41 protein-coding genes and 1 tRNA gene are annotated in these 44,657 nt (G+C 48.9%); 11 read left to right on the top strand and 31 right to left on the bottom strand.

Going from position 1 to position 44,657, the window contains the following annotated elements:
• The 7 genes from AC4MRN_RS03625 to AC4MRN_RS03595 all read right to left on the bottom strand — a co-directional run.
• Window positions 1-184 (bottom strand): flagellar basal body protein (locus tag AC4MRN_RS03625; RefSeq protein WP_491202538.1); only part of this gene is annotated, 184 nt, incomplete at its 3' end.
• 125 nt (window positions 185-309) lie between these two features.
• Window positions 310-1,695, bottom strand: a complete 1,386-nt coding sequence (gene flgE / locus AC4MRN_RS03620; RefSeq protein ID WP_073319236.1) for a flagellar hook protein FlgE — start codon at window positions 1,693-1,695, stop codon at window positions 310-312.
• Window positions 1,696-1,710: 15 nt separating this feature from the next.
• Window positions 1,711-2,394, bottom strand: coding sequence for a flagellar hook assembly protein FlgD (flgD, locus tag AC4MRN_RS03615; RefSeq protein ID WP_487964636.1), 684 nt, complete (start codon window positions 2,392-2,394; stop codon window positions 1,711-1,713).
• Window positions 2,395-2,425: 31 nt separating this feature from the next.
• Window positions 2,426-2,848 carry a flagellar basal body rod protein FlgC gene (gene flgC / locus AC4MRN_RS03610; protein ID WP_073319239.1) on the bottom strand — a complete coding sequence of 141 codons (423 nt, stop codon included), beginning with the start codon at window positions 2,846-2,848 and terminating at the stop codon, window positions 2,426-2,428.
• Complete coding sequence (flgB, locus tag AC4MRN_RS03605) at window positions 2,848-3,252, bottom strand: flagellar basal body rod protein FlgB (protein WP_073319241.1); 405 nt, start codon at window positions 3,250-3,252, stop codon at window positions 2,848-2,850. Before flgB ends, flgC begins: the two co-directional genes overlap by 1 nt.
• Window positions 3,253-3,354: 102 nt before the next feature.
• Window positions 3,355-4,188: a CheR family methyltransferase gene (locus AC4MRN_RS03600; protein WP_491202537.1), complete on the bottom strand. Its 834-nt coding sequence runs from the start codon at window positions 4,186-4,188 to the stop codon at window positions 3,355-3,357.
• Between the two features lie 20 nt (window positions 4,189-4,208).
• Window positions 4,209-5,135, bottom strand: a complete 927-nt coding sequence (locus AC4MRN_RS03595; protein WP_073319245.1) for a chemotaxis protein CheV — start codon at window positions 5,133-5,135, stop codon at window positions 4,209-4,211.
• Window positions 5,136-5,380: 245 nt separating this feature from the next.
• Between AC4MRN_RS03595 and flgA the strand changes: the two genes are divergently transcribed.
• From flgA to flgN, 3 genes are all read left to right on the top strand, one after another.
• Entirely contained in the window at window positions 5,381-6,013 is a 633-nt protein-coding gene (flgA, locus tag AC4MRN_RS03590) for a flagellar basal body P-ring formation chaperone FlgA (protein WP_370240186.1), read from the top strand.
• 106 nt (window positions 6,014-6,119) lie between these two features.
• Window positions 6,120-6,464, top strand: coding sequence for a flagellar biosynthesis anti-sigma factor FlgM (gene flgM, locus AC4MRN_RS03585; protein WP_155015495.1), 345 nt, complete (start codon window positions 6,120-6,122; stop codon window positions 6,462-6,464).
• 13 nt (window positions 6,465-6,477) lie between these two features.
• A complete protein-coding gene (gene flgN, locus AC4MRN_RS03580; RefSeq protein ID WP_155015496.1) occupies window positions 6,478-6,909 on the top strand; it encodes a flagellar export chaperone FlgN in 432 nt (143 codons plus the stop codon).
• Window positions 6,910-6,937: 28 nt separating this feature from the next.
• Here flgN and AC4MRN_RS03575 read toward each other — a convergent pair whose 3' ends face one another.
• Window positions 6,938-8,752: a DUF885 domain-containing protein gene (locus AC4MRN_RS03575; RefSeq protein ID WP_491202536.1), complete on the bottom strand. Its 1,815-nt coding sequence runs from the start codon at window positions 8,750-8,752 to the stop codon at window positions 6,938-6,940.
• Window positions 8,753-8,902: 150 nt separating this feature from the next.
• Entirely contained in the window at window positions 8,903-9,304 is a 402-nt protein-coding gene (locus tag AC4MRN_RS03570; RefSeq protein ID WP_084526338.1) for an LPP20 family lipoprotein, read from the bottom strand.
• 245 nt (window positions 9,305-9,549) lie between these two features.
• Here AC4MRN_RS03570 and AC4MRN_RS03565 point away from each other — a divergent pair, with 245 nt between their 5' ends.
• Window positions 9,550-10,791: a flagellar assembly protein T N-terminal domain-containing protein gene (locus AC4MRN_RS03565; RefSeq protein WP_491202535.1), complete on the top strand. Its 1,242-nt coding sequence runs from the start codon at window positions 9,550-9,552 to the stop codon at window positions 10,789-10,791.
• A gap of 5 nt (window positions 10,792-10,796) precedes the next feature.
• On the opposite strand, the gene AC4MRN_RS03560 is transcribed toward AC4MRN_RS03565, so the two are convergent.
• Window positions 10,797-11,222 (bottom strand): hypothetical protein, encoded by a 426-nt coding sequence (locus AC4MRN_RS03560; protein WP_155015499.1) that lies wholly within the window; start codon window positions 11,220-11,222, stop codon window positions 10,797-10,799.
• 129 nt (window positions 11,223-11,351) lie between these two features.
• Here AC4MRN_RS03560 and AC4MRN_RS03555 point away from each other — a divergent pair.
• Together AC4MRN_RS03555 and smrA are read left to right on the top strand one after the other, a co-directional pair.
• Window positions 11,352-11,426, top strand: a tRNA-Arg gene (locus AC4MRN_RS03555).
• 360 nt (window positions 11,427-11,786) lie between these two features.
• Complete coding sequence (gene smrA / locus AC4MRN_RS03550; protein WP_155015500.1) at window positions 11,787-12,365, top strand: DNA endonuclease SmrA; 579 nt, start codon at window positions 11,787-11,789, stop codon at window positions 12,363-12,365.
• 45 nt (window positions 12,366-12,410) lie between these two features.
• On the opposite strand, the gene AC4MRN_RS03545 is transcribed toward smrA, so the two are convergent.
• Entirely contained in the window at window positions 12,411-12,548 is a 138-nt protein-coding gene (locus AC4MRN_RS03545; protein WP_175555767.1) for a hypothetical protein, read from the bottom strand.
• 179 nt (window positions 12,549-12,727) lie between these two features.
• Complete coding sequence (gene purL / locus AC4MRN_RS03540; protein ID WP_491202534.1) at window positions 12,728-16,618, bottom strand: phosphoribosylformylglycinamidine synthase; 3,891 nt, start codon at window positions 16,616-16,618, stop codon at window positions 12,728-12,730.
• Between the two features lie 253 nt (window positions 16,619-16,871).
• Here purL and AC4MRN_RS03535 point away from each other — a divergent pair, with 253 nt between their 5' ends.
• Window positions 16,872-18,107, top strand: coding sequence for a membrane-bound lytic murein transglycosylase MltF (locus AC4MRN_RS03535; RefSeq protein ID WP_491202533.1), 1,236 nt, complete (start codon window positions 16,872-16,874; stop codon window positions 18,105-18,107).
• A 302-nt stretch (window positions 18,108-18,409) separates the two neighbouring features.
• On the opposite strand, the gene tadA is transcribed toward AC4MRN_RS03535, so the two are convergent.
• Complete coding sequence (gene tadA, locus AC4MRN_RS03530; RefSeq protein ID WP_155015503.1) at window positions 18,410-18,901, bottom strand: tRNA adenosine(34) deaminase TadA; 492 nt, start codon at window positions 18,899-18,901, stop codon at window positions 18,410-18,412.
• Window positions 18,902-19,229: 328 nt separating this feature from the next.
• Here tadA and AC4MRN_RS03525 point away from each other — a divergent pair, with 328 nt between their 5' ends.
• Window positions 19,230-19,466 carry a hypothetical protein gene (locus AC4MRN_RS03525; protein WP_073319267.1) on the top strand — a complete coding sequence of 79 codons (237 nt, stop codon included), beginning with the start codon at window positions 19,230-19,232 and terminating at the stop codon, window positions 19,464-19,466.
• On the opposite strand, the gene AC4MRN_RS03520 is transcribed toward AC4MRN_RS03525, so the two are convergent.
• The gene (locus tag AC4MRN_RS03520; RefSeq protein ID WP_491202532.1) at window positions 19,463-21,436 is read right to left on the bottom strand and encodes a monovalent cation:proton antiporter family protein; all 1,974 of its coding nucleotides are present in this window, start codon (window positions 21,434-21,436) and stop codon (window positions 19,463-19,465) included. The genes AC4MRN_RS03525 and AC4MRN_RS03520 overlap by 4 nt on opposite strands.
• Before the next feature lie 178 nt (window positions 21,437-21,614).
• On the opposite strand from AC4MRN_RS03520, the gene AC4MRN_RS03515 reads away from it, so the two are divergent.
• On the top strand, window positions 21,615-22,505 hold the full coding sequence (locus AC4MRN_RS03515) for a GGDEF domain-containing protein (protein WP_155015505.1): 891 nt from the start codon (window positions 21,615-21,617) through the stop codon (window positions 22,503-22,505).
• 41 nt (window positions 22,506-22,546) lie between these two features.
• Here AC4MRN_RS03515 and tilS read toward each other — a convergent pair whose 3' ends face one another.
• The 17 genes from tilS to rpsB form a co-directional block, all read right to left on the bottom strand.
• A complete protein-coding gene (gene tilS / locus AC4MRN_RS03510) occupies window positions 22,547-23,893 on the bottom strand; it encodes a tRNA lysidine(34) synthetase TilS (RefSeq protein ID WP_491202531.1) in 1,347 nt (448 codons plus the stop codon).
• A 50-nt stretch (window positions 23,894-23,943) separates the two neighbouring features.
• Window positions 23,944-24,900 (bottom strand): acetyl-CoA carboxylase carboxyl transferase subunit alpha, encoded by a 957-nt coding sequence (accA, locus tag AC4MRN_RS03505; protein ID WP_491054922.1) that lies wholly within the window; start codon window positions 24,898-24,900, stop codon window positions 23,944-23,946.
• A 38-nt stretch (window positions 24,901-24,938) separates the two neighbouring features.
• Window positions 24,939-28,403, bottom strand: coding sequence for a DNA polymerase III subunit alpha (gene dnaE / locus AC4MRN_RS03500; protein ID WP_491202530.1), 3,465 nt, complete (start codon window positions 28,401-28,403; stop codon window positions 24,939-24,941).
• Window positions 28,404-28,421: 18 nt separating this feature from the next.
• The gene (gene rnhB / locus AC4MRN_RS03495) at window positions 28,422-29,018 is read right to left on the bottom strand and encodes a ribonuclease HII (RefSeq protein WP_491202529.1); all 597 of its coding nucleotides are present in this window, start codon (window positions 29,016-29,018) and stop codon (window positions 28,422-28,424) included.
• On the bottom strand, window positions 29,011-30,165 hold the full coding sequence (lpxB, locus tag AC4MRN_RS03490) for a lipid-A-disaccharide synthase (RefSeq protein ID WP_491202528.1): 1,155 nt from the start codon (window positions 30,163-30,165) through the stop codon (window positions 29,011-29,013). The genes rnhB and lpxB overlap by 8 nt, the downstream gene beginning before the upstream one ends.
• Window positions 30,166-30,168: 3 nt before the next feature.
• Entirely contained in the window at window positions 30,169-30,939 is a 771-nt protein-coding gene (gene lpxA / locus AC4MRN_RS03485) for an acyl-ACP--UDP-N-acetylglucosamine O-acyltransferase (RefSeq protein ID WP_073319289.1), read from the bottom strand.
• A 1-nt stretch (window position 30,940) separates the two neighbouring features.
• On the bottom strand, window positions 30,941-31,390 hold the full coding sequence (gene fabZ / locus AC4MRN_RS03480; RefSeq protein WP_073319292.1) for a 3-hydroxyacyl-ACP dehydratase FabZ: 450 nt from the start codon (window positions 31,388-31,390) through the stop codon (window positions 30,941-30,943).
• A 166-nt stretch (window positions 31,391-31,556) separates the two neighbouring features.
• On the bottom strand, window positions 31,557-32,072 hold the full coding sequence (locus AC4MRN_RS03475) for an OmpH family outer membrane protein (RefSeq protein ID WP_084526243.1): 516 nt from the start codon (window positions 32,070-32,072) through the stop codon (window positions 31,557-31,559).
• Window positions 32,073-32,112: 40 nt separating this feature from the next.
• Window positions 32,113-34,590, bottom strand: coding sequence for an outer membrane protein assembly factor BamA (bamA, locus tag AC4MRN_RS03470; protein ID WP_073319295.1), 2,478 nt, complete (start codon window positions 34,588-34,590; stop codon window positions 32,113-32,115).
• A 52-nt stretch (window positions 34,591-34,642) separates the two neighbouring features.
• Window positions 34,643-35,998, bottom strand: a complete 1,356-nt coding sequence (gene rseP / locus AC4MRN_RS03465; protein WP_073319298.1) for a sigma E protease regulator RseP — start codon at window positions 35,996-35,998, stop codon at window positions 34,643-34,645.
• Window positions 35,999-37,177: a 1-deoxy-D-xylulose-5-phosphate reductoisomerase gene (ispC, locus tag AC4MRN_RS03460; protein WP_370240175.1), complete on the bottom strand. Its 1,179-nt coding sequence runs from the start codon at window positions 37,175-37,177 to the stop codon at window positions 35,999-36,001. It lies immediately after the preceding gene.
• Window positions 37,177-38,040: a phosphatidate cytidylyltransferase gene (locus tag AC4MRN_RS03455; protein ID WP_491202527.1), complete on the bottom strand. Its 864-nt coding sequence runs from the start codon at window positions 38,038-38,040 to the stop codon at window positions 37,177-37,179. Before AC4MRN_RS03455 ends, ispC begins: the two co-directional genes overlap by 1 nt.
• 46 nt (window positions 38,041-38,086) lie before the next feature.
• Entirely contained in the window at window positions 38,087-38,788 is a 702-nt protein-coding gene (gene uppS / locus AC4MRN_RS03450) for a polyprenyl diphosphate synthase (protein ID WP_245819136.1), read from the bottom strand.
• Window positions 38,789-38,880: 92 nt separating this feature from the next.
• Window positions 38,881-39,438, bottom strand: coding sequence for a ribosome recycling factor (frr, locus tag AC4MRN_RS03445; protein WP_073319322.1), 558 nt, complete (start codon window positions 39,436-39,438; stop codon window positions 38,881-38,883).
• A gap of 18 nt (window positions 39,439-39,456) precedes the next feature.
• A complete protein-coding gene (gene pyrH / locus AC4MRN_RS03440) occupies window positions 39,457-40,200 on the bottom strand; it encodes a UMP kinase (protein WP_155015515.1) in 744 nt (247 codons plus the stop codon).
• 190 nt (window positions 40,201-40,390) lie between these two features.
• Window positions 40,391-41,263 (bottom strand): translation elongation factor Ts, encoded by an 873-nt coding sequence (tsf, locus tag AC4MRN_RS03435; RefSeq protein WP_475069800.1) that lies wholly within the window; start codon window positions 41,261-41,263, stop codon window positions 40,391-40,393.
• Between the two features lie 117 nt (window positions 41,264-41,380).
• Window positions 41,381-42,112, bottom strand: a complete 732-nt coding sequence (gene rpsB / locus AC4MRN_RS03430; RefSeq protein ID WP_073319328.1) for a 30S ribosomal protein S2 — start codon at window positions 42,110-42,112, stop codon at window positions 41,381-41,383.
• Between the two features lie 361 nt (window positions 42,113-42,473).
• Here rpsB and map point away from each other — a divergent pair, with 361 nt between their 5' ends.
• Both map and AC4MRN_RS03420 read left to right on the top strand, forming a co-directional pair.
• Window positions 42,474-43,268: a type I methionyl aminopeptidase gene (map, locus tag AC4MRN_RS03425; protein ID WP_073319330.1), complete on the top strand. Its 795-nt coding sequence runs from the start codon at window positions 42,474-42,476 to the stop codon at window positions 43,266-43,268.
• Between the two features lie 115 nt (window positions 43,269-43,383).
• The coding region (locus tag AC4MRN_RS03420) for a [protein-PII] uridylyltransferase family protein (RefSeq protein WP_491202526.1) at window positions 43,384-44,657 on the top strand (1,274 nt) is incomplete at its 3' end.

Below are 44,657 nucleotides of genomic sequence, written 5' to 3'. Positions count from 1 at the left end.
GGCTTTCGGTCATGGCAAACACCCGGGTCGGCAAACCTTCGCCGTATACCGGCATAGATCGGGCCTGTTCGAGCTGCGCTTTAAAGCCGTTTGTCTGTGCGTTTGCCAGGTTATTGGCGCGCAAAGACGTTGCAACCAGGTCCTGATTGGCCCCACTGCTGGCGATATAGAGTAATTTGTCCATGACTGCCTTTTGACGCTTTATTTACACTTAACAGTGAATGTGCAAAGGCAATGCCAAAAGTGCCAAAACAAACGAGATAAAAGAAAAGGGCTGCAGTTGCAGCCCTTTAGGGAAATGCCGAAGGCTTATCGGATGTTCAGAATAGTCTGGTTAAGCTGGTTGTTAACTTCCAAGGATCGCGAGTTAGCCTGGAAGTTACGCTGAGCAATAATCAGGTCAATCAGCTCAGTGGTCAGGTTTACGTTTGCCTGTTCCAGTGCTGATGAGTTGATTTCACCAAATGTACCGGTAGTCGCTTCACCGGCAAGCGCTTCACCCGACAAAATACTCTCTTTCCACTGGGTATTGCTTTCCTGTGTCAGACCCTGTTCGTTTGAGAAACGCACCAGCGCAACTCGTACAATTGGCTCTGATGTACCGTTTGAGAATGTAGCACGCACCAGACCGTCAGGACCGATATCGATGCCGGTCAGACGACCAACTGGCAAACCATCCTGTTCCAGTGACGTTACCTCGAATGCAGAGGCAAACTGCGTCGGTTCATTCGGAGTCGCGCCATTCGGGTCAAGGTTGAAGTCTATAGAGATTTGCTGCGTTGGATCTGAGCCATTCGCCAGAATCGTGCCGCCAAGGGCTTCGGTTTGAATTTTCAGGTTTGATTGTGCAATGCCGTCGGGTGATTCGATACCAGAAAACTCCCCGCCCTGACTGAAGATCAGTTTCGCGGCAGTCACACCATTACCCGTGTTTGTACCAGCGCTGTTAACCGCTGTTGTCGGGTCCGAATTCGTGCCATCCGAATTCACCATATCAACCAGGGTGTCGTCTACCGCAGCAACAACGTACCACTCGTTGTCGGTCCCTACCGCATTGTCCTTGATAAAGTAGTAGGTCATAACATGGCTGTCACCCAAAGAATCATAAACGGTCACAGATGTTGCGGCGTTATACGTTAATGGATCCTCCGGATCAAAATTAGCTGGATCCAGCGCTCCGTCGCCTGCCGGCAGGTTCATTCGAATATCCACTTCAGACGTTTGTTGTGGGTTGCCCGATGAATCAGGAATACGCACGGGTACAGTTGTACTTAACGCCACTGACGCACTTGTGCCGTCAGAGTTAACCGGGAAACCCACCAGGTTGTCACCCGCGCTGTTTACCACAAAGTTATCTGAGTCCAGTTTAAACTGACCGGCACGCGTAAATGAAAAATCACGAGAGGTGATTTCAGGCACGGTGGCAAAGAAACCATTACCGGTAATTGCCAAATCCAGTGCGGTATTGGTAAATTGCAAACTACCTTGGGTAAATTGCTGCGCGACTTCTTGTGTCAGTACCCCGTCACCCACTTTGGTTTTACCGCCAGCCAACAAAGAGGCTGCGTACACATCACCAAATTCTGCACGTGACTCTTTAAAACCTACCGTGTTGACGTTTGCAATGTTATTGGCGGTGGTGTCCAAATCTTTCTGTGCGGCAGATACGCCACTTAATGCAATATTAAAAGACATGAGTTCTTTCTCCTACTAACTGCCGATTTGAATGACGTCACTGAGATTAATGCTGACATCACCTTCTAAATTCAAAATAATTCCCTGACTACTGCTAGCCAGACTAACGCTGCTGACGTGACGGTGAATAGCGGTAGAAATTGCCACGCCCTCACCGTTAACTTCACCAGCTGCACTGACCACGTAGTCGCCGGGCGGCATAATATTGCCGCTGCTGTCAGTGCCGTCCCAATTAAATTCGATATTACCTGCCGGCTGGGTGCCAGCATTGATAACGCGTACCACTTCACCGTTAGGGTTGGTGATGGTAATTTCCATGTTCTGCACAGTTTGGTCGTTAACCACAAAACCACTTAAACCCGCGCCTTCACTGGCCATATGACCGATGTTGCTCTCGACCAGTACATTCTGGCCAATTAACCCGGAAGCCTGTAGCGCCTGGTTTGAGGTCATTGACGTTGCGAACGTCTCAAACTTTTCGTTGAGCTTGCTGATACCGTCTGCCGTGGTGAACTGGGTCATTTGCGACACCATCTGATCGTTGTCTACCGGCTTGGTCGGATCCTGATTGGCCAGCTGCTCAGTCAGTAAGGCAAAGAAGTCTTCCTGACTCAGTGACTGTTCGGAACCATCGACAACCGGGACCGTTTCTTCCTGCCAGTACAAGTTGTCGGTTAAGCCTGTTGTGGTGTTAACTATACTCACAATACTATCCTCTTAAGGCCTGCCATTACTGGCCTTGGCCGAGCATCATTACACGACGGAAGATGCGTTTGGTGGTATCTGCTACCTGAATATTGGTTTCGTAAGCTTTTGACGCCGACATCATATCTGCCATCTCTTCAACGATGTTGACGTTTGGCTTGTAGATGTAGCCATTTTCATCTGCTAACGGGTTGTTTGGCGCATATTCGACATTTAGCGGCTTATTGCTCTCTACCACGCCCAGTACTTTCACTTCAGTACCTTTCATTTGTTCACCGGAAGCGCGCTGCAGCTCAGCAGCAAATACAGCGTGGCGTGCCCGGTATGTATCACCTTCGCTGCTACTCACTGTATTGGCATTGGCAATGTTACTGGCTGTGGTATTCAGACGAACGCTCTCGGCATGCATACCCGTTGCAGAAATTGACATAACATCAAATAAACTCATTAGCCTTGTCCTCCACCGCTAAGCGCTTTTTTCATGCCTTTAATTTTGCCATCCAGGAACTGAATGCTGGCCTGATAACGCATAGATGTATCTAAGAATTCGTTACGTTCGCGCTGCACTTCCACCGTGTTACCGTCTCCGGTGTCAGGTTGTGACGGAATGCGGAAACCGATTTCCGCCGACGAGGTCATGCCACCGCTGATATGATTTTCGTGAGTACGTGTCATTTTCTGACCGCTGCTGTATTGCGCCGACGCCATAGCTTGTTTGAAGTCTATGCCTCGGGCTTTGTAGCCTGGGGTGTTGGCGTTCGCCAGGTTACCGGCGATCACTTCCATTTTGTCGTTGCGAATATTCAACGCCTGTTGATGGAAGCCGGTCAGTTTGTCTAGATTAATTGCCATGAGCACTACTCCTAATACTTAGTCTTGACTAAGCAAGGGCAGTGCCAACAAATATCAAAGAAGAGGATAAAAAGACAAAGTACTTTTAATACAACAAGTTAACTAGTCTTTCTTAGCGTAATACAAACCTGGATTACATTTGACCATGCGGTAACTCTCTGCCGCAGAGGCAACCGACTCAGACGCACCAAGGAAGAGGATGCCGCCTGGTTGTAATTGTCCGGCAATTTGTTGCAGTATTTTTTGTTTAATCTCGGTAGAGAAGTAAATCAGCACGTTACGGCAAAAAACGATATCGAATTTGCCCATCATGCTATAACTGTGCAGCAGGTTCAGGCTGCGAAAGCTCACCATGCGACGTACTTCGGGGCTAACCTGCATCATGCCGCTTTCATGCTGTGTAAAGTAGCGCTGGCGACGATCTGCCGACAAGCCTCGCGACAACGACAGCTCATCATATAGCCCTTGTTCGCATTTTTTCAGCATATTGCTGGACAGATCCGTTGCGACTATTTCTACGCTGAGGCTCCTAGCCGCCGGACTTTTGCGCTGAAACTCCAACACAGACATACCAATGGAATACGGCTCTTGCCCTGATGAGCAAGCCGCGCTCCAAATGCGCAACCGACGTTGTTTTGTAGCCAGCTCAGGTAATATCTGATTGATCAGCAGGTCGAAGGGATAAGAGTCTCGAAACCAGAGCGTCTCATTGGTGGTCATTGCGTCGATGACTTGCTGTAGCAAGCTGCGATTATGACCAGAGATAGCAACCCCCAGTAATTCATCCATACTGGACAGCTGATGTTCGTACAACAACCCGGCCAGTCGGCTTCGCACAAGGTACTGCTTGTTATCTCCCAGTACTATGCCGCACTGCTGCTCAAGAAATTCCCTGAAACGGCGGTAAGCGTCGGGTGATACATCCTTATTAACCAATCGGTTAGTACTCCGTTAATTTATTCAGTGGGTCCGAGCCATTTTTGTACGGCTGAAGCCAATTCGTCAGGGTGGAATTTTGCGATAAAGTCGTCTGCACCGACTTTCTTTACCATGGCCTGATTAAACACACCACTCAATGACGTATGCAGAACTACGTGTAGTTTTTGCAGTTCCGGGGTGTTCTTAATTTCAGCCGTAAGGGTATACCCATCCATTTCCGGCATTTCGATATCGGAAACCAGTACTCCGACTTTATCGGTGACATCACCAGTTTCTGCAGCAATCTCTTTTAGTCGGTTAAGCGCTTCCAGGCCGTTTTTTGCCATTTCGATTTCGAGACCCAGGGTTGTCAGGGCACGTTTAACCTGATTACGGGCAACAGAAGAGTCATCCGCAATGAAAATAATCTTGTCTTTAAACGCTGTTGTGTCCAGCGCATCGGCCACCTCAGCGCTAACGTCCGTATTCAGCGGCGAAATTTCGTTGAGGATTTTTTCCACATCGAGAATTTCAACCAGTTCTTTATCTACCTCAGTGACCGCAGTCAGGTAGCTAGCGCGGCCAGTACCCTGAGGCGGCGGCATAATCGCATCCCAATTGGTGTTGATAATGCGTTCAACGGCCCCGACCAGGAAGCCTTGTACAGAGCGGTTGTATTCAGCAATGACAATAAAGGCGGTTGATAAATCTTCTATGCGGCGGCCGCCGGTTGCCATACTCAGGTCGATAACTGAAATGGTTTGCCCCCGGATGTGAGCAACACCACGCACCAGCGGATTTAACTTCGGCATTGAGGTGAGTGCAGGACATTGCAGTACTTCACGAACTTTAAATACGTTTATTCCGAATCGTTGTCGGCCATTTAGGCGGAACAGCAACAACTCCAGTCGGTTCTGTCCGACGAGTTGCGTGCGCTGATTAACCGAATCCAAAATTCCAGACATACATCACCTCAGTATTAAATGTGGGCACAAACTTTGCTGCCCTAGTGTTATTGACGACGGTGTCAAAAACCTGTCATTCAGGCTCTTTCATCATCAAACTTGCTGATTTACTTTAATAATAGTCAAAATGAAAATATCTGAACATGAAAAAATTTGAAAGTTTTTTTACACGCACTCACATCGCATTCATCTTGACTGCAGCTATCACAATAGCTCACTTTCAGGCAATTGCCCAACAAAACCCCGTGTCTCAACACGAAAAAATTGCGCTGGGCGTAGAACAGTTTATTACCCGGCAACTTGAGTCGAATCAAACAGATGAATTTGCCGACAATCTGTTAATTGATGTCACACCGGTAGACAGCCGTATCAAGATTCCGGATTGTAGCCTGCCGTTTGAATATGACGTTGATTCCGCCACCCTCACGCAAAGCTACCTGACAGTAAGAGTGAGTTGCAATGACAATAACTGGTACCTGTTTACCACGGCCAAAGTAACCCGCACCCGCACAATTGTCGTGACGGCAAGTATGATTAGTCCGAATACGGTTATTTCTGCCGGCAATGTGACGCTGGCCGAAGTTGACATAAAGCAACTCCGCCACACGCCTTACACCTCAGTAGATGCCGTTGTCGGTGCGCGATTGAAATACCGGGTGCGGGAAGGCCAACCCGTGCAAAGCAATATGCTGTGTTTTGTATGCAAAGGCGATAGAATTACCATTAGTGCTCGCGCCGCAGGTATGGCAGTTAAAACATCCGGCATTGCTCAGCAGGATGGTGTGATTGGCGACACCATCAGAGTCGAAAACAGCAACTCCAGAAAAACAGTCGTCGCCGAAGTCGCGAGTACGCAGGAAGTCGTTGTAAATTTATGATATGCTTGGCAAAGCACAAGTCAGAATTTAGTTGTAATTAGATCTAAAGATAATCCGCCTTTGGCCGATATATATACTGAGGTTTCAAAGGTAGTGGAAATTAATTATGGCAATTAATAATGTAAACAATGGGTTACCCAAAGCGCCTGTTGACAATAACAAAGTCAACACGCAGCAGCAAACCCAACAGAATCAGTCTGCAGCTAAACAAGCGGCAACTGCTCAGGCACAACAGGCAACCACCGCGCCCCGTCAGGACTCGGTGTCGTTGACGCAGTCTGCGCAGCAGCTTAGTCAGGTGCAGAAGAAAAGCGCAGATGCGCCGGTAAATCAAGAAAAGGTCGACAAACTGAAGAAAGCCATTCAAAGTGGTGAGTATAAGGTTGATCCGCAATCGCTAGCGAAGAAAATCGCGCGGTTGGAATCTGAAATTTTTGGGCTGAAGTCTTAGAAAACAGGTCACAATGACTACAACAATCTCTGAACAACTGGCAAAGCAAATCGAACAGCTCTCAGCGCTAAAAGCACTGCTGGAAAAAGAATTGCATTTGATTAGTTCCAGAGATGCCGAGTCGCTCATGACATTGTTAAAAGACAAAGAGCAGCTCCTGTCAGATATCCAACACCTTGATGAAACCGTAAACCCTCAATTAAAGGCGCTTCAACAGGAAGCGCCTTTGTCGTCTGAGCTCAATGAACTGGTCGAACAGGCTAAAACCTTGTTGAGCGAATGCCAGTACTGTACTGAAGTTAATCAGGTTGCTGTCGAGCAAGGTCAGTTACGGCTTGCACATTTGCGTAACCTGATGATGGAAGTACGCGCCAAAGAATCGCTTACCTACGACAAAGCCGGTAAGAAAAAAGGCGGCTTTTCCGGCAAGGGCGTGAGCGCCTGATTTAACAGGCTGCCCCCTGTCTTTCCTTTTACTGCTGTTCGCTAATCCACTGCTGTACGTTCGCTTCAAGCACATTTAATGGAATTGAGCCCGAACCTAACACCACGTCATGGAAATCCCGGATATCAAACTTATCGCCGAGCGTGATTTCCGCCTGCTCTCGCAATTCGAGTAGTTTGAGTTGCCCGATTTTATAGGCCAGCGCCTGACCCGGCATGGTAATGTAGCGGTCAATTTCGTTGACGATATCTTCTTTGCTCTTTGCCGCATTTTGCGTGAAGTAGTCAATGGCTTGCTGACGTGTCCAACCTTTGTAATGAATACCGGTATCAACGACCAGTCGCACTGCTCGCCACATGTCATAAGTAAGCTGACCGAATCGCGAGTAAGGATCCTGATACAAGCCCATCTCATAGCCGAGCCGCTCGCTGTACAAGCCCCACCCTTCTATGAATACAGTGAATCCCTGTAACCGGCGAAACATGGGCAAATCCCCCAGTTCCATTTGCAGTGCAATTTGTAAGTGGTGCCCCGGCACAGCCTCGTGCACGCTGAGTACTTCCATTTCATATTTTGGCCGCGTACCGGGCTCGTGAAGATTCACAAAATAGTAGCCAGCACGGAGGCCATCGGCCGACGGAGGTTGGTAATATGCGGTTGTTGTATCTGGGGCTACTGCGTCAGGTATGGCTTTTAACCCATACGGCATGCGCGGCAGTTTCCCGAATAATTTTACCAACTCGGGATCCAGCCGCTTACTCACCGCTAAATAAGCATCAAACAGGGCTTCAGGCGTCTCATAATAAAATTGCGGATCCGTTCTTAAGAAATGAATAAACGCATCGAACCCTCCGTCGAAGCCAACTTCGTCGATAATCTCCATCATCGCAGCTCGGTTTTTTGCCACTTCCTGCAGGCCTATCTGATGTATCTCATCCGGTGTCAGCGCTGTGGTAGTGAAATAACGAACCAGGTGTTCATAAAATTCACGGCCTTTAGGAATGTCCGACAAACCATGGGTGTCCCGGCACGCCGGCAAATAGGTGTCGTTAAAGAAGGTAGTAAATTCGCGGTACGCGGGAATAACCTGACTGGCTAGCACCTGTTTGGCCCGGCTTCGCAAACGCTGTTTATCCTGCTCACTAAACGCGTCAGGCAGTGTTTTGAAGGCCTTGTAAAACAGGCTGTCTTCAGGATTGTCGACCAATTGTTTGGCAAGCTGCCCTGAGACTCTCGACAAGGTTTCACGCGGCGGCATGACGCCCTTTTCAATACCTGACTGCATCAATGCGGTAGTCTGTTCAACAAGCGTTGGCAAAGCTTCTAATCGCGCTAGCCAGCGCTCGTAATCGGCAACGCTTTCCAGAGGAACGTAATTGGCAAAGTTATCGAGGGTTTGCACCCCACCTCGCTGATTAACCTGCATTAAATACGACTGGAACTGGTGCTCATCGATGGCCATTTCTAGTTGCCACTTGTACAAGTCGTAATTCAGCTGTTGCTGTTCGGAAAGCGCCTTTTTGTCTATAGCGTATAACCGGGACAGCGCTTGTTTGTCTTCCTCGTGACGGCGCTGGATGGCGACCATCGACAAGTCACTCCATTGACCGTGAAGCTTCTCATCACCTAATCGGTAATAACTGGCCATTTCAGGATTCTGGGTAATGAAGCGTTGCCATTCCTTGTCCAGGAAGTCGGTAAGCAGGCTATCCGCTGTCGCCACGGTGATTGCCTGTGCGGATTGATTCGCAGACTGAGAGGGAGTTGAAGTCGTGCTACTGCAACCGATCAGGCTGCAACAGCTCGCGATCGCAAAAGGGACCGCCAGTAGTGCTGTTCTCATGATAATTCCGTCGTTAGTTGAGGCCGGTTTTCCAAAGGCCTTTTTTATCGTTCGGAATAACTATAGCAAGCGAACTCACATCAGCACAGAAGGGCAAATAACCGGATTCAGTTCACTTGGTATGGGGGTTCAGTTGTCGACCACTGCCGATTAATAGTAACGCACGTTCTTCACCCGCTGCGGGCGTGCTGTAGACAAATAAATATTATATACCTGCTGCATGTCTAACTGCAGTTCGGTTGCATAAGTGTCGTCACCTACCGGATAGGCTTTCACCACTTTCGCTCCGCGGATCACCCCTTCTACGGAAGCCTGAAGCTGGGCATTATTGATCACCATGTTTGCCAGTGACTGTTTGCCATTGATACGCTGCCCGTATACCTGCTCGGCCAGTTCGCGATACGCATCCAGCTTGGAAGCTTTCATCGCCATGATATTTTTTTCCGCATCATTCACGCCCATTTGCGAGCCGATAGGCGCATAACCTACTGCGGTAAGTACCGGATACTCCGTTGGCTCAACGGTTTCCCACTCTACGTGCTTGTCGAACATCGACGTGCAGCCTGTTGCAATAAGTACTGCAACAACGACAGCCAGTGACCTTAGAATCTGAGTAGACGTTTGCGAAAAAATCATAATGTATTGCACCGTTTAATGACCAACGTAATGGCAATGACTACGCAATAACCGTGCCCAGGTAAAATACGGAACAAAAAATGCTATCAGTGTGTATAAATTGACACTGTCTGTGTCGAATAACCCGTGTACGAAGCACAGAAAATGCACCGTATACACGTATGAAGCCAGTACTGACAGGCTTCGACGATGAAGGTAACACGCAGCGATTGAGTATGAATATGTGCAATAAGTCGAATTTTGCAGCGGGCGTCAGCCGGTCTTTATGGGCGGCATTCTGCCTGTTTACTTGCCTGTGCGGGCAATCTTATGCCGCCTGGTTTGAAACTCAGGGGCAAGCGGCCGTGCTTAACGGCAACAAGGTACAAGCCAAGCAACAGGCCACGCAGGAAGCATTGAGACAGGCGATGTTGTTCGCCGGGGCATCAGTAACCAGTGTCCAGCAACTAACCAATGGCCTGCTTAACAGCGAGCGCATGGAAATTTCTGCCTCAGGCGAAGTAAAAGAGCTGCAACTGGTGTCAGAAACCTGGCACGACGACTTCGTGACGGTGCGTGTCCGTGCCGATATTTTTCCCACAGACCAACATTGCGCGTCGGCCGGCTATACCAAAACCATTGCAACCAGTTATTTTCCCGTAATGGAACGTCAGCACACTCAGGATGGGCAAATTCAGGAAATTGGTCAGCAACTTGCGCAAAAACTGCAATACGCCTTTGACACCACAGCCCAATACGGTGTGATAAGCACGATTGAGCCGTATACTGTTAGGTGGCAAGCTCGTCAGGTGAGAGCTCAAGCCACAGCACTGGCAGCACAAACTCAGGCGCAATTTGTTTTGACTGGCGTTATAGAAGACATCAGTGTGCATCGTCCGCAGCATTCAGCGTTAGCATTCTGGAAAGACAATGCGCCAACCCGCAGCTTTCGCTTTAAGACCGAACTTATTGATGGTGTAAATGGCGCCCCGATCTTTTCTAAAACTTACAGTATGTCTGCTGCGTGGGAATTCGATAAGTTTGCACAATTAGACGCGAGTACGCATGCCTTCTGGCAAAGTGCGTTTGGTCAATCACTGCAAGAACAAATCCAGCAAATGCAGAGCGATATTGATTTGTCGTTGGCCTGTGTGCCGGCAACGGGGCGGGTAATTCAGGTTGTTGCCAACAACAGTCTGTCAGTGTCGTTAGGGCGCCAGCACGGCGTTATGGTAGGTGATGAACTGGCGTTGTATCAAATTCAGGAGGTCAATAACCCCCGCGGAGAGACGTTCTTGCAATACCGCATTCACCCTGTCACGGTAACCGTTGTTGAAGCCTATGCTGACAATGCGTTAGTCACTGCCAGCGACGACAGCCTGCTGGGTAATATTCAGCCTAATGACTTTGTGGCAAAACGATAACGGTTCTACAATGCGGCAATAGCGTCGGCTATTGTCGCTCTGTATTGTGACTCCTCAAATACGATTGAAGGAAAATCCTTATAACACCAGTGTTCGTTGGATGGTTTAACTTGCTTATCCCGATAGGGATTTCGCCAATGCTGCCAACTGACGAAACCATCACTGATGTGAACGGCACCGGTAACGAACCAACACTCCCATTCTCCACAGTCACACGCCAATGGCATAAATCGTTCTCCGCTGCTCAGCATTCGAAGCTTGAGATCGCCAACGGTTAGCCAGTCTGTATAGGCACCGGCAATGGTATCGGTGAAGCGCGATTCATAGGTCTCGAACATGGATAACAAGGGTTTACCGTCGACCATAACTCGCAGACGCTGGTCTTCTTTTCCGTGGATGGGGAGTAACTCCAGAGCCAGTGAATTAATCATGTCGACTTCCTTTTAAACAGCGTGAGTAGTGTGTCAGATTACTACAACGTACAAATAATCAGCAAATAAACCCGTATTGACAGGACGATAGTTAACATAGCGCGGCAGACTGGTTATGATACCGATCTCGTCCCTGTAGTTTAATGGATAAAACAAGGCCCTCCTAAGGCTTAGATCCAGGTTCGATTCCTGGTGGGGACGCCATTACACCTGCAAAACCGGTATCTACAAACACCACGTTAAACGCCTCCAAGGTACAGTGTTAAACATCACACCGTTGAACAATACTCTTTACCAATGCAGTTCGTCTGGCAGCACACTTTTTAAAATCCGGGTTAAGCACAAACAATTACCGCAGATTAGCTACGATTATGATCGGTTACTTCAGCGTGGCATGTGTGCAAGGCTTTAATCCGAAGGTCACGCTGGTTGTATTCGTGATATCAATAGGGTATTTATTATTGGCATTACTCACTCGGCATGAAAATAAAATGTGATTTGCCGAGACGCGGTTGATCAAGACAACCCGGCAAGCAGTATAATAGTAGTAGTAAAGAGGGTGTTATGTACGATCACAACGACGATTTTCAGGATTTCTTACAGGAAATGGGCGACGTTAAACCGATTAAATCGGACGATCGCGTGCGCCTGGATAACACCCAACAAACGCTTGCCAAACAACTGCGCCGTGAAGCGATAGCCGCGAATCAACAGCGCTTAAATCCCTTTACCATGGAAGGAGTGAAGCCGGTCGATCCGTTGGATTACCTGGAGTACAAGAAACCCGGCATTCAGGATGGTGTGTATAAAAACCTGCGATTGGGTAAATACGACATTGAACAAAAAGTGTCATTGAATGGCTTGTCGCTTAATGATGCCAGCCAGTTACTTTACACAAAACTGGAGGCCGCTCATCAGCGCGGTGTGCGCACGCTGCTTATCCAGCATGGTAAAGGTGAACAAAGCAAACCGTTTCCCGCACTGAAAAAATCTTACGTCAAACACTGGCTGCCGCAATTGGATATCGTCATTGCTTTTCACACAGCACAACCGCAACACGGCGGCTTAGGTGCAACCTACGTACTGTTGAAAAAGCATCCGAATCAGAAAATGATAAATCGCGAAAAACAGGCAAAGCGATAACCTGCCAGGACTGGCCGAATTATCGTAATTATTTGATTTTATTACTTACTTTGAAGTGATATGTTCTGCGTTGTTGCTGATTTCACTGGATTGAGCCGACGTGCTGAATGCTGCTGTAACGATCATAAACAATACCGCGATTGCAACACCGGTCAAACCGAAACCTTTACTAGAACGATTCATGTTCGTCTCTTATTATGCCAAGACCACTGCTAGGAGGTAGACAGCGATGATAACTCAACCCCTACAAGTCCTTGTAACCATTCAGCATTCCATACTGATTGCACTAATTTAAAGCAATATTGAAATGCTGGCAAGGTGTCTGGACAAATTTTTGACACCTTACCGTCATATTTTTGAAATTATTCTACAAACACACGTGCATTGCGGAATATACGCATCCATGGCGAGTCTTCTTTCCACTCGTCAGCACGCCATGAATTCGCCACTGCGCGGAATACCCGCTCTGGGTGCGGCATCATGATTGTGGCACGGCCGTCGGTACTGGTTAAGCCGGTGATCCCCATTGGAGAGCCATTCGGGTTAGCAGGATACTGACTGGCGACATCGCCGTAGTTATTCACATAACGCAGCGCAACGTGAGGCTGTGCAGCATGTAATGCGCCATCGCTGGCAAACTCTGCGCGGCCTTCACCGTGAGATACCGCAATTGGCATGCGCGAGCCTGCCATGCCGTCGAACAACACCGACTTGGACTCCATCACTTCAACCATCGCCACCCGCGCTTCAAAACGCTCAGATTGGTTGGTCACAAAGTGCGGCCAGTGTTCGGTACCAGGAATCAGCGACTTCAGGTTCGACAGCATCTGACAGCCATTACATACCCCTAGGCTGAATGTGTCCTGACGGGCGAAGAACGCCGCGAACTGTTCACTGGCCAATTCATTAAACAGAATGGATTTCGCCCAGCCTTCACCGGCGCCCAGTACGTCACCGTATGAGAAGCCACCGCAGGCCGCAAGCCCTTTGAAGCCATCCAGCGTAACCGCACCACTCAACACGTCACTCATGTGAACATCAATCGCAGTAAAGCCAGCGCGGTTAAACGCTGCCGCCATTTCAAGGTGCGAGTTCACGCCCTGCTCACGCAGAATAGCAATACGCGGACGAATGCCTTTAGCAATGTAAGGCGCTGCCACGTCGTGGTTAATATCGTAGCTCAACTTCGCATGCAGACCCGGGTCGGCCGCGTCCTGTTTTGCTTTGTGTTCTTGTTCCGCACAGCTTGGGTTGTCACGCAGGGTTTGCATGGCATAGGTAGTTTCAGCCCAGATTGTGCGGTACGCCACACGTGAGTCAGACAGTACCGTGTCACCATTTCGGGTGAAGGTTACTGTATCGTTCTGGTTAAGCTCACCAATTACGTGGGTAACTGAAGCAAGATCGTGCTGCTTAAATACCGCTAACACGTCTTCCAGCGCGCTTTCACTCACCTGAATGACTGCGCCCAGTTCTTCACTGTACAGTGCCGCCAGGTCGTCAGCGCCCAAATCATCAAGGGCAACGGTAACACCGGTTTTTCCTGCGAATGCCATTTCAGCCACAGTGACAAATAAACCGCCGTCTGAACGGTCGTGGTATGCCAACAGCTTGCCGTCTGCCAGTAATGCCTGAATAGCGTTAAAGAAGTTGCTTAGCAGTGCCGGAGAGTCCAAATCAACCGGCGTTTTGCCCAATTGATTGTAGACTTGAGCCAGACAGCTGGCGCCTAAACGGTTTTGACCTGCCCCCAAATCAACCAATAACAAACGCGTGTCGCCTTTGTCGGTACGAAGCTGAGGGGTTACCGTGCGGCGAATATCGGTTACCGCACCAAATGCAGAAATCAGCAGCGACAGCGGAGACGTAACCGCTTTGTCGTTGCCCTGCTCGTCCTGCCAGGCGGTCTTCATCGACATCGAGTCTTTGCCCACCGGAATTGTCAGGCCTAAAGCCGGGCACAACTCTTCACCCACGGCTTTAACGGCTTCGTATAAACCGGCATCTTCCCCCGGGTGTCCGGCTGCGGACATCCAGTTAGCAGACAACTTAATACGTTTCATATCGCCAATGTGCGCTGCGGCAATATTGGTAATTGACTCACCAACCGCCAAACGCGCAGAGGCGGCAAAGTCGAGTAAGGCAACCGGCGTACGCTCACCCATGGCCATCGCTTCACCATGATAAGTGTCAAACGCTGACGCGGTTACCGCAACGTCTGCAACAGGTACCTGCCAGGGGCCGACCATCTGATCGCGGCTGACTAAACCCGTTACGCTGCGGTCACCAATGGTGATCAGGAAAGTTTTCTCTGCGATGGTTGGCAAACGCAATAAGCGCTCGGCGGCATCGGACAGTGTAATTTCACTGCGGTCCAATTCAGGCGATGCCTGCGTTGCCGACGCCACGTCGCGATGCATTTTAGGCGCTTTACCTAACAATACGTCCAGCGGCAAATCAATTGGCTGGTTGTCGAAATGTTCGTCGTTCAGTAACAGGTGTTGCTCTTCTGTGGCTTCACCGATTACCGCAAACGGCGCGCGCTCACGCTTACAAATGGCTTCAAATACGGGCAGTTTCTCAGGTGCAACAGAAAGCACATAACGTTCCTGGGATTCATTACACCAGATTTCCAGTGGTGACATGCCCGGCTCGTCTGACAACACTTTGCGCAGTTCAAAACGACCGCCACGACCACCGTCATTAACCAGTTCTGGCATCGCGTTAGACAAACCACCCGCACCCACATCGTGAATGAACTGAATGGGGTTGTCGTCGCCCAGTTGCCAACAGGCATCAATGACTTCCTGACAGCGGCGCTCCATTTCAGGGTTGTCACGCTGCACAGAGGCAAAATCCAAATCTTCACTCGACTGGCCAGATGCCATTGAAGAGGCTGCGCCGCCTCCAAGGCCGATATTCATCGCCGGACCACCCAGCACGATCAACTTGGCGCCTACTGTGATCTCGCCTTTCTCAACGTGATCCTGGCGAATGTTACCCAAACCACCAGCAAGCATGATTGGCTTATGGTAACCACGGACTTCGGTGCCATTAAAACTGGTCACTTCCTGCTCATAAGTACGGAAATAACCCAGCAGGTTTGGACGGCCAAATTCGTTGTTAAACGCCGCACCGCCCAGTGGGCCCTCGATCATAATATCCAGCGCGCTAACAATACGCGATGGCTTGCCGTAGTCCATTTCCCACGGACGAACTGCATCAGGCAGCTTCAGGTTTGATACAGTAAAACCGACCAGACCGGCTTTTGGTTTGGAACCGCGTCCTGTGGCACCTTCATCACGAATCTCACCACCTGAACCGGTAGCAGCGCCAGGGAATGGCGAAATCGCAGTGGGGTGGTTATGGGTTTCCACCTTCATCAGGATCGCAATGTCTTCGTGGTGGTACATGTATTCGTGAGACTGTGGCTCAGGGAAGAAACGGCCAGCCTGCCAACCCTGCATTACCGCCGCATTGTCTTTATAAGCGGAGAAAACGTATTCAGGGCACACTTCGAATGTATTCTTGATCATTTTAAACAGCGACTTAGGCTGTACTTCACCGTCGATGGTCCAGTCGGCGTTAAAAATTTTGTGTCGGCAGTGCTCTGAGTTTGCCTGCGCGAACATATACAGTTCGATGTCGTTCGGGTTACGACCCAGCTTCACAAAGTTTTCGTAAAGATAATCAATTTCGTCTTCGGCCAACGCTAAACCGAGGGTTTGGTTTGCTGATGCCAATGCTTCGCGGCCATTGGCCAGAATGTCGACCGAAGTGAACTCCTTGGGCTCCGCTTTTTCGAACAGCACACTCGCTTCGTCAAGTGTACCGAATACGCTCTCAGTCATACGGTCATGCAATTGAGCAGCAATGAGTGCGCGCATTTCGTCTGATACCTCGCCTTCTACTTCCACGTAAAAAGCACAGCCGCGTTCAACACGTTCTACCGCTGCCAGACCACAGTTGTGGGCAATATCGGTGGCTTTACTTGACCAGGGTGAAATCGTACCCGGGCGAGGAGTAACAAAGAACAGGTTGCCTTGTGCGCTTTCCTGCGAGGCCTTTGGTCCGTAAGTTAACAGTTTATTCAGGACTACCTGCTCGGCATCACTCAGTGCCTGACTGGCGGAGACCAGATGCACAAATTCGCTGTAGAGGTGAGTTACCTTAACGCCAGCATTTGCCAACCGTTGAATTAGTTTTGCTGTACGAAAGTCTGATAATGCAGGTGCGCCGCGTAGGACCAACATATTAAGCTACCCAAATTGTGAGAACGCCCGCTGTTTAAACGCTAAGCAAAAAGCAGGGTTCTGGTTGTGAAGTCGTGTGGCGCGGATTATAGTGGAAAAGCAGCGGCTTGATAACCGCTAAGCGGTAATCTATGGGATATTTTTTGTCTGTTTCGCAATGCATTGCCGAAACTCATATACACCACAGCTGTACGGCCATATAACAATGACATTGCGCTTTAAAAAATGCAGCCGATTGCGGCGCTCAATAAGAGTGACGCTTTGTGCCCTCTTTACACTCACTCAGTCCGGTTCGCTGGTAGCCGCCGCCCTGCCGGACATACTCGAATCCAATCAGCTGCGGGTGGGTGTTATTAATAGCCCGGTTGGCGATACCATTGGACGCACGGGTTACCAGGGGGAAAACATCGCCCTCGCCAAAGGGTTTGCAGATTATCTGGGCGTCTCGCTGAATGTTCGTCATTTTTACCATTACGTCGAATTGCAAGATGCCCTCGAAGAAGGGTTGATTGATGTGGCCGCGCCGCTATCCGTTCCCGATAATTTGCCTTCAGTGTACACAACCGGCCCGGTTTTTCAGCAGCGACCACAGCTTGTAATCGGCCTGCCTGAATCCGTTTCAGACTGTCGCGACGACCACAGCGTATTACCTGCTGTACCAGTAGAGTCGATAGTAAAAAAAGTAGCTGCCCACTCACTCCCATGCGCAGTATTACCTGAACAATGGTTCAAGCAGCTTCAACTTACTACCCCACAACCGTTTGAAACCAAGCCGGTACCGGCCACATTGCCACACCAGTGGACGCTCATGGCCAATACTCCGCTGTTACGCGCTGCACTCTTTGATTTTACTCACCGCAGCCGAGTCAACCACTCTTTAACGTTGGCACTCTCTTTACCCGCAGCAACCCAACGTTTGAATGGACCGCTACCTACCCGTCAGTTTATCGCTGACAGCCAGCCACACCTCGAATTGCTAAAAAACAATTTTAGTTTTCCCGGCCAGACTTTTCCCTGGTATTTGCTGGCCGCTATTCACTATGCTGACCGGCAACTGGCCATTGGCGATAAATCTGCCACCACAACGCCTCCCGCGCCATTCAGGATGCCGCTAAGCATGACGACACCTTTAGCGCTGGAGCGGCCTTATTCACAACAGGCGCTTGTGCAGGCACTGGATGCCTATTTGTCTGAGATAAGCAGAAAATTACCAGCCAGGCTGCAGTTGCCTGATAAGCAACTAGTGATGTTAGCGGCCTATGTACTGGGCCAGGAGCACATGCAGGACGCCATTTATCTGACTCAGCAAAATGGCGCAGAACCGTTTCTTTGGGCCAACATCAAACAACAGACGACCTTGTTAGCAACGCCAGATGGTTACCAAAAAACGCGATATGGCTATGCCGATGGCCCTTTAGCCGTCCGGTATGTCGATTGGGTAATGCATTTTTCAGACACGCTTCAGCTACTCGAAAAGCAAAATCAATAGCGCTACAGCGTGTATTTTTAGGGAACTTTTTCGAAATTTCTTGACCAAACAGTCAATATGAATGACATTGTGCAGGTAATCATGTCACCCGGCTTGTTTTTTTGTCACATCACCTTCATATAACTTTCGTAGCATAAACAAGTCGGTCATAGTGACCAGGTAAGAAATTTAAAGAAATAGTAAGGAATAAATATGAAACATAGCCATCGCAGACGTTTTCAGTCGCGTAAAACGCATCAGAAGATTTTTCAGCGCCGCCGCCAATTTTTAGCGTTTGAATTGTTGTTCCCAGCAAAACCCAACTAAGCCTGCTTTTTCGCTGCTTTCTTCTCCGCTCTACGCCGCTTAAAAAAGTCTGAAATCATTGTCGCACACTGCTCGGCCATCACGCCGCCTGTTACATCGAGCTGATGATTAAGTGCCTCATGCCGGCATAATTGCATAACACTACCTGCCGCGCCGGTTTTTTCATCGAAAGCCCCAAACACCACTCGGGAAATGCGACTGTGCACCAGTGCACCTGCGCACATTGGGCAGGGCTCCAGCGTCACATAAAGTGTGGCATCTATTACCCGGTAGTTGGCACGGTTACCGGCCGCCATTCTAATGGCCTTAAGTTCAGCATGAGCGGACGGATCGTGGTCACTGATGGGGGTATTCCAGCCTTCGCCAATCACGGTGTTGTCGGCAACAACCACCGCTCCCACAGGCACTTCACCTGCTTGTTCAGCTTTTCCTGCCAGCTCAAGGGCATAGCGCATCCAGTGTTCGTCTTGGTGAATTTGCTCACTCATTGGCAAAATAAACCTATTGGTTCGTCAATACCGCTATAAGATATTGGCGCAATATCGCCAAATAAACGGTATTAGATTGATTTTATTGAACTTTATAATATTGGCGAACAATTTGCTGTATAACGTTCATATTACGTTGTTGCTAAGGCTACAATGAAATACTTTACGCAATACAGTGACACCAACGCGGGCAAGTTCTGTTTACTATTGCCAGCAATAGATGCAGAACAATTTTTATACAAACGATAAAAGTTGCCCTATTATAAAACATTGACGTTGGGATACCTATTGCGAAACGCTTTACTGGTTAATTAAGAAGGGAAAGAAAATGAGCTTTTTTACAGCAGCTGTTGCCATTGTGGCCATCGTAGCCGGTGTGTTTGTTACTTTGATCAAACAAAAATACCGCCATGCAGAAAATGCCGATAACGGCAAAGTAGCTGCGCTTGAAAACGAAGTCTCTGCGTTAAAGGAACGCATTGCGACGCTGGAAAAGATCGTGACCGACTCCAGCTATGACCTGAACAAGCAGTTCAAAGATCTGGAACAAGACAAAGTCGCTTAATCCCCTTCCAGTAAATATCGCTCGGCGCGTTCAACGCGCCGTGGCTTACCCGCAACAACCACAACATCACCCGACGCCAGGGCCTGATGCCAGTCAGCAGGATCCCAGTCAACCGTTCCACGACGAATAGACTTTATCTTTACTTTTTCCGTTAATTTACCCAACTCAGCAATGGTTTTGCCAATCGCAAACGCGTCGGCGCCTAACACCACAGCGTGCATAAACTCAAGCTTATCCGCAGTCCCATAGCTGATTTCCGTTGTTTCCCCCGGATAAAAACCGTGCAAGTGGTCATAACGCCCTTTTCGCTCTTCCCGCACCCGTCTTAGAATGCGCGACATGGGTATACCCGCATAATGCATGACCTGAGTAATCAGCATCAGACTGCCTTCTTGTAATTCAGGTACAACCTGACTCGCACCCGCTTTGTAAAGCGCGTCCAATTCAGCGTCGCGGTAGGTTCGAACCATCACGTCAATATCTTCCCGGCATTGCCGCGCAGCATCGATAACCAGCTTAGCTTGCTCAGCGTCCGAAAACGTAATCAGTACCAGCTTCGCATCTGTAATGCCTGCGTTTAACAGAATGTCTTTTTGTGTGGCGTCACCAAAAATGACCGGCTCACCGGCACTGCGACTTTCATGTACCCGAATAGGATCGACATCAACCACAACGTATTCCACCTCTTCCATATCGAGCATTCTGGCCACCGACTGCCCTACCCGACCAAACCCGCAGATCACAACGTGCTCGCGAATGTCTTCTGCTTCAAAGACAGGTTGTTCCAGGGTATGCAAGGCCCGCTTGTCCGGGGCAAGCCATTGCGCAATTTCCAGACTGCGCTCGATAAGATACGGCGTGAGTGCCATGCTAATAACCCCAATACATACAATAACCGATGACTGGGTAGGCGTAATGACCCCGTGAGTATTGGCCAGTGCAGCAATAACAAAACTAAATTCACCCACCTGACAAAGCTTGATTCCGGCCGACCAGGCATCGACGCTGGACATGGCAAATAAACTGGCAGATATGCGCACCAATACCACTTTTGTCACCATTAATAAGGCTACGCCCAGAATTATCCAGTACCAGTATTCGAATAACACGCGCAATTCCAACTGCATACCCACGGTGGCGAAGAACAACCCCATAAGAATATCCCGGAAGGGACGGATATCCGCTTCAAGCTGATATTTGTACTGACTTTCACCCAGCATCATACCGGCCAGAAATGCGCCTAAAGCCATAGAAAGACCAAATGCGTAAGTCAGGCCACCAGCCAGAAGCGCAACCAGAATAGTGGTAAGGACAAATAACTCATCGGTGCGGGTACGAGCGACTTCTCTGAATACCCAGGGAAGTAGCCACTTACCCACTGACATCAATACCGCCACTACGACGACCCCTTTTACCAATGCGAGGCTTAACGCCCAGGCAAGACTGGACGAGTCGGCACCGGAAAGCAGCGGGATAACAATCAGGAATGGGACGACCGCCAGGTCCTGAAACAACAGGATACTAATAGCCAGTTGCGTTCGGACATTATTCAAAATGCCCATCTCGGTAACCTGTTTAATTACAATGGCCGTTGAACTCAGCGCGAGCATGCCACCGAGTACAATGGCGGCAGACACAGACACATCGGTCACCATTAATACCACAAGACATCCCAGTAGCGTGGTAGTCAGCATTTGCAATAGCCCGGCACCAAATACTAACGATCGCATTGCCAACAGTTTTGGCAGCGAGAACTCTAAGCCGAGTGAAAAGAGCAAGAATACAATGCCGACCTCAGCCAGCAGGTGCATTTCTTCAGGATGCGCAAACAGCGATATGCCGCTGGGTCCGGCAATCACACCGGCGAACAGGTAAGCAAGAATGGGTGGCAGGTGAATACGCTTGAACACAGCGACACTTACGACTGCAATGAGCATGAGTAAGACGATTTGAACAAAGCTGTTATCCACTACACATTACTCCGTTGATAAGCCAAATAGCGTCAAAAATAAACTAGGCATGCGTTTTGCAGAATTCCTTATAAGGATAATCAAAGCACAGTTTGACGGATTTCACGACAAAATTTTGTCATTCATTTTTGATTAGTCCAAACATCAATACGTTAAGGGGCATTGTGTGGATATATCAATGATACAGTTTGAAACTACCGCAGATACTGCGTTTTCGCCAATTACTGAGCGGGAAGTATTATCGTCGGATCAAATTAACAGCGTATTGAGCCAGCTCACATCGACGATTGAATTATCTACACTGGGGTCACTCTATTTTACCCAGTTGGCCACGTTTTTACCGGTGGAAAGCCTTGATTTAAGTGATTTTGGTGAGACGTTGCGGTACGGCTTACGTCCGAGAGACAACATTGAAACGATTTCACTGCCGGTATCGTCGATTAAATTTGGTGAAAATCAAACTTCCGCGTATATCCGATACCAATTCGGCGAAATGCTGGCGCCAACCCAACGCCGAATTCTGGCCAATTTACACCATATTTTTATCCGGCCATTAAGTCATGCGCTGGAATTTCGTCGCCTGAAGCTTATGGCGACCAAAGATCCACTGACTAATCTGGGCAATCGCAACGGCTTCAATGATGCTGCGCAGCGCCTAATCAACCGCAACGTGCGCAGTGATCAACTATTTGGCTTACTCGTTGTTGATTTGGATAACTTTAAGCAAGTGAATGACTGCTATGGCCATCAACAAGGTGACAGAGTATTGCAGGAAACTGCCCACATTTTGCTGGACTGTATTCGCGGGCATGAAGAAGCTTTTCGCTTTGGTGGCGACGAGTTTTGTTGTTTACTGGACGTCGATAACGCTCAGGAACTCAACACGGTAGCGCAGCGCATTCAACGAGCCATGCACCGTCATCCATTGCTAACCAGCCACGGCGTCACATCCAGTATCGGCGGGTCGTTGTTCAGAGCGGGGGACAGCCTGGAAATGATATTTGAACGCGCAGACAAGGCGTTGTACGAAGCCAAAGACGGCGGTAAAGATACTTACCAAGCGGCATAACTGTCTGCAATATAACGGCAAGGACTTGCCGTTTTAAGCGCTTATTTGCAGCTCAAATACACCCGCTGCCCTTCCTCTCGCCCTAAAGGCACTATTTTTAGCGTATCAGGTATCAGCAAGGCAACGGCCTCATCGTTATCAAAAAGCAACCACAGCGATTCGCGCTGCCACGGCGGCATGTTCCATAACTTGCACCACTGCTTTAATGGCTTGTGATGTTGCTCGCCTCTCGGCTTGACCGGTAAGGTCAATGGCGCAGGCCTTATGGCTAATTGGGTTGGATCACGTGTAAATAATTGCTCGGCTTCGTCACTGGCCTCAAAAGACAGCGATATTGTCATACCGTCAATCGATACCGGTTTATCTACTGCAACAGCCATCGCATCAGTAAGCTGTGTTGCATCACAATCCTGCTTGTTGTTAACAATGTACAGCTTGTCTCTGAAGCGCCGGACACTGTACTGCCCGATTACCACTGCAGGTTGCCGATCGGCTGCCGCATAGGGAATGCGTAGGATTTGTTCAAGCTGAGCATTGCTGGGCATTGGCAGAGCACGCATTTCAATCCAACGGCGTATCAGAGCCTGTTGCCACGCTTCAGAATACGCCAGCAAACCGGCGATTTGTAGGGCTCCGTCATCCACAAGCAGCGAGCTCAGACGCTCATCACAGACTTCCTCAAGCAGGCTTTGTTGCGACGCACACAGCGCTGCGCTGCGGGTAACTGTGCGGGTAAAACCGGGCCAACGTTCCTGTAAGGCGGGTAACAGAGATTGCCTCAGGAAGTTGCGGTCGTAACGCGTGTCAGCATTTGACTCATCTTCCACCCATGTTAACTGGTGATCACTGGCGTAGCGCTCAATCTCAACACGCGACAGGCCAAGTAATGGCCGCCAGATATAAACCTCGTTAAGTCTGCTGCTTTCAGCCATCCCCGAGAGTCCTTTTGGGCCGGCCCCTCGTTTTAACTGCAACAGTACGGTTTCGGCCTGATCGTCACTGTGATGGGCGGTAAGCACAGCCGCCGAAAGCGACATCGCTTGGGCACACAACGCTCCGTAACGCTTATCACGGGCAGTAGCTTCCAGGCTGGTGCGCGCAGAGTGTTCAACCGTGACCTCAGCACAATGAAAAGGCACATCCCAAACAGTACACAGCGTTTCACAAAACGCCTGCCAGTCGGCCGCGTTTTGACTTATACCGTGATTGATGTGCATAGCGGCCAGCGGCGGCAGTTCCATCGCTTGTTCATCACGCAACCCGACCAGCGCATGCAGCAATACCACAGAGTCCACCCCACCGCTTAAACCGATAAGCAGTGTCGCCGGAGTATGTTCTCTTAACCGCTGTGTTAGCGTGTGTTTTAACGTCGAAATCAATGATGTCATGCAATAAAAAAGGAGCCGACAGGCTCCTTTAACTGATTCTCTGTAATGACTTAGCAATAGCCAAAGGACATGATGCGATCATAACGCTCGCTCATCAGTTGATCCAGCGGCAATGACTTAAGCTGGCTCAACTGTTGTTTAAGTGTCGCTTTTAAATTCGCGGCCATGCTGACGTGATCGCGATGTGCACCACCTAAAGGCTCATCAACAATGGCGTTGATCAGGCCCAGTTCTTTGATTTGTTGTGCACTTACGCCCATGGCTTCTGCAGCCAATGGCGCTTTGTCTGCACTCTTCCAAAGAATTGACGCACAGCCCTCAGGAGAAATTACCGAGTAGGTACTGTATTGCAGCATGTTAACGCGGTCGCCAACACCAATGGCTAATGCACCACCTGAACCACCTTCACCGATAACGGTACAGATAATTGGCACTTTCAACTCGGCCATTTCTTTCAGGTTACGGGCGATCGCTTCGCTTTGTCCACGCTCTTCAGCGCCTACACCAGGATATGCTCCGGGTGTGTCAATCAGGGTAATAATAGGCAGATTAAATCGCTCGGCCATTTTCATTAAACGCAGTGCCTTGCGGTAGCCTTCAGGTTTAGGCATACCAAAGTTGCGCTTAATTTTTTCTGGCACGTCGCGACCTTTTTGATGACCGATTATCATCACGGCTTGATCGTCCAGTTTAGCCAAACCACCCACAATGGCTTTGTCGTCGGCAAACGCGCGATCACCGGCTAATTCATCGAACTCCTCAAACGCGTGCTTGATGTAGTCCTGCGTATAGGGGCGCATTGGATGACGGGCTAATTGCGAAATCTGCCAGGCACCTAAATTTGAAAATATCTTACCGGTCAGTTCGGCGCTTTTGTTGCGCAAACGGGTGATCTCTTCTTCGATCCCCACATCAAACTCACCACCTTGATTTACCAGCCTTAGCTCTTCTATTTTTGCTTCTAGTTCGGCAATCGGCTGTTCAAAATCCAAAAACTGTATACTCATTACATGTCCTATCTTTACTTCCGGGCAAATCCACTGTGTTAATGAAAGGCCAGCTTCACTGCCTGTTCACCCAAACACTGCTTCAACTCGTGCAGTAACTGATCTTCGGGTGTGATGTACCAGTGTGCACCGCACTTAAGGGAAACTGCAACATCTGGATGTAAAATATCTAACTGTACCGGACAACTTCCGCCGGAATAGGATTGCAAAATTGATTGCAACGACGCTAACTTGTCAGGTTTACACCATTGCGTATCAACTTGCAATGCTAGGGCTCGCGCGTTTTTCTCGCGGGCCTGTACAATGTCCATTGCATCTCGGGCGGTGATTGTATTGCCACCCGAGAAATCATCAAAGCTGACCTGTCCTTTTATCAGCAGAATTCTGTCGGATTCCAGTATAGACTCGAATTGTTCATACATATCGGGGAAGAAACGCACATCCATTCGTGCACTTTTATCGTCGAGGGTAACGATAGCCCAGCGACGCCCCTTTTTGTTGGTCATTACCCGTACACCAAGTACCAGACCCACAGCTGTACTCATCTGGTCTTTGCCCGTTGGACGCAGGTCTACGAGTCGCCCGTCAATGTAATTTCTTATCTCGTCTGCATACTGATTTATGGGGTGTCCGGTCAAATACAAGCCCAGCGTCTCTTTTTCCCCTTCTAACCAGACTTTTTCCGGCCATTTAGGCACGTCGGCAAAGGCTTGCTCAACCTGCTCTGGCTCTGTAGTTAACAGGCCAAACATATCGGATTGGCCGAACGATTCGGCTTTGGCATGCTGGTCAGCGGCGGCAATCGCTTCTGGTAACGTTGCCATCAGCGCCGCACGGTGAGGACCGAGATTGTCCATCGCTCCAGACAGCACCAGCTTCTCCAATACACGCTTGTTGACGCGCTTTAAATCAACCTTGGCGCAGAAATCGAATAAATCAGTAAAAGCACCGTGTGTTTCACGGGCTTCAATAATGGCTTCTATCGGGCCTTCGCCCACCCCTTTGATTGCGCCGATACCATAAACAATGCGACCTTCTGCATCCACGGTAAATTTGTAACGGCCTTTATTCAAATCCGGCGGCAGGATTTCCATTTCCATGCGACCGACTTCGTCTACCAGGGTGACGATTTTGTCGGTGTTGTCCATATCCGCTGACATTACCGCCGCCATAAACTCGGCAGGGTAATGCACTTTTAGCCAAAGCGTCTGGTACGACACCAGGGCATAGGCTGCGGAGTGCGATTTGTTAAATCCGTAACCGGCGAATTTTTCCACCAGATCAAAGATTTTCATCGCCAGATTAGGGTCGATATTGTTGTTCTTTGCGCCTTCCTCAAAGGTTGAGCGCTGCTTGGCCATCTCTTCGGGTTTCTTCTTACCCATCGCCCGGCGAAGCAAGTCAGCGCCACCCAGGCTGTACCCTGACATTTCCTGAGCGATCTGCATAACCTGTTCCTGATACAGGATGATACCGTAGGTGGGCTCCAGGATTTCTTTCAGGCATTCGTGCTGGTATTCCGCATCCGGATACGAAATCTCTTCGCGGCCGTGCTTACGGTCGATAAAGTTATCTACCATACCCGACTGCAGAGGACCCGGGCGGAACAGTGCTACCAAAGCGATGATATCTTCAAAGCAGTCAGGCTTCAGGCGCTTGATCAGCTCTTTCATACCGCGGGATTCAAGCTGGAATACTGCGGTGGTCTCTGCCGCTTGTAGCGAGCGGAAACTCTTTTTGTCTTCTAATGGAATGGCGGCGATATCGACGTCTATCCCCTGCCCTTCCTTGATCATGTCCAGCGCCCACTGAATAATGGTGAGCGTCCGTAACCCCAGGAAGTCGAACTTAACCAGACCCGCGGTTTCAACGTCGTTTTTATCGAACTGGGTAACCGGGTTTTTCCCTTCGTCATCGCAATACAGCGGCGCGAAGTCAGTGATCTTGGTAGGCGCAATAACCACGCCCCCGGCGTGTTTACCGGCGTTACGGGTAACCCCTTCCAGAATCCGCGCCATGTCGATGAGTTCGCGGACTTCCTCATCCATATCATAGAGTTCAGGTAATCGTGGCTCGGCTTCAAAAGCCTTTTTCAGGGTCATACCGGGATCAGGCGGTATCAACTTAGATATACGGTCAACAAAGCCGTAAGGGTGACCAAGTACCCGGCCTACGTCACGTACAACGGCTTTTGCAGCCATGGTGCCGAAGGTAATGATCTGCGATACCGCGTCACGGCCGTATAATTCAGCGACGTGATCGATTACCTCGTCCCTTCTGTCCATACAGAAGTCAACGTCGAAGTCGGGCATGGATACCCGCTCCGGGTTAAGGAATCGTTCGAATAGCAGGTCAAACTCCAGCGGGTCCAGATCGGTAATCTTTAGCGCGTATGCCACCAATGAACCAGCACCAGACCCCCGTCCGGGCCCAACCGGAATATTGTTGTCCTTACTCCACTGGATAAACTCCATTACGATGAGGAAGTAACCCGGGAACCCCATCTGGTTGATTACCCCAAGCTCAATATCCAAACGTTCATCGTATTCCGGACGCCGTTTCGCCCGCTCTTCCTCGTCTGGGAATAGAAATTCAAGACGCTCTTCCAAGCCTTCTTTAGACACTTTTACCAGAAAATCTTCGGTGGTCATGCCGCCGGTTGGAAATTGAGGCAGGAAATATTCACCAAGGCGAACGGTTACATTACAGCGCTTGGCAATTTCAACCGTATTCGCTAATGCTTCTGGAATATCTTCGAACAGCGACGCCATTTCCTCGCCCGTGCGAAGATACTGCTGATCGCTGTAAAGCTTAGGACGACGCTTATCGTCCAGGGTATAACCATCGTGGATACTGACACGGATTTCATGAGCATCAAAACCGGCTTGCTCAATAAAACAGACTTCATTGGTTGCTACCACAGGCAAGTCAGCTGACTCAGCTAAGGCTACCGCACTGTGATTATAATCTTCCTCACCACGTCGGCCCGTACGCATTAATTCTAAATAGAACCTGTCAGGAAAATGGGTCTGGTAAAACGCCAGATTATCTTCCAGCAAGCGAGGGTTATTCTTTGCCAGGCACAGCCCTATATCGCCGCGCATGCCCCCCGACAACACGATAACACCTTCGGCGTGTTCGGCCAGCCAGTCTTTGTCTATGACGGCGCGCTGAGCGACATGCCCACGCAGATAAGCCTTGGATATCAGCAGGGTAATATTCTTATACCCATCATTGTTCATGGCCAGCAAAGTTAAGCGGAAAGGATCTTCGTTAAAATCGTCGCTTTGTACCCAAAAATCACAGCCAATAATGGGCTTAATCCCACGAGAATGCGACTCGGAATAGAACTTAACCAGTCCACACATGTTCATTTGGTCGGTGATCGCCACCGCAGGCATGCCGAGTTCCTGAACTTTATCCAGTATGGGCTTCACCTTGTTCAGGCCATCCATCATAGAGAAATCAGAATGGACACGTAAATGAACGAAATTCACTGACATAGTTGTGATATACCTTTACTACTTAGCCGCGGCTTCAGGCCCTGCCACTACCGCTTGAACCGGCTTAAAACTCTTTCGATAACAGGATAATACACCGTACCGGGCAATGGCTTCAAAGTGCGCTTTGGTGGGATACCCCTTATGCGCAGCAAACCCGTATTCCGGATGCAGTTTGTCTAGCGCAATCATATCATCATCCCGAGCCACTTTGGCGATAATAGACGCCGCTGAAATTTCCGCGTGTTTGCTATCCCCTTTCACAACGGCTTCAGCACTATACTGCCATTGAGGTAAACGGTTTCCGTCGACTCTGACAAATTCAGGGGTGATTATTAGTCCTTCCACCGCACGGACCATGGCTAACATGGTGGCGTGTAAAATATTGATGCGGTCGATTTCTTCTGGCGTCGCGCGCCCGATCGACCAGGCCAGCGCATGTTGCTTAATCTGCTCAGCCAGTAAAAGTCGTTTTTTCTCGCTCAGCTTTTTTGAGTCAGCCAAGCCTTCAATAGGATGATTGGGGTCCAGAATGACAGCAGCGGTAACCACATCCCCGACTAACGGGCCACGGCCTACTTCGTCTACCCCGGCTATAAAGCGGTAGTCATTACTCATTAATTACCTCAATTACTGCATCAGCGGCACGCTCATCGGCATTTTGCTTTAACGATTGATGAAGTCGGGTGAAAGCAGCTACCAACGCTGTGGTATCAGAAGAGAATAACGCAAACAGTTCCTGACTTAATCGTTCTGGGTTTACGTCTTCCTGCAGAAGTTCAGGAATAAGTGCTTCGTTGGCTAAAATGTTCGGTAGCGCAAAGTATTTCGGCTTGTACATGCGTTGCATCATTTTATGTGTAAGCCACGATAACAGATAAGCGGCTACCATCGGTCGTTTACATAACATGGCTTCGAGTGTCGCCGTGCCGGAGGCCAGTAAAATAACATCACTGGCGATCATGGCGTCGCGTGACTGTCCTTCAACCAGCACAACGCGCTTGTCGTTTAACCAGGCGGGTAGATGGTCCTGTAAGTACTCGTGAATTTGCTGCGTGCGGGCCTGATTAGCGGCCGGAATGACGATCTGGAGATCGGGTATTTTCTGCCACAGCTTTTCTACCGTTTGAGCGAAGACTGGCAGTAGTTTAGCAACTTCACCGCGTCGGCTACCGGGTAACATCGCCAGACAGGATGAATCTAACGACAACTTTAACGTTTGTCTTGCTGCAGCCTGATCCGGTTCAATAGGAATAATATCGGCCATGGTATGACCAACAAAAGAATACGGTATTTGGTACTTGTCGTAGACTTCGTGCTCGAAAGGAAAAATCCCCAACACGCGATGGGTTGCCTTGGCGATTTTGAATATACGTTTCTCACGCCATGCCCAAACGGTGGGACTCACGTAATGAACGGTTTTAATGCCTTTTGCTTTTAGGACTTTTTCGACCCGTAAATTAAAGTCTGGCGCATCAACGCCAATATACACATCCGGGGGATGCTTTTCGAAGTGTTCAATCAGGGCGTTTTTTACCCCCAGAATGCGGCGAATACTGGAAAGTACTTCCACTAGTCCCATCACAGACAAAATTTCAATGTCGAATAAGCTCTTGCAGCCAGCGGCCTGCATATTCGGACCAGCAATGCCTTCAAATACGGCATTGGGGTAATGGCGTTTTAATGCGCGGATCATACCCGCAGCGAGGACATCACCTGATGCCTCGCCAGCGACGACCGCTATCCGTAACGGTGCATTAGACATGTGCTATCGAACAATACCGCGCTCTGCGCCGGCTAAAAAGGTAATCAACATACCTATTTCCGGGCATTCGTCGGCCATTTCCGTTAGCTTTTTGATGGCTTCTTCCAGCGTGTTGTTGTCTCGATAAATCACTTTATAGGCCCGTTTGATAGCCATAATTGTTTCTTTACCGAACCCTCTACGCTTGAGGCCTTCTGAATTGATTCCCTGCGGAATGTGTTTGGTGCCACTTACCATCACGTAAGGCGGTACATCTCGCAGTATAATTGCGCCACCGCCGGTAAAGGCGTGTGCGCCAATTTTACAGAACTGGTGTACCGCTGTGGTACCACCCAAAATGGCATAGTCACCAATTTCAACGTGTCCAGCTACCGCCACATTATTCGCCAGAATGGTGTTATCGCCGATAACACAATCGTGGGCAACATGGGCGTTGACCATCAGCAGGTTGTTCGAACCGATACGGGTTATCCCTTCGTCCTGCACTGTACCGCGATGGACTGTTACGCCCTCGCGAAAAATATTGTTGTCGCCAACAATCAGTTCAGTACGCTCACCGGCGTATTTTTTGTCCTGACAGTCTTCACCAATCGACGTAAACTGGTAAAAGTGATTACCGCGACCGATGCGGCTGGGACCTTTGATCACTACATGCGATTCGACCCGGCAATCATCACCAAGTACGACATCGTCACCAATTATCGAAAACGGGCCTACTGATACGTTGTTGCCAATCTTCGCGTTTGGTGAAATCACAGCAGTTGAATGAATCACGTTATTGTTTCTCTCTCATTGCACACATGAACTCTGCGCTACAAGCTTCTTCGCCATCTACACTGGCCACACCTTTAAACTTCCAGATGCCACGGCGTTCTTTCACCAGGCATACCTCAAAGTCGAGTCTGTCGCCCGGTGTTACCGGACGCTTGAAGCGCGCGTTATCGATACCTGCATACAAGTATAGCTTATCGCTTTTACCTACGGTTTTAAAACCGAGAATACCCGCTGCCTGCGCCATGGCTTCTAAAATTAACACACCTGGAAATATAGGATAATCCGGGAAATGGCCAGTAAAACAAGGCTCGTTAAGGGTGATATTTTTATACGCCTTAATGCTCACGCCCAGTTCGTAATCAGTTACGCGGTCGATAAGTAAAAATGGGTACCGATGTGGTAGTAAATCCATGATTTCACGGATTTCAATAATATTAAGTGAACTGGCCAAAAACTCTCTCCTTTGACACGATAGTAGCAGCAGGCGTCCTGAATGGCTTTTGCTGCTATGACTTCATCTGGGCCGCAACCTTACGCGTTAATCACTTAAAAACAAATCAGACCAACACCTGCGTATTGGTCTGATTTGGGTCGTATTTCGATGAAGTGAATCCGAATTAGTTTATCTTGCTAACCTGATCGAATACTTGTTGAGATAGGTCGTTGCTCTCGTCCACATAAACAATAGCTGGCGCATCCAGAACAATGTCATAGCCTTCTTTCGCAGCAACCGCGTCGATGGCCTGCTTGATCAGGGCCAACAGTTTGTTGCGCTCTTCGTTTTGGCGACGTTGGATGTTTTGCTGAAGTGGCTGAACTTTCTGGCTCAACTGCTCACGTACTGAAAGGATTTTCTCTTCCAGCTCTTTCTTTTCCTGGGCGCTCATGGTTGCTGCATCACGCTGAAGTTTTTCAGTGTAAAGCTGACCATCACGTTGCAATAAGTTTACTTCATCTACCTGCTCTTTGAATTCCATTTGAATGGCATTCTGAATCTCGGCTGCTTGAGGCAGAGATTGGAAAATTTCCTGAACATTTACCACACCAATTTTCTGTTCTGCCATTGCTGCAGTACTAAACATTGCGCTACCTAACATAGCCGATGCGATTGCGTATTTTGCCAACTTTTTCAAAAGGTGCTCCTTTTCAATTCTGGTCTATGCCAGCTTAATTTTAAAATGTTTGTCCAATATTAAAGGTAAAGAACTTAGCGTCATCACCGTCACGCTCTTTAAGCGCTCTGGAGAAACTAAATACCATTGGTCCCATTGGAGAAATCCATTGTACCGATAGACCGGCGGAACTTCTAAACAAAGTCCAATCCGAGAAATCTAATAGTTCGGCCCCCGTTGTACCGTTGTTTAACTGCGCGTATTCTTCGTAATCAAACTCAGTATCCCAGACGTTACCCACGTCAATGAACATACTTGTTCTGACTGAGTTAGATGAGTCTTCTTCCACAAATGGCGTGGGAACAATCAGCTCAACACCACCCAGCGCCATGGCGTTACCACCCAGGCTACGTCGGGACAAAGCAATCGTATCATTAGAAGGATCACCCGGTACAACTGTACCGTCGGGTAGTGTCGTAGAGTTACCGACACTACTTCTTCTAATTCCACGAGGCCCTACTGTGTTGTTCTCAAAGCCGCGCAAGGTATCTGCGCCACCTGCAGTAAAGTTTTCGTTAAATGGCAGTATCTGGTCATTACCATTGATGTCGCCATAACCATTACCATAACCCAACCGCAGTTTTGTCAGAACCGACCAACGCTGATTACGGGTCAATGGGAAATAGAATCGAGCATCATATACTGTTTTAAAGTAGTTCACATCAGAATTTGGTGTGGTGATACTAAATGAGGCGCGCTGTGATGACCCCGCAGTTGGGAATAAACCACGGTTCAGTGTAACACGGCTCCAGGCCGCCGACGCTTGCAAACTGGTGTAAGCAATAGGCGCATCCGGGTTATTCTCATTGGTAAACTGCTCGTAGAAGCGGTTTGTTTGTTCGTAGTACCCACGATTCGACAACTCAATATCAGAGTACGTCAAACCAAACGTGATACGGTTAAATTCATCAATAGGGTAACCAATCGTTCCACCTACAGACCAACGCTTTGAATTGTACTGAATAACGTTAAAGCTTGAACCGTCGAACTCACTGTACGCGATGGTACCGCCCAAACTAATACCGTCGATAGTGAAGAAAGGATCGGTATAAGATAGCTGGGCCTGTTTCTGGTATGACACTGTACTCAGGTTGATGCCGATTCTCTTACCCGTTCCCAGGAAGTTATCCTGCTGAATACCCGCTTGTAAGCCCAGTCGGGTCTGATCACCATAGCTGATGCCCGCATTGAACGAGCCTGAAGGTTGTTCTTTAACATTAAACTCTACGTCTACCTGATCGTCTTTACCAGGAATACGCACAGTTTCAAATTCTACCTCTTCCATGTACGTCAAACGCGACATGCTGTTTTTGGACGTCTCCAGCATGGAGTTTGACAACCAGGTACCTTCCATTTGCACGACATTTTGACGCAGCACTTCATCGGCAGTGATGGTGTTACCGTTGAAGTTAATACGACGCACATAAATACGTTTGCCAGGGTCGACCCGCAGCGTTAACTTAACGGTTTTGTCTTCGTCGTTGATTTCAGGCACTGTTGTGACAGTAGGATACGCATAACCAAAGCGGCCGAGATACTTGCTTATATACTCTTCGGTATACGTAACCTCTGCCTGACTGTAAAGTTCACCCGGAGTCAACGGCAGCACTTTCTCAATGAAATCTTCATGCCCCAGTAAGTCGCCGACTAACTCTACATCTGAAATAGTGTACTGCTCGCCCTCGGTAATATTGAGTGAGATATAAATACCGTCTTTTTCAGGTGACATAGCCACCTGGGTCGAGTCAACATTGAAACGCAGGTAACCGCGGTCCATGTAGAAATTACGTAGAGTTTCCATATCGCCTTGCAGCGTTTGCTGCTGGTAGCGGGTTTCCGACAAGAAATCATACCAGGCGGTGTTGTATTGCAGCTCAAAGTCTTCCAGCAATTCGGTATCGCTGAACAACTCGTTGCCGACAATATTAATTTGCTTAATTTCGGCGGCATCACCTTCTTCAAACAACAGCTTCAGGTCAACACGGTTTCGAGGCAGCGGCGTAACAATAGCGGTTACATCTGCGTTGTATTTACCAATACTGTAGAAGAAGTCTTTCAACCCGTTTTCAATAGACGTGAGTACGGTTTTATCTAACGGCTCACCCACGCGGATGTTGTTACCGTCCAGACTTTCCTGTAACTGCTCGTCTTTAATATCATCGTTGCCTTCAAAAATGATGTTACTGATGGTTGGACGCTCGGCCACGCGTATGATCAGCGTATTGCCATCGCGCATTACCGCAATATTTTCAAAGTGGGTCGAGGAATACAGAGAACGGATAAGCTGGGTAATACGGAATGTATTCAGCTCGTCGCCCTTCTGCACAGGTATGTACGTTAACGCGGCACCTAATGCCACACGCTGTAACCCTTCAACCCGGATATCTTCAACTACAAATTCGCTATTGCTGGATGCAGCGTTCGCTAAGCTAGCACTGGAGTACAAAAGTCCGGCTACAACTAACTGATTAAACTTCATCTATTCTTTTTCTTCCTGCTGCGTTCGCGTTTTTCTTGCTACGACCGTCTGTTTAAGACAGCCGCGTAATATCGTTAAATATGGCGATGCTCATAATCGTAAACAGCAGCATGGCGCCAATCTTAAATCCCCATTCTTGTATCTCTTCGGATACCGGCTTTCCAGTTAGCCATTCGATGGTGAAGTACATTAAATGCCCGCCATCCAACATTGGCAGGGGTAACAAATTCACTATGCCCAGGTTCACGCTGATCAAAGCCAGGAAACTCAGGAAATACACCAATCCGTAACCTGCGCTACTGCCTGCACCTTGTGCAATGGAAATGGGGCCGCTTAGGTTTTTCACTGACACATCGCCAGTCACCAGCTTGCCAATCATTTCAATACTCAGCGTCATCAAACGCCAGGTTTTGTCGACCGCTTTCCCCATGGCTTCAAACACACCATACTGGTGAGTGAATACATACCCTTCCGGCCATGCCTCGGCATAGGGACTTACGCCCAGATAGCCATCTTGCCCCTCTGGGGTATCACGGCGCCCAATTGTGGCAGAAAGGTCATAGGTTTGACCAGCCCTGTTTACACTTAACGTAACATGCTCACCGGGGTTGTCTTTCACAAAAGCCACCAGACTTTGCCAGTCCGCCACCGTTTCACCGTTAAGTGCAACGATAGTGTCACCAACCTGAACCCCCGCTGACTTTGCTGCTGAGCCTTCGCCCACAAACGCTACGTTTAGCGTTGCTGCAGGTGTAAACGGGGTAATGCCGACACTGCGTAAAGGAGACTCTGAATCTGAATCAAAGTTCCATCCATCTATCAATAACTCGCGTTGTTGTGTAACACCATTGGCATTTTTTACGGTAACAGCCATGCTGCTGTCACCCACATGGGAGATCAACTCAAAGTTCACAGCTTCCCAGTCGGGGGTATGTCTGCTTCCCACCTGAATAATTTCATCACCCGCAGCCAAACCGGCATTTGCAGCGATACTTTGCGGGGCAATGTCACCTATAACGGGTTTTACCGTACTGATACCGATCAAAAACATCGCATACAGGGCTATGGCAGCAAATATAAAGTTCACGCCTGGACCGGCCGCAATGATAGCCATTCGCTTGGCAACACTCTGGCGATTAAACGCCTGGGAAGACAGCTCTGCGGGCACGTCATCAACCCGTTCATCCAGCATACGGACATAACCGCCCAGTGGAATTGCAGCCACTACAAATTCAGTACCATTGCTGCCTTGTTTCCGCCACAACGGCTTGCCAAAGCCAATAGAAAATCGTTTTACGTAAACACCACACAACCGTGCCACATAATAATGACCCCATTCGTGTACGGCGACTAAAATGCCCAGTGCAACAATAAACGCACCAGCGTTACGTAAAAACTCAAATACCACTTAACCTTCCTCGACTAGTGCCAGCGCAGCCAAACGGGCTTGCTTGTCCAGCTCTCGAATTTGTTGGATTGATGAAACTTCGGTTGGTTCAAACCGATTTAGAATTTCTTCGTTAATTTGCGCAATTTGGGTAAAGCCAATTCGGTTTTCGAGGAAAGCCTGAACTGCGATTTCATTGGCAGCGTTTAAACGCGTTGTGGCCGACTGCCCTACCCGACAGGCTTCAATGGCTAGGTAAAGATTAGGGTATCGGGTTGCGCATGGCGTGGTAAAACTCAGGTCCGCCAGCGTAGAAAAATCCAATGGTGCCACACCAGCATCAATGCGGTTGGGGTACCCCAGACCGTAAGCGATCGGCGTACGCATATCAGGATTGCCCAACTGGGCTAATACTGAACCGTCGATGTATTGCACCATAGAATGAATGGTGCTTTGCGGATGCAGAACCACCTGAATATCATCTTGTCCCAAGCCAAATAACCAGCAAGCCTCAATAAACTCCAGGCCTTTGTTCATCATGGTAGCGGAATCAACAGATATCTTGCGTCCCATGCTCCAGTTTGGGTGAGCACAGGCTTCATCAGGCGTGATATCCATAAACGATTGTAAATCCCGTTCGCGGAAAGGGCCACCCGACCCGGTAAGCAGTATCTTACTGATGCCTGAAGCGTCCAAATCGCCGTAGCGAAAGTCCGCTGGCAAACATTGAAAAATCGCGTTGTGCTCACTGTCGATGGGCAATATTTCCGCTTTGGACTGTTTTGCGGCGTCGATAAACAACGCACCGGACATCACCAGTGATTCTTTATTGGCCAACAACACCCGCTTACCGGCTTTCACTGCCGCCAGTGTGGGTTCCAACCCCGCAGCGCCGACAATAGACGCCATCACTGTATCGACTTCAGCGGCAGAGGCGACTTCTTCCAGAGCGCGTTGTCCTGCCAGCACCTCCGAGCTCAATTCATAACGCTGGGCAAGTTCGTGGGCTTTGGCATAGTCTTGCTCGTCAGCCACAACTAAGTAGCGTGCGTGACAGGCTTTGGCTTGCTGTACCAGTCTCTCCAACTGCTTGTGACCGGTTATGGCAAACACCCGAAACAAGTCAGGATGACGCTGAATGACATCCAGCGTACTTTCGCCAATTGAGCCTGTTGCGCCTAATATTGTTACGGTTTGCATTACGCCATCCAGGTCACATAACAATACGCAAATACCGGGAAGGCAGCGGTAAGGCTGTCAATACGGTCGAGCAAACCACCGTGGCCAGGTAAAATTCGACCGCTGTCTTTAATGCCTGCGCAACGCTTAAACATACTTTCGTTAAGATCGCCCAGCGCAGACACGCCTACGGTAAGTCCTCCGATTAACAAGTGTAACCAAATTCGGGAGGATTCAACCTGATAGTGCAGTGCTGCGAATGCAATAATGGCAAATGACGCCATTACGCCACCGAACAAACCTTCGAAGGTTTTACCCGGCGATACGTTAGGACGAAGCTTATGCCGGCCAAACTTTACACCCACAAAGAACGCGCCGATATCGGCTGCCCAGACTATACCTAATACGTAAAATATCAACGATGCGCCGTAGAACGCATCCACATCGTATAAACTGGCACGTAACGATACCACAGCAACCCAGGTCGGAATGAGCGTTAACACACCAAATAGACAGCGTATCATCCAGCTTTTCTGCCAGAATTTTGAATAACGGGGATAAGCGATGATCATCGCCAGAGACACCAGCCACCATAGACAGGCAACAGATAAAATCCAGTGATACAGACTATTGAGTTTACCCTGATACCAAATCATGTCGGTATCGACTAATGCGATTAACCCCAAACAGAGGGCCAATAGCACAAATAAAAATGCAATTTTGTGTGGACGTTTTGGCAGGCCTGACATATTTGCCCATTCATAACCACCCAACGCAATGACACCAGCAATCACATATTGAAATGCGTTGAGAGGCAAAAACAGAATAGCCAGAATAGCAAGAGGCGCTAAGATTAGCGCCGTAATGATTCGTTGCTTTAGCATAAGAGAAGTCTTTCGTAAGAGGTTGTCATAATGCGAATAAAGGTGTTCACCCTTCAACCTCTTCCGCTTCGACCTGTTCACCGATTAAACCAAACCGACGCTGACGTTCACTGAAGTCTTTGACTGCCAGATAAAATGCCTCTTCATCAAAGTCAGGCCAGAGTACATCCGTGAAGTACAATTCTGCATAAGCGCATTGCCATAGCAGGAAATTACTGATTCGATGTTCACCACCGGTGCGGATCAATAAATCCAGCTCTGGCAGGCCCTGGGTAGACATATACTGATCGAATCCAGTCTCATCGATATTGTCAACCGCAACATTCCCAGCTGCGATGTCCTGCGCCATTTGCTTCGCCGCGTGCAGAATATCCCAACGCCCACCATAGTTGGCGGCGATATTCAGAACGAGATCCGTATTTTCCGACGTCATTTCTTCGGCTTTACGGATCTTACTAACCAGTTTATCGTCAAAGCGACTGAGATCACCCAGTACCTGCAAGCGTACGCCGTTTTTGTTCAGGCGCTTCGCTTCTTTGTTTAACACCAGGTTAAACAAATCCATTAACACGCTGACTTCTTCTTCCGGGCGCTTCCAGTTTTCACTACTGAAGGCAAATAAGGTGAGTACCTGAATATTGCTTTGACGGGCAAAACGCACCGCTGCACGCACTGACTCAACGCCAGCACGATGACCAAAGGTTCGAATCTTTCCCTTTTTCTTTGCCCAGCGACCGTTGCCATCCATGATGATAGCAACGTGCTGTGGCACCTTTAACGACGCGAGGCGCTCAGCCACCGTCGTTGCGATGTCATTTTCCGAAGGTTGCATAACGACAACTACACTTCCATTAATTCTTTTTCTTTATCTGCCAGCATGTTGTCGACAGTTTTAATGAATTCATTGGTCAGTGTTTGAATGTTCTCTTCCGCTGCACGGCTTTCGTCTTCACTGATCTCCTTTTCCTTCAGCAACTCTTTTACGTCACTGTTGGCGTCACGGCGAATGTTACGAATAGCCACACGGCCTTGTTCAGCTTCGTTACGTACCACGCGGATCAGGTCCTTACGACGCTCTTCTGTCAGTGGCGGTAATGGAATACGAATAGTAGTGCCCGCACTCATTGGGTTCAAACCCAGGCCAGACTGCATAATGGCTTTTTCAACGGCCTGAATGGCGCTCTTATCGAAAACAGTCAACGCCAGGGTACGGCTGTCTTCTGCCACGACGTTAGCAACCTGACGCAATGGCGTATCAACGCCATAATAGGGTACCTGGATACCGTCCAGTAGCGCCGGGTGTGCACGGCCGGTGCGGATTTTACTCAGTTGGCTTTTCAGCGCACTAATACTTTTTTCCATGCGCTCACGCGCATCTAATTCAATTTCATCAATCACGGTTAAATTCCTGTATTTTTATTTTTCGACACTGTCGCTGTGCGTAATCAGTGTGCCTTCAGGTTCGCCCATTACTACCCGCTTCAGGCAGCCAGGCTTATTCATATTAAATACACGTATGGGAAGACTGTGGTCCCGGGCCAATGTAAACGCCGATAAATCCATTACTTTCAGCTCTTTTTCCAGGACTTCCTGGTAAGAAAGTTGCGAGTACATTTGCGCTTCTGGATTTTTTACCGGGTCGTCGTTATAAACGCCGTCCACTTTTGTGGCCTTTAATACTGCATCCGCTTCAATTTCGATACCGCGCAAACAGGCTGCAGAATCGGTTGTGAAGAACGGGTTTCCGGTACCGGCCGAGAAAATGACTACACGACCAGACTTCAGCAAGCTGATTGCCTCTGCCCAGTTGTAAGCGTCACACACGCCATTCAGAGGAATAGCAGACATTAGACGGGCGTTTACAAACGCGCGGTGCAGCGCGTCACGCATGGCCAGGCCGTTCATCACCGTTGCCAGCATACCCATATGATCACCAACAACGCGGTTCATGCCAGCCTTTGCCAGTCCTTCACCGCGAAACAGGTTGCCACCGCCGATAACCAGCCCCACCTGTACACCCAACTCGACCAGCTCTTTGATTTCCTGCGCCATACGGTCGAGTACTTTGGGATCAATACCAAAGCCTTCTTTACCCATAAGCGCCTCACCACTCAGTTTAAGTAGTATGCGTCGGTAGGCGGATTTTGGTGTGATGCTCATTGTTATAGTTTCCTCTTGATTCGGCTTGGGTCATAGTTCGCTGTACAAATTATGAACCAAACCGACTTAATCGGTCGTTATGTCTCTGTGCGGCACTGTAGCCATGGCGGCTTACTCATAAAAAAGCACCCCCGAAGAGGTGCTCGTAAGTGTATCCGACATTGGCCGAATGCAAAAGTCAAACCGCCAATTATTTCTTAGCAGCTTCCATTTGCGCAGCAACTTCAGCCGCGAAATCTTCAGTTTTCTTCTCGATACCTTCACCCACTTCGAAACGTACGAAGTTAACAACATCGGCGCCCTTGCTCTTCAGCAGGTCACCAACAGATACAGAAGGATCTTTAACGAAAGGCTGACCAGTCAGGCTGATTTCGCCAGTGAATTTCTTCATACGACCAGCAACCATCTTCTCAGCGATGTCAGCAGGCTTGCCTGACTGCATAGCGATTTCGATTTGGATGGCTTTTTCTTTCTCTACTACTTCAGCTGGAACCTGGTCAGGCTTAACGAACTGAGGTACAGAAGCAGCAACGTGCATTGCAACGTCTTTCGCCAGCTCTTCTTCGCCGCCTTCAAGGATAGCCAGAACACCAATACGCGCACCGTGAGTGTATGCACCCAGGTTGTTACCTTCAACAGTCAGTACACGACGTGGAGAGATGTTTTCACCGATTTTAGCTACCAGTGTGTCACGAACGTCGCTTACTACGCCGCCTTCGATTTCAGAAGCGTTCAGTGCTTCGATATCGCTCAGGCTGTTCGCAAACGCAACGTCCAGCAATTTGTTACCGAAAGCCAGGAAGCCTTCGTCACGGGCTACGAAGTCAGTTTCACAGTTCAGTTCAAGGATAGTCGCTTTGCCACCTTCAACTTTAGTCAGGATTACACCTTCAGCAGCGATACGGCCTGCTTTCTTAGCGGCTTTAGCCTGACCTGACTTACGCATGTTCTCGATGGCCAGTTCGATGTCACCATCGGTTTCTACTAACGCTTTTTTGCAATCCAGCATGCCGGCGCCAGTACGTTCACGCAATTCTTTTACAAGTGCTGCAGTCACTGCCATTTTCAATTCCTCAGCAATAATTTTAAATTTAAGTTTAAAAGGGGCGACAGCCCCTCTTAGATAATTCGATAGTTAAGCAATGACCCCGAAGCAACTGCCTCAGGGTCATAAAGCAAATTACTCTGCTGCTTCGACGAAGTCGTCTTGTTCAGCTTGTACTTCCAGGTTGTTTTCACGACCTGAGTTTACTGCGTCAGCCGCAGCGTTTAAGTACAGTTGAATTGCACGGATTGCATCGTCGTTACCAGGGATGATGTAGTCAACACCGTCTGGGTTTGAGTTGGTATCAACCACTGCAACTACCGGGATACCCAGGTTGCGAGCTTCAGTTACCGCGATGTGCTCGTGATCAGCGTCGATTACGAACAATACATCTGGCAGACCGCCCATGTCTTTGATACCGCCCAGGCTGCTTTCCAGCTTGTCCATTTCACGCTGAAGCATCAGCGCTTCTTTTTTGGTCAGCTTTTCGAAAGTACCGTCCTGGCTTTGTTGCTCAAGATCTTTAAGACGCTTGATTGACTGACGAACTGTTTTCCAGTTGGTCAACATACCGCCCAACCAACGCTTGTTCACGTAGAATTGGTCACATTTTTGTGCCGCTTCTTTCACTGCATCGCCAGCAGCACGCTTAGTGCCTACGAACAGAACTTTACCTTTCTTAGCAGATACGCCAGACAGGAAGTTAAGTGCGTTGTTGAACAGTGGAACTGTTTTTTCAAGGTTGATGATATGAACTTTGTTACGTGCGCCAAAGATGAAAGGCTTCATTTTTGGGTTCCAGTAACGAGTTTGGTGACCAAAGTGCACGCCGGCTTTCAGCATGTCACGCATAGATACGTTTGCCATTGATATTTCCTCAATTGGGGTTAGGCCTCCATACACCCTTTGTATCGATCCGCAAGCGGACACCCCGACACGCAGTCATAGTGTATGTGTGTGTTTAAATTAAGTTTATACTCTTGAGTGTTGCAGCACTGTGACAGTATTGAAACGGCATCTGACTGGCAGATATTCCCAAAAGCGCGCGCTTTATACCACGAAGTGCCCGAAGACTCAAGAAAACAGGCCATATTGTCTGCATAAAAGCGTGTACAACTATACAGGGGCGGCGGTATTCGATACCATAGCCGCTCGCTAACCTGCCCCATTGTGTTTGAACCGGGCAGATTACACCGTATTACGATTTGCCAAATGAAAGAGGATTCGGGTGGCTGCAATTATCAAAACCGCTGAAGAAATCGAGAAAATGCGTGTCGCAGGACGTCTTGCGGCAGAAGTACTGACCATGATTGGCGACTACGTCAAAAAAGGGGTAACTACTGACGAGCTGAATACGATTTGTCACGATTACATTGTTAACCAACAGCAGGCCATTCCCGCGCCCCTGAATTACGGCCATCCGCCGTTTCCCAAATCGATCTGTACGTCGGTCAACCACGTTATTTGTCACGGCATCCCTGCCGACAAAAAACTGAAAGACGGCGATATTGTGAATATCGATGTCACGGTAATCAAAGACGGCTACCACGGTGACACCTCAAAAATGTTTGTCGTAGGCAAGCCAAGCATCATGGCAGAGCGCCTGATGCGCGTGACACAGGAATGTCTGTATAAGTCGATTCAGCAAGTTCGTCCTGGTATGCGTTTAGGTGACATTGGCCATATTTGCCAAACTCACGCCGAAGCACACAACTATTCAATTGTGCGTGAATATTGCGGCCATGGTATCGGCGCAGGCTTCCACGAAGAGCCGCAAATTGTACATTACGGTCGTCCAGGCACTGGTGAAGAATTGGTGCCTGGCATGTGCTTTACGATTGAACCCATGGTCAATGCGGGCAAACGGTATTCCAAAATTCTGCCCGACCAATGGACGGTAGTAACCAAAGACCGTAGTTTGAGTGCCCAGTGGGAGCATACACTACTGGTAACCGATGACGGCGTAGAGGTATTAACTCTGCGAGATGAAGAATCATTAGAGCGTTTTTATCATCATTCATAGTTTATGATCAGCCCGCAGGCTCTTGGGCCAGCGGGCTTTTTCTTGTCAGGTAAAACCCGCCGGTTTTGACGTTCGGCCTGACACTAAACCCTGAAGTCAACAAGTGGGTAGCTTTGTGAATTTACAACAGTTATGTGACAACGCATCATCGCTGGAATCTGTAGACGACATTAAGGCGATAAAAGAACTGGTGCAAAGCAGTTACGATTGGCTGACGGCATCATTTAACAAACAGCCTATTGATACGCTGGTCACGGGCCGCGCCACGTTCATCGACTGCTTGCTACAACGCATCTGGCACCTGTATGGCCTGGAAGACGCCAAGCACCTCGCACTCTGTGCTGTAGGTGGGTATGGCCGGGGACATTTACAGCCCTACTCAGATATCGACTTATTGATCGTAAGTAAAAAAGCACTTAAGCCCGATGTAAAAGAAAAAATCGGCATGTTTATCACCTTGTTATGGGATATCAAGCTCGATGTTGGGCAGTCAGTCAGAACCATAAAAGAAACCGTCAAGCTAGCCAAAGAAGACATCTCTATTGCAACCAACCTGGTTGAAAGCCGGTACCTGTGCGGATGTGAAGATACCTTCGAAGATTTGTGGCACGCCGTTAACGTTAAAAGCAGTTGGACCAGCCAGGCGTTTTTTGTAGCAAAATACGAAGAGCAACAAGCACGTCATGCCAAATTCAATGGGACCTCTTACAACCTGGAGCCCAATGTAAAAGAAAACCCCGGATGCTTGCGTGACATTCAGTCTATTGGCTGGGTGGCCAAGAAACACTTCCGTGAATACGATGGCTGGAATTTAGTCGGCCATGGTTACTTTACCGAAAATGAACACGCTGAATTAATCGAATGCCGCATGGCGCTGTGGCGGATCCGTTTTGCATTGCACATGGTTGCTGGCCGCAGCGAAAACCGCTTGTTATTCGATTATCAAACCGATGTTGCACGCATGCTCGAATACGGTGACGACAACAAAACCGCTGTGGAAAAGATGATGAAGGCGTTTTTCCGCACGGTACGTCGTGTAACCGAGCTTAACCAGTTACTACTACAACGCTTCCGTTATGACATGCTGAATCAGTCAATTCAGTGTCAGCAAACGATCAACGACGAATTTTGCTTGTCTGACGGGCGTATTTCACCACGTCACGAAAACGTCTTCCCAACACCGGAAGCCATTCTTGACTTCTTACGGGTGATTGCAGATACACCCGATACGGTAGGCCTGGATACTGATTGTATTCGCCAGTTGCGCAACGCACGCAGACGTTTCCAGGACACCTATTATGTGGAGCGAGAAGCTTGTCGCGTTAAGCTCATTGAGTTATTTAAACACCCGCACTTTTTTGACTTCGCCTGGGACATCATGCACCAGTA

This window comes from Marisediminitalea sp. (assembly GCF_984433645.1).
Note: the sequence above shows the minus strand (reverse complement) of the source record. Positions and strands in the feature narration are given on the sequence as shown.

Bases quoted from the DNA above. Each gene is read 5' to 3' on its own strand.
- flgE (WP_073319236.1), bottom strand. From the start codon at position 1,695: ATGTCTTTTAATATTGCATTAAGTGGCGTATCTGCCGCACAGAAAGAT.
- flgC (WP_073319239.1), bottom strand. From the start codon at position 2,848: ATGAGTTTATTTGATGTTATGTCAATTTCTGCAACGGGTATGCATGCC.
- flgB (WP_073319241.1), bottom strand. From the start codon at position 3,252: ATGGCAATTAATCTAGACAAACTGACCGGCTTCCATCAACAGGCGTTG.
- AC4MRN_RS03595 (WP_073319245.1), bottom strand. From the start codon at position 5,135: ATGTCTGGAATTTTGGATTCGGTTAATCAGCGCACGCAACTCGTCGGA.
- flgM (WP_155015495.1), top strand. From the start codon at position 6,120: ATGGCAATTAATAATGTAAACAATGGGTTACCCAAAGCGCCTGTTGAC.
- flgN (WP_155015496.1), top strand. From the start codon at position 6,478: ATGACTACAACAATCTCTGAACAACTGGCAAAGCAAATCGAACAGCTC.
- AC4MRN_RS03575 (WP_491202536.1), bottom strand. From the start codon at position 8,752: ATGAGAACAGCACTACTGGCGGTCCCTTTTGCGATCGCGAGCTGTTGC.
- AC4MRN_RS03570 (WP_084526338.1), bottom strand. From the start codon at position 9,304: ATGTTCGACAAGCACGTAGAGTGGGAAACCGTTGAGCCAACGGAGTAT.
- AC4MRN_RS03565 (WP_491202535.1), top strand. From the start codon at position 9,550: ATGAAGCCAGTACTGACAGGCTTCGACGATGAAGGTAACACGCAGCGA.
- AC4MRN_RS03560 (WP_155015499.1), bottom strand. From the start codon at position 11,222: ATGATTAATTCACTGGCTCTGGAGTTACTCCCCATCCACGGAAAAGAA.
- smrA (WP_155015500.1), top strand. From the start codon at position 11,787: ATGTACGATCACAACGACGATTTTCAGGATTTCTTACAGGAAATGGGC.
- AC4MRN_RS03545 (WP_175555767.1), bottom strand. From the start codon at position 12,548: ATGAATCGTTCTAGTAAAGGTTTCGGTTTGACCGGTGTTGCAATCGCG.
- purL (WP_491202534.1), bottom strand. From the start codon at position 16,618: ATGTTGGTCCTACGCGGCGCACCTGCATTATCAGACTTTCGTACAGCA.
- tadA (WP_155015503.1), bottom strand. From the start codon at position 18,901: ATGAGTGAGCAAATTCACCAAGACGAACACTGGATGCGCTATGCCCTT.
- AC4MRN_RS03525 (WP_073319267.1), top strand. From the start codon at position 19,230: ATGAGCTTTTTTACAGCAGCTGTTGCCATTGTGGCCATCGTAGCCGGT.
- AC4MRN_RS03515 (WP_155015505.1), top strand. From the start codon at position 21,615: ATGATACAGTTTGAAACTACCGCAGATACTGCGTTTTCGCCAATTACT.
- tilS (WP_491202531.1), bottom strand. From the start codon at position 23,893: ATGACATCATTGATTTCGACGTTAAAACACACGCTAACACAGCGGTTA.
- accA (WP_491054922.1), bottom strand. From the start codon at position 24,900: ATGAGTATACAGTTTTTGGATTTTGAACAGCCGATTGCCGAACTAGAA.
- dnaE (WP_491202530.1), bottom strand. From the start codon at position 28,403: ATGTCAGTGAATTTCGTTCATTTACGTGTCCATTCTGATTTCTCTATG.
- rnhB (WP_491202529.1), bottom strand. From the start codon at position 29,018: ATGAGTAATGACTACCGCTTTATAGCCGGGGTAGACGAAGTAGGCCGT.
- lpxB (WP_491202528.1), bottom strand. From the start codon at position 30,165: ATGTCTAATGCACCGTTACGGATAGCGGTCGTCGCTGGCGAGGCATCA.
- bamA (WP_073319295.1), bottom strand. From the start codon at position 34,590: ATGAAGTTTAATCAGTTAGTTGTAGCCGGACTTTTGTACTCCAGTGCT.
- ispC (WP_370240175.1), bottom strand. From the start codon at position 37,177: ATGCAAACCGTAACAATATTAGGCGCAACAGGCTCAATTGGCGAAAGT.
- AC4MRN_RS03455 (WP_491202527.1), bottom strand. From the start codon at position 38,040: ATGCTAAAGCAACGAATCATTACGGCGCTAATCTTAGCGCCTCTTGCT.
- uppS (WP_245819136.1), bottom strand. From the start codon at position 38,788: ATGGATGGCAACGGTCGCTGGGCAAAGAAAAAGGGAAAGATTCGAACC.
- pyrH (WP_155015515.1), bottom strand. From the start codon at position 40,200: ATGAGCATCACACCAAAATCCGCCTACCGACGCATACTACTTAAACTG.
- tsf (WP_475069800.1), bottom strand. From the start codon at position 41,263: ATGGCAGTGACTGCAGCACTTGTAAAAGAATTGCGTGAACGTACTGGC.
- rpsB (WP_073319328.1), bottom strand. From the start codon at position 42,112: ATGGCAAACGTATCTATGCGTGACATGCTGAAAGCCGGCGTGCACTTT.